Origin of the sequence: Herbiconiux liangxiaofengii, from assembly GCF_041927335.1 — a bacterium.
GTDB lineage: Bacteria > Actinomycetota > Actinomycetes > Actinomycetales > Microbacteriaceae > Herbiconiux > Herbiconiux liangxiaofengii.
Map to the genome: position 1 here is coordinate 1 of NZ_JBHFHD010000017.1, position 47,997 is coordinate 47,997.

The 47,997-nt window shown below is 68.7% G+C and carries 55 protein-coding genes and 1 pseudogene; 21 read left to right on the forward strand and 35 right to left on the reverse strand.

Annotated features, from left to right (window positions below; genetic code table 11):
* Positions 1–219 precede the first annotated feature (219 nt).
* Positions 220–639, reverse strand: coding sequence for an Asp23/Gls24 family envelope stress response protein (locus ACEXOR_RS16990; RefSeq protein WP_374850926.1), 420 nt, complete (start codon positions 637–639; stop codon positions 220–222).
* Between the two features lie 279 nt (positions 640–918).
* On the opposite strand from ACEXOR_RS16990, the gene ACEXOR_RS16995 reads away from it, so the two are divergent.
* From ACEXOR_RS16995 to ACEXOR_RS17010, 4 genes are all read left to right on the forward strand, one after another.
* Positions 919–1,359 (forward strand): pyridoxamine 5'-phosphate oxidase family protein, encoded by a 441-nt coding sequence (locus ACEXOR_RS16995; RefSeq protein ID WP_374850927.1) that lies wholly within the window; start codon positions 919–921, stop codon positions 1,357–1,359.
* Complete coding sequence (locus ACEXOR_RS17000) at positions 1,356–2,219, forward strand: universal stress protein (RefSeq protein WP_374850928.1); 864 nt, start codon at positions 1,356–1,358, stop codon at positions 2,217–2,219. Before ACEXOR_RS16995 ends, ACEXOR_RS17000 begins: the two co-directional genes overlap by 4 nt.
* Before the next feature lie 110 nt (positions 2,220–2,329).
* Complete coding sequence (locus tag ACEXOR_RS17005; RefSeq protein WP_374850929.1) at positions 2,330–2,914, forward strand: DoxX family protein; 585 nt, start codon at positions 2,330–2,332, stop codon at positions 2,912–2,914.
* Complete coding sequence (locus tag ACEXOR_RS17010) at positions 2,914–5,589, forward strand: cation-translocating P-type ATPase (protein ID WP_374850930.1); 2,676 nt, start codon at positions 2,914–2,916, stop codon at positions 5,587–5,589. The genes ACEXOR_RS17005 and ACEXOR_RS17010 overlap by 1 nt, the downstream gene beginning before the upstream one ends.
* Positions 5,590–5,598: 9 nt before the next feature.
* Here ACEXOR_RS17010 and ACEXOR_RS17015 read toward each other — a convergent pair whose 3' ends face one another.
* Both ACEXOR_RS17015 and ACEXOR_RS17020 read right to left on the reverse strand, forming a co-directional pair.
* A complete protein-coding gene (locus ACEXOR_RS17015) occupies positions 5,599–6,003 on the reverse strand; it encodes a VOC family protein (RefSeq protein WP_374850931.1) in 405 nt (134 codons plus the stop codon).
* A 35-nt stretch (positions 6,004–6,038) separates the two neighbouring features.
* On the reverse strand, positions 6,039–6,596 hold the full coding sequence (locus tag ACEXOR_RS17020; RefSeq protein WP_374850932.1) for a universal stress protein: 558 nt from the start codon (positions 6,594–6,596) through the stop codon (positions 6,039–6,041).
* A gap of 149 nt (positions 6,597–6,745) precedes the next feature.
* Between ACEXOR_RS17020 and ACEXOR_RS17025 the strand changes: the two genes are divergently transcribed.
* Both ACEXOR_RS17025 and ACEXOR_RS17030 read left to right on the forward strand, forming a co-directional pair.
* On the forward strand, positions 6,746–7,480 hold the full coding sequence (locus ACEXOR_RS17025) for a glucose 1-dehydrogenase (protein WP_374850933.1): 735 nt from the start codon (positions 6,746–6,748) through the stop codon (positions 7,478–7,480).
* Positions 7,480–8,037 carry a hypothetical protein gene (locus ACEXOR_RS17030; RefSeq protein WP_374850934.1) on the forward strand — a complete coding sequence of 186 codons (558 nt, stop codon included), beginning with the start codon at positions 7,480–7,482 and terminating at the stop codon, positions 8,035–8,037. The genes ACEXOR_RS17025 and ACEXOR_RS17030 overlap by 1 nt, the downstream gene beginning before the upstream one ends.
* Here ACEXOR_RS17030 and ACEXOR_RS17035 read toward each other — a convergent pair.
* Together ACEXOR_RS17035 and ACEXOR_RS17040 are read right to left on the reverse strand one after the other, a co-directional pair.
* Complete coding sequence (locus ACEXOR_RS17035) at positions 7,986–8,645, reverse strand: response regulator (RefSeq protein WP_374850935.1); 660 nt, start codon at positions 8,643–8,645, stop codon at positions 7,986–7,988. The two genes, ACEXOR_RS17030 and ACEXOR_RS17035, sit on opposite strands and share 52 nt — an antisense overlap.
* A gap of 13 nt (positions 8,646–8,658) precedes the next feature.
* Complete coding sequence (locus ACEXOR_RS17040) at positions 8,659–10,371, reverse strand: GAF domain-containing sensor histidine kinase (protein WP_374850936.1); 1,713 nt, start codon at positions 10,369–10,371, stop codon at positions 8,659–8,661.
* A gap of 137 nt (positions 10,372–10,508) precedes the next feature.
* On the opposite strand from ACEXOR_RS17040, the gene ACEXOR_RS17045 reads away from it, so the two are divergent.
* Positions 10,509–11,402, forward strand: coding sequence for a universal stress protein (locus ACEXOR_RS17045; protein WP_374850937.1), 894 nt, complete (start codon positions 10,509–10,511; stop codon positions 11,400–11,402).
* Between the two features lie 27 nt (positions 11,403–11,429).
* On the opposite strand, the gene ACEXOR_RS17050 is transcribed toward ACEXOR_RS17045, so the two are convergent.
* Both ACEXOR_RS17050 and ACEXOR_RS17055 read right to left on the reverse strand, forming a co-directional pair.
* Entirely contained in the window at positions 11,430–12,143 is a 714-nt protein-coding gene (locus ACEXOR_RS17050) for a VIT1/CCC1 transporter family protein (protein WP_374850979.1), read from the reverse strand.
* A 28-nt stretch (positions 12,144–12,171) separates the two neighbouring features.
* Positions 12,172–12,678 (reverse strand): universal stress protein, encoded by a 507-nt coding sequence (locus ACEXOR_RS17055; protein WP_374850938.1) that lies wholly within the window; start codon positions 12,676–12,678, stop codon positions 12,172–12,174.
* Between the two features lie 127 nt (positions 12,679–12,805).
* Here ACEXOR_RS17055 and ACEXOR_RS17060 point away from each other — a divergent pair, with 127 nt between their 5' ends.
* From ACEXOR_RS17060 to ACEXOR_RS17085, 6 genes and pseudogenes are all read left to right on the forward strand, one after another.
* Positions 12,806–13,372 (forward strand): flavodoxin family protein, encoded by a 567-nt coding sequence (locus tag ACEXOR_RS17060; protein ID WP_374850939.1) that lies wholly within the window; start codon positions 12,806–12,808, stop codon positions 13,370–13,372.
* Positions 13,369–14,592 carry an Acg family FMN-binding oxidoreductase gene (locus ACEXOR_RS17065; protein WP_374850940.1) on the forward strand — a complete coding sequence of 408 codons (1,224 nt, stop codon included), beginning with the start codon at positions 13,369–13,371 and terminating at the stop codon, positions 14,590–14,592. Before ACEXOR_RS17060 ends, ACEXOR_RS17065 begins: the two co-directional genes overlap by 4 nt.
* 8 nt (positions 14,593–14,600) lie before the next feature.
* The gene (locus ACEXOR_RS17070) at positions 14,601–15,053 is read left to right on the forward strand and encodes a hypothetical protein (RefSeq protein WP_374850941.1); all 453 of its coding nucleotides are present in this window, start codon (positions 14,601–14,603) and stop codon (positions 15,051–15,053) included.
* A complete protein-coding gene (locus tag ACEXOR_RS17075; protein ID WP_374850942.1) occupies positions 15,050–16,192 on the forward strand; it encodes a hypothetical protein in 1,143 nt (380 codons plus the stop codon). Before ACEXOR_RS17070 ends, ACEXOR_RS17075 begins: the two co-directional genes overlap by 4 nt.
* Before the next feature lie 108 nt (positions 16,193–16,300).
* Positions 16,301–16,828 carry a DUF1003 domain-containing protein gene (locus tag ACEXOR_RS17080; RefSeq protein WP_374850943.1) on the forward strand — a complete coding sequence of 176 codons (528 nt, stop codon included), beginning with the start codon at positions 16,301–16,303 and terminating at the stop codon, positions 16,826–16,828.
* 22 nt (positions 16,829–16,850) lie between these two features.
* Positions 16,851–19,255, forward strand: a pseudogene (locus ACEXOR_RS17085) (HAD-IC family P-type ATPase).
* Here ACEXOR_RS17085 and ACEXOR_RS17090 read toward each other — a convergent pair.
* From ACEXOR_RS17090 to ACEXOR_RS17105, 4 genes are all read right to left on the reverse strand, one after another.
* Positions 19,237–19,713, reverse strand: coding sequence for a hypothetical protein (locus ACEXOR_RS17090; RefSeq protein WP_374850944.1), 477 nt, complete (start codon positions 19,711–19,713; stop codon positions 19,237–19,239). The pseudogene ACEXOR_RS17085 and the gene ACEXOR_RS17090 overlap by 19 nt on opposite strands.
* Before the next feature lie 58 nt (positions 19,714–19,771).
* Positions 19,772–20,101: a hypothetical protein gene (locus ACEXOR_RS17095; protein ID WP_374850945.1), complete on the reverse strand. Its 330-nt coding sequence runs from the start codon at positions 20,099–20,101 to the stop codon at positions 19,772–19,774.
* Positions 20,102–20,904: 803 nt separating this feature from the next.
* Positions 20,905–21,684: an SDR family NAD(P)-dependent oxidoreductase gene (locus ACEXOR_RS17100; RefSeq protein ID WP_374850946.1), complete on the reverse strand. Its 780-nt coding sequence runs from the start codon at positions 21,682–21,684 to the stop codon at positions 20,905–20,907.
* Between the two features lie 107 nt (positions 21,685–21,791).
* Complete coding sequence (locus tag ACEXOR_RS17105; RefSeq protein WP_374850947.1) at positions 21,792–22,532, reverse strand: SDR family oxidoreductase; 741 nt, start codon at positions 22,530–22,532, stop codon at positions 21,792–21,794.
* Positions 22,533–22,681: 149 nt separating this feature from the next.
* Between ACEXOR_RS17105 and ACEXOR_RS17110 the strand changes: the two genes are divergently transcribed.
* Complete coding sequence (locus ACEXOR_RS17110; protein ID WP_374850948.1) at positions 22,682–23,530, forward strand: helix-turn-helix domain-containing protein; 849 nt, start codon at positions 22,682–22,684, stop codon at positions 23,528–23,530.
* 27 nt (positions 23,531–23,557) lie between these two features.
* Here ACEXOR_RS17110 and ACEXOR_RS17115 read toward each other — a convergent pair whose 3' ends face one another.
* A complete protein-coding gene (locus tag ACEXOR_RS17115; protein ID WP_374850949.1) occupies positions 23,558–24,967 on the reverse strand; it encodes an FAD-dependent oxidoreductase in 1,410 nt (469 codons plus the stop codon).
* A gap of 46 nt (positions 24,968–25,013) precedes the next feature.
* Here ACEXOR_RS17115 and ACEXOR_RS17120 point away from each other — a divergent pair, with 46 nt between their 5' ends.
* Positions 25,014–25,688 (forward strand): arsenate reductase/protein-tyrosine-phosphatase family protein, encoded by a 675-nt coding sequence (locus tag ACEXOR_RS17120; RefSeq protein ID WP_374850950.1) that lies wholly within the window; start codon positions 25,014–25,016, stop codon positions 25,686–25,688.
* Positions 25,689–25,702: 14 nt separating this feature from the next.
* A complete protein-coding gene (locus tag ACEXOR_RS17125; RefSeq protein WP_374850951.1) occupies positions 25,703–26,098 on the forward strand; it encodes an arsenate-mycothiol transferase ArsC in 396 nt (131 codons plus the stop codon).
* Here ACEXOR_RS17125 and ACEXOR_RS17130 read toward each other — a convergent pair.
* Positions 26,095–27,420 carry an NAD(P)-binding domain-containing protein gene (locus ACEXOR_RS17130; protein ID WP_374850952.1) on the reverse strand — a complete coding sequence of 442 codons (1,326 nt, stop codon included), beginning with the start codon at positions 27,418–27,420 and terminating at the stop codon, positions 26,095–26,097. The two genes, ACEXOR_RS17125 and ACEXOR_RS17130, sit on opposite strands and share 4 nt — an antisense overlap.
* An 89-nt stretch (positions 27,421–27,509) precedes the next feature.
* Between ACEXOR_RS17130 and ACEXOR_RS17135 the strand changes: the two genes are divergently transcribed.
* Positions 27,510–27,857 carry an ArsR/SmtB family transcription factor gene (locus ACEXOR_RS17135; RefSeq protein WP_374850953.1) on the forward strand — a complete coding sequence of 116 codons (348 nt, stop codon included), beginning with the start codon at positions 27,510–27,512 and terminating at the stop codon, positions 27,855–27,857.
* A gap of 80 nt (positions 27,858–27,937) precedes the next feature.
* On the opposite strand, the gene ACEXOR_RS17140 is transcribed toward ACEXOR_RS17135, so the two are convergent.
* From ACEXOR_RS17140 to ACEXOR_RS17195, 12 genes are all read right to left on the reverse strand, one after another.
* The gene (locus tag ACEXOR_RS17140) at positions 27,938–32,347 is read right to left on the reverse strand and encodes a cell wall-binding repeat-containing protein (protein WP_374850954.1); all 4,410 of its coding nucleotides are present in this window, start codon (positions 32,345–32,347) and stop codon (positions 27,938–27,940) included.
* Between the two features lie 113 nt (positions 32,348–32,460).
* Entirely contained in the window at positions 32,461–32,907 is a 447-nt protein-coding gene (locus tag ACEXOR_RS17145) for a BLUF domain-containing protein (RefSeq protein ID WP_374850955.1), read from the reverse strand.
* Positions 32,908–33,063: 156 nt separating this feature from the next.
* Positions 33,064–33,234 carry a hypothetical protein gene (locus ACEXOR_RS17150; protein WP_374850956.1) on the reverse strand — a complete coding sequence of 57 codons (171 nt, stop codon included), beginning with the start codon at positions 33,232–33,234 and terminating at the stop codon, positions 33,064–33,066.
* Between the two features lie 41 nt (positions 33,235–33,275).
* Positions 33,276–33,695: a hypothetical protein gene (locus ACEXOR_RS17155; RefSeq protein ID WP_374850957.1), complete on the reverse strand. Its 420-nt coding sequence runs from the start codon at positions 33,693–33,695 to the stop codon at positions 33,276–33,278.
* A complete protein-coding gene (locus ACEXOR_RS17160) occupies positions 33,692–34,123 on the reverse strand; it encodes an Asp23/Gls24 family envelope stress response protein (protein WP_374850958.1) in 432 nt (143 codons plus the stop codon). Before ACEXOR_RS17160 ends, ACEXOR_RS17155 begins: the two co-directional genes overlap by 4 nt.
* Positions 34,124–34,246: 123 nt before the next feature.
* Positions 34,247–34,852, reverse strand: a complete 606-nt coding sequence (locus ACEXOR_RS17165; protein ID WP_374850959.1) for an Asp23/Gls24 family envelope stress response protein — start codon at positions 34,850–34,852, stop codon at positions 34,247–34,249.
* Positions 34,849–35,427: a hypothetical protein gene (locus ACEXOR_RS17170; protein ID WP_374850960.1), complete on the reverse strand. Its 579-nt coding sequence runs from the start codon at positions 35,425–35,427 to the stop codon at positions 34,849–34,851. The genes ACEXOR_RS17165 and ACEXOR_RS17170 overlap by 4 nt, the downstream gene beginning before the upstream one ends.
* Positions 35,424–35,792, reverse strand: coding sequence for a hypothetical protein (locus tag ACEXOR_RS17175; protein ID WP_374850961.1), 369 nt, complete (start codon positions 35,790–35,792; stop codon positions 35,424–35,426). The genes ACEXOR_RS17170 and ACEXOR_RS17175 overlap by 4 nt, the downstream gene beginning before the upstream one ends.
* Positions 35,789–35,977: a DUF2273 domain-containing protein gene (locus ACEXOR_RS17180; RefSeq protein WP_374850962.1), complete on the reverse strand. Its 189-nt coding sequence runs from the start codon at positions 35,975–35,977 to the stop codon at positions 35,789–35,791. Before ACEXOR_RS17180 ends, ACEXOR_RS17175 begins: the two co-directional genes overlap by 4 nt.
* A complete protein-coding gene (locus tag ACEXOR_RS17185; RefSeq protein ID WP_374850963.1) occupies positions 35,974–36,417 on the reverse strand; it encodes an Asp23/Gls24 family envelope stress response protein in 444 nt (147 codons plus the stop codon). The genes ACEXOR_RS17180 and ACEXOR_RS17185 overlap by 4 nt, the downstream gene beginning before the upstream one ends.
* Positions 36,418–36,629: 212 nt before the next feature.
* Positions 36,630–37,496 (reverse strand): phosphatase PAP2 family protein, encoded by an 867-nt coding sequence (locus ACEXOR_RS17190; protein ID WP_374850964.1) that lies wholly within the window; start codon positions 37,494–37,496, stop codon positions 36,630–36,632.
* Entirely contained in the window at positions 37,493–38,626 is a 1,134-nt protein-coding gene (locus ACEXOR_RS17195; RefSeq protein ID WP_374850965.1) for a diacylglycerol/lipid kinase family protein, read from the reverse strand. The genes ACEXOR_RS17190 and ACEXOR_RS17195 overlap by 4 nt, the downstream gene beginning before the upstream one ends.
* Positions 38,627–38,787: 161 nt before the next feature.
* On the opposite strand from ACEXOR_RS17195, the gene ACEXOR_RS17200 reads away from it, so the two are divergent.
* Positions 38,788–39,333 carry a hypothetical protein gene (locus ACEXOR_RS17200; protein WP_374850966.1) on the forward strand — a complete coding sequence of 182 codons (546 nt, stop codon included), beginning with the start codon at positions 38,788–38,790 and terminating at the stop codon, positions 39,331–39,333.
* Positions 39,334–39,409: 76 nt separating this feature from the next.
* On the opposite strand, the gene ACEXOR_RS17205 is transcribed toward ACEXOR_RS17200, so the two are convergent.
* Genes ACEXOR_RS17205 through ACEXOR_RS17215 form a run of 3 tightly spaced genes read right to left on the reverse strand, consistent with a single transcriptional unit; the run spans position 39,410 to position 41,054 of the window.
* A complete protein-coding gene (locus tag ACEXOR_RS17205) occupies positions 39,410–39,985 on the reverse strand; it encodes a DUF3618 domain-containing protein (protein ID WP_374850967.1) in 576 nt (191 codons plus the stop codon).
* Positions 39,982–40,395, reverse strand: a complete 414-nt coding sequence (locus ACEXOR_RS17210; RefSeq protein WP_374850968.1) for a phage holin family protein — start codon at positions 40,393–40,395, stop codon at positions 39,982–39,984. Before ACEXOR_RS17210 ends, ACEXOR_RS17205 begins: the two co-directional genes overlap by 4 nt.
* The gene (locus ACEXOR_RS17215) at positions 40,392–41,054 is read right to left on the reverse strand and encodes a hypothetical protein (protein ID WP_374850969.1); all 663 of its coding nucleotides are present in this window, start codon (positions 41,052–41,054) and stop codon (positions 40,392–40,394) included. Before ACEXOR_RS17215 ends, ACEXOR_RS17210 begins: the two co-directional genes overlap by 4 nt.
* Positions 41,055–41,200: 146 nt before the next feature.
* Here ACEXOR_RS17215 and ACEXOR_RS17220 point away from each other — a divergent pair, with 146 nt between their 5' ends.
* Positions 41,201–41,485, forward strand: a complete 285-nt coding sequence (locus tag ACEXOR_RS17220; protein WP_374850970.1) for a hypothetical protein — start codon at positions 41,201–41,203, stop codon at positions 41,483–41,485.
* On the opposite strand, the gene ACEXOR_RS17225 is transcribed toward ACEXOR_RS17220, so the two are convergent.
* The 4 genes from ACEXOR_RS17225 to ACEXOR_RS17240 all read right to left on the reverse strand — a co-directional run bounded on the left by ACEXOR_RS17225 (position 41,482) and on the right by ACEXOR_RS17240 (position 44,421).
* Complete coding sequence (locus tag ACEXOR_RS17225; RefSeq protein ID WP_374850971.1) at positions 41,482–42,744, reverse strand: RNA polymerase sigma factor; 1,263 nt, start codon at positions 42,742–42,744, stop codon at positions 41,482–41,484. The genes ACEXOR_RS17220 and ACEXOR_RS17225 overlap by 4 nt on opposite strands.
* On the reverse strand, positions 42,741–43,172 hold the full coding sequence (locus ACEXOR_RS17230; RefSeq protein WP_374850972.1) for a YciI family protein: 432 nt from the start codon (positions 43,170–43,172) through the stop codon (positions 42,741–42,743). The genes ACEXOR_RS17225 and ACEXOR_RS17230 overlap by 4 nt, the downstream gene beginning before the upstream one ends.
* 116 nt (positions 43,173–43,288) lie before the next feature.
* Positions 43,289–44,005, reverse strand: a complete 717-nt coding sequence (locus tag ACEXOR_RS17235; RefSeq protein ID WP_374850973.1) for a DNA adenine methylase — start codon at positions 44,003–44,005, stop codon at positions 43,289–43,291.
* A gap of 89 nt (positions 44,006–44,094) precedes the next feature.
* Positions 44,095–44,421, reverse strand: a complete 327-nt coding sequence (locus ACEXOR_RS17240) for a hypothetical protein (protein WP_374850974.1) — start codon at positions 44,419–44,421, stop codon at positions 44,095–44,097.
* 176 nt (positions 44,422–44,597) lie between these two features.
* Between ACEXOR_RS17240 and ACEXOR_RS17245 the strand changes: the two genes are divergently transcribed.
* Complete coding sequence (locus tag ACEXOR_RS17245; protein WP_374850975.1) at positions 44,598–45,041, forward strand: nitroreductase family deazaflavin-dependent oxidoreductase; 444 nt, start codon at positions 44,598–44,600, stop codon at positions 45,039–45,041.
* Positions 45,042–45,050: 9 nt separating this feature from the next.
* Here ACEXOR_RS17245 and dhaM read toward each other — a convergent pair whose 3' ends face one another.
* Genes dhaM through dhaK form a run of 3 tightly spaced genes read right to left on the reverse strand, consistent with a single transcriptional unit; the run spans position 45,051 to position 47,453 of the window.
* The gene (dhaM, locus tag ACEXOR_RS17250) at positions 45,051–45,782 is read right to left on the reverse strand and encodes a dihydroxyacetone kinase phosphoryl donor subunit DhaM (RefSeq protein WP_374850976.1); all 732 of its coding nucleotides are present in this window, start codon (positions 45,780–45,782) and stop codon (positions 45,051–45,053) included.
* A complete protein-coding gene (gene dhaL, locus ACEXOR_RS17255) occupies positions 45,779–46,447 on the reverse strand; it encodes a dihydroxyacetone kinase subunit DhaL (protein ID WP_374850977.1) in 669 nt (222 codons plus the stop codon). The genes dhaM and dhaL overlap by 4 nt, the downstream gene beginning before the upstream one ends.
* A gap of 4 nt (positions 46,448–46,451) precedes the next feature.
* Positions 46,452–47,453 (reverse strand): dihydroxyacetone kinase subunit DhaK, encoded by a 1,002-nt coding sequence (gene dhaK, locus ACEXOR_RS17260; protein ID WP_374850978.1) that lies wholly within the window; start codon positions 47,451–47,453, stop codon positions 46,452–46,454.
* A gap of 287 nt (positions 47,454–47,740) precedes the next feature.
* On the opposite strand from dhaK, the gene ACEXOR_RS17265 reads away from it, so the two are divergent.
* On the forward strand, positions 47,741–47,997 hold a 257-nt coding region (locus tag ACEXOR_RS17265; protein WP_374850980.1), incomplete at its 3' end, for an aquaporin.

A 47,997-nucleotide genomic window follows, 5' to 3' on the forward strand; every position in this document is an offset into this window, starting at 1 on the left:
AGCAGCATTACGGTGAGACACGAAGACCTCCGGCAGTGGTGATGGAACCTAGACAGCTCCAACCCTCCACCGGAGGTCTTCGTCACTTCAAGACATCACACATCAACCAACGTCCCTGGGCAGTACAGCTAGATGCTTCGAGAGCGGATTCAAGTTGGGTTCTGCCGAGGGCTCTCAAGGAAATTTTCTGCATGCCACGATCCGGTCGGGGTTGGTGGCTCAGGCTGTGGGGGTCTCGGAACCGGCATCGCCGTTGTCTGCGGGAGTGTAGATGTCGTTGATGGTGACGTTCACGGCCGTGACCTCCATTCCGACGATGGTCTCGACGGCGAGGATGACGGCGGAGCGGACGTCGGAGGCGACCTTCTGGAGACTGATCGGGTACTCGGCGGAGAGCGTGACGTCGACACTGACGGTGTTGTCGGTCAGCGTCACCGAGACGCCCTGGCTGTGGTCGGTGTTGTTCAGGGCTCCGCGCACTACACCGATGACGCGTGTCGCGGCGCCGCCGAGATCGTGGACTCCAGCGACATCGTGGGCGGCGATGCCGGCGACTTTGCTGACGACTCCCTGGTCGATGACCGTGGTGCCGAGCTCGCCGGTGGTCGAGATGATGGGGGCGGTGGATGTTGCAGACATGATTGGCTCCTCTTCGCCCGTCGCCGGGCATCGCGGATACCTGCTCATGCACGTATTGATACGTTCATGCCGCAGGCTCCTGAGATCGAACCTACGAACTACCGGTGCCCGTCTGAAGGGTCGAAGGTCCCTAGGTCGAATGTCCGCGGGTCTGTGACCGAGTGCCCTAGCCGTGTGACTTGAGAATGGCGCGCAAACTTCTGGGACCTTGTGCCCCTCGTTCGTGAAGTTCTCCGCACAGACTGTCCTTCCCCCCGTCACCGATTTGAGGACATCGACATGAGTACCAACCCCTACCTTCACGTTTCCGAGATTCCACCGGTACTCGGTGACACCGAGACACTCCACGCTGAGGAGTGCTGGCGTCTCCTCTCCGAGACCAAGGTCGCGCGCCTGGCCGTGTGCGATGACCTCGGAGCCGACATCTTCCCGATCAACTACCTCGTCGAGTCGGAAGCGATCTTCTTCCGCAGCGCTCCCGGAACGAAGATCGTCGACCTCACGAAGCGTCCCGGTGTCGCCGTGGAGATCGACGGCACCGACGCGGGCAAGCGGTTCAGCGTCGTCGTACGCGGGGACGCTCACCGTCTGAACGACGACGTTCAGATCACCGAGTCGGGGGTGAGCGATCTGCCCACCATGACCGGGTCGGACAAGTGGAACTACTTCGAGATCACGCCCCGAACCGTCACGGGTATTCGATTCAGGATGAGCCGATGAGCGGGCAGAGCATCGTCGTCGGTATCGACGGCTCTCCCGCGAGCGGTGAAGCGTTGAACTGGGCGATCCGCGAAGCACTCGTGCGGGAGGCACGCCTGGAGCTCGTGACCGTCATCACCCCCGAGCTGGCATCCGAACCCGAGTTGGAAGTCGGGTCCCTGGACGCCGCGACCGAGGTTCTCCGGGAGGCGGAAGCCAAGGCGGAGGCCGCCGGCGTGCCTGCCTCAATCTCGGCGGTTCGTGGACAGCCGGCCGAGACGCTCATCGACCGGTCCGAGGACGCACTGTTCCTGGTCGTGGGCACCCGCGGACGCGGCGGGTTCGCCGGGCAGCTGATGGGTGGCGTCTCGTCGACCCTCGCAGCCCATTCCCACTGCCCGACCGTGGTCGTGCCCGACAAGGACACGAACCCCATGTATCCGCAGCGCACCGACGGGATCGTGGTGGCAGTCGAACCCGGTCTGATCGATGAGGCTGTGTGGGCCGGGGCGGAGATGGCATCCACGCACGACCTGCCCTTGACGTTGACCGCGGTGCGCGCCGACACCCTCGGAGGAGCGCGATGGCTGCCCGACGCCTACACCGAAGACCCTTACCCCGGTGAAGTCGATGACCTGATGGACAAGACGACAGCGGCAGTCGCATCCGAATATCCCGCGCTCACCATTCGGCACCACGTTCTCGTCGGAAACCCGGCGCACCTCCTCGTGGGCGCCACCGAGACGGCTGAGCTGATGATCCTCGGCACCCGCGGTCACTCGGGGTTCGCCGGTCTGCTGTGGGGTTCCGTCAGCCAGCACGTGCTGCAGAACGCTCGCTCGATCACGATGATTGTGCGCGGTCACCCCACCCGGAGTTGAGCTGTTCACCTCCCGGTGAGCCCTTTGGGACCTAGTGCTCTGGTTGCTGGGTTCACCGGCCGCGAGTCTGGAGTCGAGGCCAAACCGGGCGTCACGTACTGGAGGCACCCATGACTATTCGCACCGATCACAACCACCAGGCGACAGGCTCGTTCGGATCGGCCGGCCCCACCGGCGAGACCCATCTGGTCACGAGCGGAGCGGGGAGGCGCGTTCTCGCCGTCCTCCGTCTGGCCATCGGGTTCATCTTTCTCTGGGCGTTCCTCGACAAGACCTTCGGGCTCGGGTTCTCCACCCCGGCCGAGCGCGCCTGGGTCGCCGGTGGCACACCCAGCCAGGGCTTCCTGCTCAGTGACGGGGTGGCGGGGCCGCTGAAGGGGTTCTTCGCCGCGATCGCCAGCCCGGCGAGCGACATCCTGTTCCAGCTCGCCATGCTCGGCATCGGGGTCGCCGTGATGGCCGGCATCGGCCTCCGGGTCAGCGCCGTGGTCGGCAGCGCCATCATGGTGCTGATGTACCTCGCGGAGTGGCCGTTCATGGCCAACGCCGCATCGACGAACCCCCTTGTCGACTACCACATCATCTACGCCCTCGTTCTGATCGTCGTCGCCGTGCTCGCGGCCGGTGACACCTGGGGTGCCGGGGCGCGGTGGAAGCGGCTGCCGATCGTGCAGCGGCTCCCCTGGCTCGTCTGATGACAGCAGCACCCCACACCCTTACCGGCGACGAGGTGCTGGCAGCACTGGCGACGGACTCCGCGGGGCTCAGCTCCGCGGAGACCGGGCGCCGCCTCGGCACGCACGGGCCCAATGCGCTCCCGTCGCCTCGGCCGCCGAATCCGGTCGTGACGTTCCTGAAGCAGTTCAACGACATCCTCATCTACGTGCTCCTCGCGTCGGCGATCGTCACGTTCCTCATCGGCGATTGGATCGATGCGAGCGTCATCCTCGCCGTGACGCTCATCAATGCGACCGTCGGTGTCGTGCAAGACGGTCGCACCCAGAAGGCCCTCGACGGCATCCGCGCGATGCTGTCGCTCAGCGCGAAGACGAAACGCGCCGGTCACTGGATCAACGTCGACGCGGCCGAGCTCGTCGCCGGTGACATCGTGCGGGTCGAGCCCGGCGACAAGATCCCGGCGGATGCTCGCCTCATCCACACCAGCACCCTTCGCGTCGATGAATCGGCGCTGACCGGCGAGTCTCTTCCCGCTGATAAGAACATCGCGCCCGTCCCCGCGCCGAGCGGCATCGGGGATCGCTACAACATGGTGTTCTCCGGAACCCACGTCACCGCCGGCGACGGTACCGCTGTCATCACGGCCACCGGCCTCGACACCGAGATCGGCCGCATCCACGTTCTCGTCACGGGCACGAAGAACACCGCCACGCCCCTGACCCGGCAGCTCGCCTCGTTCAGCAAGCGGATCTCGATCCTCATCGTGGCCGTCGCCGGGGTGATGCTGATCGTCGGACGGGTGATCCACGACCGCGACTTCACCCAGCTCATCCCTGCGACCATCGGCTTCGCCGTCGCGGCGATCCCAGAGGGATTGCCGGCACTGATCACCATCACTCTCGCCCTCGGCGTGCGGCAGATGGCGGCCCACAACGCGATCGTCCGCAAGCTGACCGCTGTCGAGACCCTCGGTTCGGTCACGACGATCTGCACCGACAAGACCGGAACCCTCACCCGCAACGAGATGACCGTCCGCACCGTCGTCACCGGCGTCGACCGCTACGCCGTCGCCGGCACCGGCTACGCGCCCTCCGGGTCGATCACCAGTGATCGGCACGAGGATGAGCCGCAGCATCCGGATCTCGACGCTATCGTGGAGGCCTTTGCGCTTTGCAATGACGCCCACCTGGTGGACAGCGACGGGGAATGGCAGATCGTCGGAGACCCCACCGAGGGTGCCCTGCGAACCCTGGCCGCGAAGGCATCATTCGATCGCAGCCCGTTCGAGCGCCTCGCTGTGGTGCCCTTCTCTGCGGAGTCGAAGTACATGGCCACCAGGCATCAGGGACCGGCCGGCGCGACACGCATCCTGCTGAAAGGCGCCCCCGGTGTCGTGCTCGACCGGTCCAGCCACGAACTCGGTGCAGACGGAACCCCGCAACCCCTCGACCGGGCACGCTGGGCACAAGTCATCGACGAACTCGGCGACCAGGGCTTCCGCGTGCTCGCCGCCGCCCGCTCCGACACCACCACCGACTCGACTGAACTCGACGACAACGAATTCGACTCCGGGATGGTGTTCCTCGGGGTCGCCGGCATCCTTGACCCGCCTCGGGCCGAAGCGGTCGCCGCCGTCGAGGTCATGCACTCCGCCGGCATCCGGGTGAAGATGATCACCGGCGACCACCCGGGCACGGCCCTCGCGATCGCGCGGGAGATGCGCATCGCCCACGCCGACTCCCCCGTGCTCACCGGCGACGCCATCGAGGCGATGACCGACGAGGAGCTCGCCGCCACCGCATCCGACGTGGATGTCTACGCCCGCACGAGCCCGGAACATAAGCTCCGCATCGTCGCCGCCCTGCAATCCCGAGGCGAGATCGTGGCCATGACGGGGGACGGCGTCAACGACGCCCCCGCCCTCCGCCGCGCCGACATCGGCGTCGCAATGGGCATCAAGGGCACGGAGACCACCAAGGAGGCCGCCGACATCGTGCTCGCCGACGACGACTTCGCCACCATCGGGCACGCCGTCGAAGAGGGGCGCCGCATCCGCGACAACCTGCAGAAATCGATCCTGTTCCTCCTCCCCACGACCTCCGCGCAGGCGCTCGTGCTGCTGCTGGCCGTGCTGATCGGATTCACCCTTCCGCTACAAGCAACCCAGATTCTCTGGGTCAACCTGATCACCGCCATCACCCTCTCGTTGGCCCTCGCCACCGAGCCGGCCGAGCCAGGCATCATGGGCCGGCCCCCGACCAGGCCCGGGCGCGGCATCCTCGACCGCAGCTACGTCGGCCGGATCGTGGTGGTGACCGCACTCATCACGGCCGCGACCATCGGAGTGTTCTTCTTCGAGACCAGCATCGGCTCCACCGAAGCCGAGGCCCAGACCACCGCCGTCACCATGCTGGTGCTCGGACAGCTCGCGTTCCTGTTCAACTGCCGGTTCCTGCGGGCCTCGAGCTTCCGCCCCGCGGTGCTAGTCGGTAACCGTGCGATCTACATCTCCGGCGGCATCCTCCTGCTGCTGCAGCTGGTGTTCGTCTACGCCCCGTTCATGCATCCCTGGTTCCACTCCGCACCGCTGGGCCTTCGCGAGTGGGCCTACACGGCGGGGATCGCGGCCCTGATCTTCGCCCTCACCGAGGCCGCGAAGGCCGCCGAACGTGCAATGAGGAAGTCGCAGTAGCGGCAGGGACTACCAACTGTAGAGGCGGGGGATGATCTGGTCACGGGGCAGCTGCTCGGGGCCCGGATAGACGATCATGATCGGCACACGATCCGGGCCGGGGCCCTCCACGATGTCGAAGCCATCCACATGCTGCTTCGTGACGTGGGGCGACTGGCGCCGGAGGACGTCCTCACAGCGAAGGAGGTCATCGGGGTCGTCGGCACTCCAGATCAGATACTGAACACCGATCGAACCGAGTGCGTGGGTCGCCCGCTTGCCCATGCTCCGCAGGTAGAGCTGATAGTGATCCGCGCCGACCAGCAGGGCCGCGGTCGAGTCTCTGACCGTCACCTCGAGCTGCAGAAGATCCTCGTAGAAGGCGACCGACCGGTCGAGGTCGGAGACGAACATGACGGCGGATGAGAGACGCACAATGGGTTCCTTGTCTGCTGTGTTGGATGTGGCGCTCAGTGCTTGTCGTCGTGGTGCATGATCAGCACCGGGCAGTGAGCGTACGCGGCGCAGGCGGCGCTGACCGACCCGAGGAGCAGCCCGGCGAAGCCGCCATGGCCGCGACTGCCGACGACGAGCATCTCGGCCCCTCGGCTCTCCTGAATCAGCACATCGGCAGCGCCGCCCTCTCGAATGGTTCGGCTGAACCATGCGGGAACCCCGTCTGGGAAGACCGCGGTGACGGCCTCGTCGAGCATCCGGATAGCGTCGCTTTCGGGTGACCTCTCGGAGACAGTGATGACCTGGTAGAAATCGAGGTTCTGCCAGGCAACGACCGCATCTACCAGGGCGTTCGAGGCGGTGGCGATGGTGATGGCCCGACGCAGCCCATTGATCGACTCGTCTGACCCGTCGAGGCCGACAACGACTCGGCCGGTGGGATTGGGTTCGGTTGTGGCGTGCTCAAAGGCATCTACTGTGAGTCCTGTTCCATCGACTCCGAACCGCGTCGCGCGCGCGTCGTCGTCAGCCGTCGGTGCGGTCGGTGCGGTCGGTGTCGGAGAAGTATCCATAATCGCAAGCTCTCATCATGAAGGGTCCGAGACCAGGGTCTTTGGTCATCAACTGGCATAAGGGCGGTTGGGACCATGTGCTCTGTTTCGTTCCGTTGCCGGCTGTGACGCTAGGCGAGTGGGGCTTTCGCTCCGGAATGTGGGATGTCATGGATCGCGTCACGAACAAGGTCGCTCTCATCAGTGGTGGAGCCCGAGGAATGGGGGCCGCCCACGCCCGACTGCTGCTGGCAGAGGGAGCATCGGTCATGATCGGTGATCTCCTCGATTCTGACGGAGAGAAGCTGGCCGTTGAACTCGGCGAGCGTGCCCAGTTCGTGCATCTCGACGTCACTCAGCCTGATGACTGGACGGCCGCCATCGATCAGGCCCTCAGCCGCTTCGGCCGGATTGACATCCTGGTCAACAACGCCGGCATCGCCAACGGTGCACCGATCGGTGAGTTTCCCCTGGATCTTTGGCGAAAGACCCTCGACATCAACCTCACCGGCGCGTTCCTGGGCATCAAGGCGGTGGTGCCACACCTCGTCGCACAGCAGAGCGGCTCCATCATCAACATCTCCTCAGTCGAAGGGTTGCGGGGCAGCGCCCACCTGCACGCCTACGTCGCGACGAAGTTCGCGCTCCGAGGCTTGACGAAGTCTGTGGCGGTCGAGGTGGCCGCATCAGGCGTGCGGGTGAACTCCATCCACCCCGGCTTCATCACCACCCCGATGACCTCCGGCATCTCCCCCTCCCAGCTACAGATCCCGATGAACCGTGCGGCCGATCCTCACGAGGTGTCGCAGCTCGTCCTGTTCCTCGCCAGCGATGAGTCGAGCTACTCCACCGGTTCCGAGTTCGTCATCGACGGCGGCCTGACCGCAGGCATCCCTCACGCCTGATGAACAACACCTACGCCGAAGTCGCACAAGGGCTCCTCACGGCAGGGACACCCGGATCCCACCGAGAGCTCGGGGGTTCCTGCGCCACGACGACAGAGCTCGCCGTCACCGCCTCTCTCTTCCTCCACCTGGCCGCGAGCTCCGCCGAATCCCTCCCGCGTCAGCAGGCTGCCCAGGACGAGGCAACGACTCTGTTGGTCTTCGGGCCGACCTGCGCTCCTCACCGGGTGGCCGAGAACGTCGCGGCCTCCTTGGGAGCCGGCAACTCCGTGCAGGTCGCCCTCTTCGCCCCTGCGGAGCCGCTGCTTCTCATCCTGTTCGCCACCTTGACCAGGCTGCTCCCAGAACGTTTCATGCTGCTGAGCGAGGGGTCGGGGTGGACGACGAGCTCCGCCGAAACCTCGATCGTCGTCGTCACGGATGCCGACGCATTCGTGAACAGCACCCCGTGGATCCATCACCGTGCCTCGACGGTGGATATATTCACCAGCGGCCTGATCGCCTTCTACCGGACGCCCGGGGTGGGCCCGACTGCGCGCGAGCGTGAGTCCTGGTGAAGGATGGCCGCGTGGGCGCGCCGGTGCAGGCCCAGCTTGCTGAGCAGCACCGAGACGTAGTTCTTCACTGTCTTCTCGGCCAGCGACATGCGGGCGCCGATCTCGCGGTTCGTCAGCCCGTCGGCGATGAGCGCCAGCATCTGCTGCTCCCGGGGTGTGAGGGAGCCGATGCGAGGGTCGATCGCGGCGGGTGCGGTGATGCGCTCGACGACCTTCAGCGTCACCCGGGGGTCGAGCAGCGTCTTCCCCGCCGCCACGATTCGTAGGGCGTCGATCAACCCGCTTCCGCGGATGTCCTTGAGCACGTAACCGGATGCGCCGGCGAGCACGGCGGCGCGCAGGGCGTCGTCATCGTCGTAGGCGGTGAGCATCAGGCATTTGATCTGCGGATGTCGCGACCGCACCTCGCGGCACAGATCGATGCCACTGCCATCGGGCAGCCGCACGTCGAGCAGCACCACGTCGGGGAGGGTGGCGGCGATGCGCGCCAGTCCCTGGGCCACGGTCGCGCCCTCACCGACGACCTGGATGTCGGATTCGGCCTCGAGCATGCCGGCGATGCCGCGGCGCACCAGCTCGTGGTCGTCGACGAGGAAGATTCTGATCATGGCGCTACCGCACTCACTCTTCGGGCAACTCGTAGGGGACGGCCCATCGCAGATGAGTGCCCGTCACCGGCAATCCCACACCAGCATCGGGGTTGAGGCGAAGCGAGCCGCCAAGCATCTCGGCGCGGTGGGTCATGTTGGCGAGCCCACTTCTGCGTCGGTGGTCTCCGACTCCGATTCCATCATCGGTGATGTCGACGACGACCCAACCGCCGGTGACCGTGACACCGACGGATGTGTGATCAGCCGAGGCATGCTTGGCCGAGTTGGTGAGTCCTTCACGGATCACCGCGATGACGTCGCGGGCAAGGGTGCCGGTGACCAGCAGATCGACTGGGCCGGAGAAGCTGACCTGGGGTGTGGAGCTGAGGCGGGAACCCAACTCGGTGGCCAGGTCGATGATGGAGTGCCGGACACCGCCCTCGGCCTCCCCCACGGGCGGAGAGAGCGCGAAGACGGCGGTTCTGATCTGCGAGATGCTGGCATCGAGATGACCGATCACCTCGCTGATGCGCGTCGCGGCAGGCGTGCCGATAAGGCCCCCCGCGATGCTCTGCAGCTCGAGCCCGGTACCGAATATCTGCTGAATGACGTGGTCGTGAAGGTCTCGTGCAATACGACCGCGATCTTCGAGAAGAAGGAGCCGCTGCTGGTCGACGCGAGCCTTGGCCAATTGCATTGCAACGCTTGCTTGGCCGGCGAAGTCGGCCGCCATCTCGAGGTCGGCTGTTGTGAAGCCCAGCGCGGGCGCAGTGCGAGCAACCACGAGCACACCCTCGGCCCGGCCGGCCGCCATGAGGGGGACCGCCATGAGGGGTCCCAGTTCCACACCATTGGGGAGGGTGATCCCGATGTCGTCGAGAAGTTCGGGCTGGCGCCCTTCCAGCACCCTCGTCACCTTCGTCGGGCTCACGGGCACCAAAGCCCCGCGAAGATCGCCGGCACCGATACCAGCCGCGACGTCGATGACCAGCTTCTCTGGCTGATCTGTGGGCATCAGCATGCACACCAGATCCGCGGCGGACAACTCCAACACGCGGTCGACGAGGAGCACGATCGAATCGCTCTGCTCCCCCGACAGAAGTGCGGATGTGATCTCCGCTGACGCGGCAGACCAGGCTTGACGTCGCTGCGTCTCGGCGAAAAGTCGAGCATTCTCGATCGCCACACCAGCGGTGGCGGCCAGAGCAGTGATGAGCCGGTCATCTTCGTCGTTGAAACCCCCGTCGGCTTTGTTGCTGAGGTAGAGGTTCCCGTAGACCTGGTCTCGGACCCGGATGGGTACGCCGAGAAATCCGCCCATGGGCGGGTGACCAACGGGAACTCCCGATGACCTCGGATCGTCGGCGATGCGGTGCAGGCGGATGGGACGGGGGTCATCGATCAAGGCCCCCAACAGGCCGTGCCCCTGCGGCAGGCGGCCGATTCGCTCGACGGCGGCCGCATCCATCCCGACATGGATGAACTGGTCGATGCCACCGTGAGCGGCGAGAACACCGAGGGCGCCGTAGTCGGCGCCGACGAGTTCGACAGCGGCTTGGACGATACGTTCCAGCACTACGGGCAGCTCGAGTTGCTCGACGACCGCGTGATTGGCTCGCAGCAGCGCCTCGAGCCCATTTGTCGAGGCACCGGGCACGTCCCCGCCGACAGCGGATTCGGCTCGTGCCGGCACCGGGGAGCCGCTGCGATGGGTGGAATTCAGGCGGAAGGGGTCTTCGGCCATGATGGAGTCGCCTCAGATCATCGTGCATCGAAGATGGCTGCTCATCAGAGCCGGCCTGGGCCCACCGTACGCCACGGGCATGAATACAAGGACCTTCTGCTCTGCCCTTGACGGCGCGGTGTTGAGATGCTTCACAGATGACCGGACCGTTGATACAGCAACCGCCAGGCTCGATTCTCGTCGGCGTGGATGGTTCTGCGCCAAGCCGCGCGGCCATCACCTGGGCAATGCGCCGCGGCGGCCTGACCGGGGCGGCGGTCGTGCTCGCACACATCATCAGCGACGACCTGACCGTCCCAGCGGCCTACATCGATCCCGACACGCGAAACACCGGGCTGGCATTTCTCCAAGTGGAGCTCGATTACGCCCACCTCATCGACCGAGACGTTTCCGTCCGAACTGAACTGCTCCAAGGTGACCCTCTGAGCCGGCTCGCCGCCGCATCCGAGCACATGGCGATGCTCGCCATCGGCACCCACAAGACCGGCTTTGTGCAAGGCCAAGTCTTCGGTTCGCGATTCATCCAGCTGGCCGGACTGGCATTCAGCCCCGTCGCATTCATCCCCAACTCCGCCAGCCATCGTCGAAAAGGTGTCGTGGTGGGCGTGGGAAACGCCGAGCGGGACGAGGAAACCATTCGGTTCGCCGCCCAGGAAGCTGACCGCTTGAATCAGGAGCTGATCATCATCCACTGCCGCCCCGCGATCAGCGACGACGTCGGCGGGGAGTCCCCTCACCGTTGGGACCCGGTGTGCGACGCCGCCGAGGTCATCGCCCGGCGAGACCACCCCGCACTCACCATCCGACGTCGAACAATCAACCGCCCACCCGCTGAAGGACTCGTCGACGGCTCGATGTCAGCCGCCCTCCTCGTGATCGGCCGGTCGCACCGAACCACGGATCACCCCGGATCGGTCGGGAGCGTCGTTCACGACGTCCTGCTCAACCTGGCAGGGCCGACCGTCGTCGTCCACGACACCGTTCCCCGGCGCCGCACGACGTTCGCCCACCACGCCGCACCGATCAGCTGACGCGGCGACCTGGTACCTGTCAGGTCGTCAGACCACGCCCGACGCTCCAAGGAGGAGGCCGACACCATAGGTGGCCGCGAGTGCGAGAGCGCCTCCGACGACCACGCGGATCATGGCGCGACGACGCGAACTTCCCCCGATCGCGGCAGAAATCGCGCCCGTCAGGGCCAATGCCATGAGTACGGCGATGAAAGTGACAGGTACCCGCCAGTCCTCGGGTGGCAGCAGGATCGCCAACATCGGCAGGATCGCCCCGATCGTGAAGGCGGCCGCTGACGCAGCTGCAGCGTGCCAGGGGCTCACGACGTCGTCTTCGTCGATGTTCAATTCGGCCGAGAGGTGTGCGGCGAGGGCGTCGTGCCGGGTGAGTTCGATGGCCACCTGCCGGGCCGTGCTCTCGCTGAGTCCGCGCGCCCGGTAGAGCCCGGTGAGCTCGTCGAGTTCTTCGTCGGGTATGTCGGCGAGCTCTCGCCGCTCCTTGGCGATGAGGGCGCGTTCGCTGTCGCTCTGGCTGCTCACCGAGACGTATTCGCCGAGCGCCATCGAGATGGCACCCCCGATGAGGCCGGCGAGTCCGGCGGTGAGGATGGGGCCCGTCGCCGAGGTCGCTCCGGCGACGCCGACGACGATCGCCGCCACGGAGACGATCCCGTCGTTCGCGCCCAGCACCCCCGCGCGCAGCCAATTCAGACGCTGCGCGATTCCACCCCGGTGCGGCTCACCGGCGTGGAACGGGGGCATCTGGTCGGCTCCGGCTGCCGTCACGTCGTCACACGCTCTCGGCGGTGTCCGGTTCGGCGTGCGGCACCACGAGAACGGGGCAACGGGCATGCCGCACGCACTGCTCGCTCACCGAGCCCAGAACCAGGCCCGCGAACCCGCCGAGACCACGTGAGCCGACCACGAGCATCCGGGCGCCCGCCGAAGCGGTGATGAGAACCTCCGCCGGCTGACCCAGCACGGCACGGTACTCGACCTCGCATCCGGGATAGCGGCCGACGACCGCCTCCGTGTCCGTCATCAGTTCCTGGCGAACCCTCTCGGTGACCTCCACGAACGACGCCGCGTACCCGTCGTGGAAGATCGCGCCCCGCGGTGCCGTGTCGATCGACCACGATCGCACGATCACGACGGATGCCGACAGCGCGACGGCGAGGTCGAGTGCCGTCACCAGGGCGTCGTCCGCCGAGTCGGAACCGTCGTGCCCGACGACGATGCCGGATGCCGCGGGGCCGTCGTGCGCGGGGGCGGGGGTCTCTGAAGGCTGGGAGCTCATGCCTCGACCCTACGCGTGCGGCCACCCGGTCGTCAGTGCCATTGGTCCCCATGCCACGACTCGGGACCAAGTGCTCTGCCCCGGATGATGCGGAGGAAGCATCCTGAAGACCACCAAGGGAGCACCCATGAGAGCACTAGTCGTCTACGAATCGATGTTCGGCAACACCCGCCAGATCGCCGAGGCCATTGCGGACGGTCTCGCCGACCACGGCGAGACCGCCGTGGTCAACATCAACAGCATCGCGGTCGGCGACGTCGAGGCGGCAGATCTCATGGTCGTCGGCGGGCCGACTCATGTGCACGGGATGTCTCGGGAGAGCACACGGGCAGAAGCGGTGACGTGGGCGCTCGACCCGGCCAAGCGCCTCACGCTCGAACCGGAAGCACCGGGCCGCGGCATCCGCGACTGGGTGCAGGATCCGGCCACGGTCGTCGCCCCGCTCTTCGCGGCCTTCGCGACCCGCGGCAACGTGCCCGTGATCCTCAGCGGTAACGCCGCCGTACAAATCGACAGAGCCCTGCACCGGCGGGCGACCCGTCGCGTGGTGCCCTCGGAGAACTTCATCGTCACCAACGACAACCACCTCCTGGGCGAGGAGATCATTCGGGCACGCGGCTGGGGTTGCCGAGTCGGCAAGGCCGCATCCGATCTCCTGGCCTCCACCGCAGCCACCCCCGGAGCTCGACTGTGACCCCACTGCAGTACACCCGCTCACGACCGCATCGCGGGCGCCGGGTCATCCTCATCGCCGGCGCATCCGTCGTCGGCCTTCTCGCGGGCGGCCTCGCCGTGATCCTCGGAGTGGGGGGCATCCTGGTGCCCGCCACCTATCTGCAACCGTGGAGCGCCGGCTACTCCCAGCAGTTCTCCGACCCGCGGATGAAGGTCGTCGCCCAGGCGCTTCTCGCCCCGAGCGGGCACAACATGCAGCCCTGGATCATCCGGCTCGACGACGCCGACCCCACCGTGCTGTCGCTGTATGCGGATGCCGACCGCCTCACCCCCGCGGTCGATCCGCTCGGCCGCCAGACGATGATCACGCAGGGGACCTTCCTCGCCTACCTCGAGGTGGCTGCCGCGAACCTGGGCTATTCGGCGTCGTTCGACCTGTTCCCGAACGGGGCGTTCGACGAGACCGAGCTCGATCGATCCATGCGCGAGCTCCCGGTCGCCCGGATCACGCTCGCACCGGATGCGACGGCGGAGACCTCCGACTACGGGTCGCTCTTCCTGTCGGACACGAACCGGGCTCCCTATACGGCAGACCCCCTGAGCGCAGCGCAGACGAAGTCGCTCGGCGAGCTGGACGCGGGTTCCGCCGCGACCCTCTCTGTGCTGACCGACCCGGACGATCTCGCGACGCTCGGGTCGCTCGCCGAGCAGGGCACCCGGATCGAAACGGAATACGCCGCAGCGACCTCGGAGAGCGACGCCGTCTTCCACAGCACCGAGCAGGCCAAGAACGACGCGCGATCGGGCTTCGCCGTCGAGGGTCAAGGCACCAGCGGGCTCATGAAGTACTTCCTCCAGGGATTGATCACCATCGTCCCGGCGGTGAACGACGATGCGACCGCCGCGACGAACGCGATCGCTCTCACCGCGGCCGGGGTCGCGAACACCGCCGCGTACGGACTCATCAGGACCACCTCGAACAGCCGCACCGAACAGGTCGAGGCCGGGATCCTCTACGCCCAGCTCAGCCTGCGCACGCGAACGCTCGGACTCGTCCTGCAGCCCCTCAGCCAGGTTCTGCAGGAGTACCCGACGATGGCCGCCCCCTACGCCGCGGTGCACGAGCAGTACGCACCCGGGGGCGGGACGATTCAGATGCTCGTGCGCATCGGCACTCCCACCACCGAGTTCCCGCCGACTATGCGACGAGACGCCACCTCCCTCCTGGCCGCGCCATGATGACGACCATGACCCATCGGGTGGTCGCCCAACGGGTTGTCGCCCACCGGGTACTCCTCGGCCTGCTGATCTTCGGTGCGGTGTCGGCGGCGGGTGGCTGCGTGCTCGGGGTCGTCTTCAACGGCGCCGGCGTGCCCCTCGCCTACCTCGACGGCACTCCGTTCCCGACGTTCGTGCTGCCCGGACTGATCCTGGGCATCGTGATCGGCGGCACCCAGGCCGCAGGCGCGATCGCAATCCTCCGCCGGCACCCGCGAGAGCTGGCCATCGCCGCCGCCGCGGGGTTCGGGATGATCATCTGGATCTTCGCCGAACTGGCCATCATCACGGAGTACTCGTTCCTGCAGACGATCTACTTCGCACTCGGCATCGCCGAGCTCCTCCTCGTACTCCTGATCACCGGAGTACTCACCGCATCCCGTTCGCACTCCCACAACCAGCCCGGAAAGGGCACACCATGAGCTTCCTGTCATCATCTCGCCGGATAGCCGGCGCCGCTCTCACCGTCGGCCTCCTCACCCTCGGTGCGGGAGCCGCCGCTGCAACGACCCCGACGCCTCCCCCGCCCACATCATCACCCTCAGAGTCGGGCACCTCGGAAGGCCCCCAGACGTACACCGGGTCGACGATCGACATCACCTCGGACATCGACGGCGACGTCTACGTGGCCGGGCAGAACGTGACCATCAGCGGCGACATCACCGGCGACGTGATCGCCGCAGCGCAGACCATCACCATCACCGGCACCATCGACGGCGACGTCCGTCTCGCCGCGCAGACCATCACCCTCAGCGGCGAGATCACGCGCAGCGGCACCGTCTTCGCCGCCGACGTCACCCTCACCGACACCGGGTCGTTCGGCGACGACATGGTCGGAGCGGCCAGCACGATCGACATCGCCGGCACAGTGGGCCGAGACGTCCTGATCGGCGTGGATCGTCTCACGATCGACGGCACGGTCGGCGGGGACGTCACCTACTCCAGCGACGACGATGCCTCCATCGCCGACGGCGCCGTCGCCGGCACGACCCAGCGCATCGCCCCACCCGAATCGGCCGAGGTCGAAGTCTCCCCGTGGGCCGTGTTCGCCGGCTGGCTCCTCGGTCTCCTCTACGCCCTGATCGCGCTGAGCCTCATCACCCTCGTCGCCGGCCTCCTCGCTCCCCGCGTGCTCAATCGGGTGACCGACCATCTCGTGCCCTCGCCCTGGAAAGCACTCCTCGTCGGATTCATCGCGGCGAACGTCGTACCCGCGGCACTGCTGTTCCTCCTCGTGACGGTCATCGGCGCACCCCTGGCCCTGGCCGGAATGCTGGTCTGGACAGTGCTCACGCTCGCAACCTTCGTCTACGGCGCCCACTACCTCGGGCGGCTCATCCTCCGCCGATCCACCCACCCCGTGGTGCAGACCCTCGTCGGCGGCGCGATCCTCATAACGGCCCTGCAGATCCCGTGGCTGAACATCCTCGTCGTCGTCGCGATGATCTCCTTCGGCCTCGGCGCCCAGCTCCTCGAGTTCTACCGCCGCCGGCCGTGGGCCGCCAGGCCGGTGCCCGCAGCCACCTACAGAGCTGCCGAAGCATCACCCACGACTCCGTAATGTGACGACTGCGCGGTCGAGCGGAGCCTTCGCTCTTCTGCAGGTCGAGCACGACTCAGGACCAAGTGCTCTGTCGCTGCGGTTCCGGAGCACGCATCCTGAAGACACATGAACACACCAGGAGTCAGACCTCACCTCGTCGCCCACCACCGCGTGAGTGCGCGCCCATCGCCCACGCAGAACTGGCATCGTGAGCACATCCAGACCCTCACCCGCGGTCAGCGGGCGGCCGACCGGCTGCGCAACGTCATGGGCAGCTGGGCGTTCGTCATCGGATTCCTCGTGTTCATGCTCGTGTGGGCTGCCTCCAACACGGTCGGTGCCGACTGGGATCCATACCCATTCATCCTGCTGAACCTGTTCCTCAGCATGCTTGCGGGACTCCAGGGCGCCATCCTCCTCATCGCGGCGAAGCGCCAGGACGGCATCGCTGCGGCTCTCGCCCAACACGACTACGAGACCAACGTCGCAGCCCGGATCGACATCGAATCGGTTCTCGAGATCAACCGACAGCAGCTCGTGATGATCACAGAGCTCCGGGACATCATCACCCGCCGTGCGGATCCGACGTCGCCGACCGAGTCGCCCAGCTCGTCCCGCACCGTGGGAGCCTCGCCGGGCCGCTTGCTACAGTGAGCCGCACGCAGAGGGGGCGAGCTTGTCGGCAGCGGGGTTGAGCACGGCGGAGGTCGACCAGCGGGTTGCCGCAGGGCGCACGAACGCGTTCCTGCAGAACACCAGCCGCAGCGTCTGGAGCATCATCCGGGCCAATGTGCTCACCCTGTTCAACGGCATCATCCTCGCGTGCTTCATCGTGCTCCTCGCCATCGGTCGGTGGCAGGATGCCCTGTTCGGCTTCTCGGCGGTCGCCAACGCCATCATCGGCAGTGTCCAGGAATACCGCGCGAAGCGTGCCCTCGACAAGCTGGCACTGCTCAACGCACCGCATGCCCGGGTCGTGCGAAACGGATCCGAGGCGGAGATCGAGATCGCCTCGGTCGTGATCGACGACACCGTGGTGCTTCGAGCCGGAGATCGGGTTCCCGCCGACGCGCTCGTCGCAGGATCTCGAGGGCTCCAGCTCGACGAATCCATGCTCACCGGCGAGTCGGATGCGGTGGAGAAGACTGTCGGCGACAGGGTGCTCTCCGGGTCGGTCGTCGTGGGCGGCGAAGGCTCCGCCGTCGTGGACCGGGTGGGAGCGGATTCGTTCGCGAATTCACTCGCCGCCGAGGCGAAGCGCTTCTCCCTAGTCGCGTCCGAGTTGAGATCGTCGATCAACCGCGTGCTGAAGTGGGTGACCTGGATCATCGGACCCGTCGCCCTGCTCGTGCTGAACGCTCAGATGGTCGCTCAAGGTGGCTGGGCGGATGCGTTGGAGAACGGGGCCTGGCGCGACGCCGCGACCGCCACCATCGCATCCGTCGTGGCCATGGTGCCCCTCGGTCTGGTGCTCATGACCAGCATCACGTTCGCCGTCGGCGCCGTGAAGCTCACCCGGCAGCAGGTTCTGGTTCAGGAGCTGCCCGCCGTCGAGGGGCTCGCCCGGGTGGACCTGATCTGCCTCGACAAGACGGGCACCCTCACCCAGGGCGACATCGTCTTCGACGGAGCCCATCCGCTGTCCCCGGTGGCCGGGTGGGAGACTGTTCTCGCCTGGTACGGCGTGCAGAACGACGCCAACGCGACAGCCGAAGCCTCGCCGAACCGTACACCGCCGTGCCGTCCGCGGCGCCGCTGGACCGGGTGCCGTTCTCGTCGGCCCGTAAATGGAGCGCCGTCGTCTTCGCCGACGGGATGTGGATCCTGGGCGGGCCGGAGATGGTTTTCCCCGCCGCGGGCGGAGGCGACCCGGTGCGCACGTCGCTCGCCGCCCAGGCCGACGATCTCGCCGCGAGCGGCCGACGCACGCTGGTACTCGCGCACGGCACGCCCACCACCGACGAGACCGTTCCGGTCGACGCCGTTCCGGTGGTGCTTCTGACGTTCCGAGAGAACATCCGCCCCGACGCCGCCGAGACCCTCGCGTACTTCGCTGATCAGGGTGTCGAGGTTCGCATCATCTCCGGCGACAATCCGCAGACCGTGGCAGCCATCGCCCGCGAGGTCGGCCTCGACGCTCCCCACGGTTTCGACGCTCGGCAGCTGCCCGACGACGACGAGGCCCTTCTCGACGTCCTCGAGACGAACCTCGTCTTCGGCCGGGTCACCCCGGATCAGAAGAAGCGCATCGTGGTCGCCCTGAAGTCAGCCGGCCACACCGTCGCCATGACCGGAGACGGCGTGAACGACGCGCTGGCGATCAAGGAGGCCGACATCGGGGTCGCGATGAACTCCGGAGCGGCCGCGACGAAAGCGGTCGCGCGCCTGGTGCTCCTCGATGGCAAGTTCTCCCACCTGCCGAGCGTGGTCGCCGAGGGGCGACAGGTCATCGCCAATATCGAACGTGTCTCGATGCTCTTCCTCACGAAGACCGCCTATGCCACCTTCCTCGCGATCACGTTCGGCATCCTGCTGCTGCCGTTCCCCTTCCTGCCCCGCCAACTGTCCGTCACCGACGGGCTCACCATCGGCATCCCCGCCTTCTTCCTCGCGCTGCTGCCCAACGCCCAGCGCTACATTCCCGGGTTCCTCCGCCGCTCACTCACGTTCGCCGTACCCGCCGGGCTCGCCGTGACCCTCGGCATCGCCTCGTACGCACGCCTGGCCGCCGACGCCGGCATACCCGAGGCCGAGATCCGCACCGGTTCGACGCTCATCCTGGGCATCATCGGACTCTGGATCCTCGTCGTCCTCTCACGGCCCGTCACCCGCTTCAAGGGCCTGGTTATCGGCGCCATGATGGTCGGGCTCGTGCTGGTGTACACCGTGCCGGTGGCACGCGACTTCCTCCAGCTGGTCGACCCCACACTGCCCACGGCACTACTCGTGCTCGTCACCTCGCTGGCGTCCATCGCGCTGATCGAGATCGTGCGGTTTGCCCACCGCCGTGTCTCGCGCCGAGATGCGGAGAACGCCGCCCTGGAGCGCCCGGCCCGGCTGCGTCAGCGAGCCGCGAAGTAACGTCGCCCCGGACCCGTCCACAGCGGAACGATCACCGCAGAGGTGACCACCAGCTGGATCGCAGCCACCGACCAGTCGCCCTCCTCCGTGACCACAACGACCAGGATCGCCGACAGCAACGCGAGCACCAGAACGATCGTGACTCCCAGCCGCGACGCACGACTGCCCCGGGCCACCCCCGATGCCAGGGCGATCACGAACAACCCGAACAGGATCATTCCCGCACCGAACAGGGTGACGGCGAGCACGACGCCGCTCTCGGCGACCTCCGGCAGATAACGAAGGAACACCCCGAGGATGCCCACCATGATCTGAGTGATACCGCCGAGGTAGACCAGAACCACCGCGAACGTCACGAACCCGGGTCGAGAGCGAGATGAGCGCAGTGCCATGCCGCCAATAGAACCACGGATGGCCGGTCGGGCCGCCAAGAAATGCACAATCAGCGCCTCCAGCAAAGTAACTGGTGTTCGCAACTACCTCGCATTTCCTTGGCCATGGTCGGCGGTCGCGTCGTCAACGACCGGTTGAGCCATCACGCCCGCGGGCGACTTCGGCCTCATGAGTCGATCGTTCTTGGAGGGTACCGATCGTTGCGACATCGGCCACCTCGAGATCTTCGGACTCGGCGCGGGCATCACCACGCGGAAAGACCTCGTCAAGGTGACTCTCTTCGAGCGGAGTTACGGACGCATTCCCTACCTCGTCCCCGTCGAGATCATCGAAACCGGGGACCTCTGCTGCGTTCGACAGATTCCGGGAACTCTTCACGATTCCCCAGTCATCCTCTCGCCCCTCTAATCGGGTGAAGCCGACTGCATCGAGTACCGCGAGGGATTCGCCCACTGGCTCCTCGCGAAAGTACAGAGCATCTGAAGTCGCCAGAACCGCCGCACCTGGGCTCCCCCGACGCCTGGAGCTGCCGGTCCAGAGTCTGCCGAGCAGCACATATGCGCTTGCACGCCCGGATGGACGGGCCTCATTCAGCAGCCGCCACAGAGCCGTGCAGCGGCTCACCGTTTCCGGCCTCGAAGCGCACCAGAGCGAGCGAGTGCCCACCGTCATGAGGTTCGACCTCGATCCAGCTCAGTTCCTCAGACTCCGGCGGGCGGCTTCAGGGCCAGAACGGCGTCTCGAAACGTGGACACCAACTCCCCGATCTCGAACGCCTTCTCACTGGCCACTTGATCCGTGAGCCCTGCCCACCCTGGTCTCTCCTCGGCGTAAGACTCGACATCACGGAGTGAACAAACACCGACCCGCTCCTGGGTCTCGACTGTGCGCCGATACGATCGCCCCGTGCAGAAGTCTCGAAAGGCGAGCCCGCTTCGGCCGGACCGGCCTTCTGAGTTCGCCGTTCAAGCCGTCTTGCTCACGCCGCGCTGCTCAGCGACCTCGCCGTCATCGACGAGCGCAGCTGGGGAGAGTCGGCGCTTCTGAGCTGCCTGCGGCGGTTGAAGGCAGGTGGCCCGTGTCGGACTCCGGATCCGCTCGACCAGCGACCACTTCGCCGCGGCCTACGCCGACGAGTTGGTCTTCGACGCTGACGGGCTGGGGTGGTGGGGAGACCAACCGCTTCCACCCCTGCGCCCCCGCTGACGCAGGCCCGCACAGTCGCGCTACCCGGCGAGCGGTACGTGTCGAGGCGATCAGGGCCGGTAGCGCGATGCGAGAACGGGTGACTGACCACCGAAGGCAGCCAGGTGCGCCGTGAACACGTCCTGCAGCAGACCGCCCTGCTCCACGCCCGGCGCGGTGACGGTCTCACCGAGCTCGATACCGCGAAGGCTCGCCGTGACGACGTCGCCGGCGCTCATCCGGGGAGCAGCCGAGAGGTCCATGCCCTGCCGTTCGTGGAACTCGGTCGCGACGACCCCGGGCAGGAGGGCCTGCACGGCGACTCCACTCGGAGAGAGCTCCGCGTTCAGTGTCTGAGAGAGAGCGAGTGTGTAGGCGAGGGTGGACGCATAGACGGCGCGACGGAGTCCGACCTCCTCGAGAGTGGCAGGGCCGCTGAAGGCGATCATGCCGGCCACGTTGACGATCTGTCCCCCGCCTCGCTGAACCATGCCCGGAGCGATCGCCCGAGTCAGGAGGGTCGGCGCCAGAACCTTCACTCCCACGAGTTCGGCGGCCTGCTCCTCGGGCAGCTCCGTGAACGCCTTGTAGTGGGCGACGCCGGCGTTGTTGACCAGGATCGAGACGGGCCGGTCGCCGACGGCCGCGATGACCTTCTGGATTCCCGCGTTCGTCGACAGGTCGGCGACGACGGTGAGCACGCGGACGTCGGGGAACTCGGCGGCGAGTTCGTCGAGTCGCTCCTGACGGCGACCGACAGCGATGACGTCGGTGCCGCGTGCTGCCAGACGGCGGGCGTATTCCCGTCCGATGCCTGACGATGCTCCGGTGACGACGGCCGATTGGCTCATGGTGATTCTCCTTCGGGCTTCTGGAACGCCGTCTGTGCGGTGCTCGAATCGTGGGCGGGATCTGATTCCGCCGATGGGTTCTCCCTGTGATCGATGGTGGGAGGAGGTCAGTGACCCGGGAGCAGGGCGAGGGCCTGGGAGCGCTGAGCGAGGAGGTCGCCGTACGTGCCGTCGCGCTCGGCCCAGCGAAGACGCTGTGCCGCGTCGACGACGATCTCGTCGGCGGCATCCGGAGCGGTGATCAACTGGACGACTTCATCGAGATAGTCCTCGAGCGGGAGGGCGGCGGGGTTCATGCCGCCCTGGGCCTCGGTCGCCACGGCCGGCGGGACGAGTTCGGTGACCCGGACCCCCGCATCGGCCAGCTGCGGACGGAGGGACTCGGTGTACGCGTGGACTCCCGCCTTGGACGCCCCGTAGGTCGGCATCAGCGGGAACGGCAGGAAAGCGATTCCGGAGCTCACGGTGATGATGTCACCGTGGCCCTGGGCGATGAGGTGCGGGGAGAACGCATCGATCACGCGGATGGTGCCGAGCAGATTCACCGCGATCGTCGCCTCGGAGATCGCGAAGTGAGCAGGGTCGCGAAGATCCTCGGGGATCATGACACCGGACATCGTCACCACGACGTCGAGGCCGGGGTGCCGTGCGAGGACCTCGTCTCGGGCACGCTCCACCGAATCGTGATCGGTGACGTCGATCTCCACGGTCTCGAGGTCGGTGACGCGATCGATGGTGCGCCCGCCCACGACGACGGTGCTTCCGGCTCGCTCGAAGCGATGAGCCAGCCCGAGACCGATGCCCGAGGTGCCTCCGACAATGAGGACTGTTCGTCCGGTGATGTTCATGACGACTTCTCTCCTACTCCGCGTGACCGCCGTCGTATCCGTGGCGTGACTCCATCGTCGGTTCGGTTCTTCGGCCCAGGAAGGTCCCCGCTGATCCGGGGAGCAGCAGGGCCTCTCTCAGCGTGGACGTCGCGACTAGCGTGTTCTTTGTGGACGATGCCGGACGTGCGAACAAGCTGGGTGAGTACTTGCAGGCCCGCCGCGCCCTCATCACCCCCGATCAAGTCGGCCTCACGGCAGGACCGAATCGACGGGTCCCGGGACTCAGGCGTGAGGAGGTCGCACTCCTGGCCGGCATCAGTGCCGACTACTACCTCCGGCTCGAACGCGGGCGCGACAGCCATCCATCCCTGCAGGTCATCGAGGCGTTGGCGCGGGTGCTTCAGCTCGATGAGGTCGAGACCACCTACCTGGTGAGTCTCGGGAGTCCCCGCCCGCATGCGCGACGGTACCCGCGCGAAGAGCGGGTACCGGCCCGGCTGCACCAGTTGCTGGCGACCATCGCCGCACCGGCGTTCATCGAGGGGCGGTGTTTCGACGTCCTCGCCGCGAACCCGTCGGCCATTGCCTTCTCGCCGCGTCTCGCTCCCGGCAACAACCGTCTGCGCTCACTGCTTCTCGACCCGGAAGAACGCGAGTTCCATCGGGACTGGGAACAGTCGGTGAGCGCCTTCATCGCGCTCTTCCGGCACTCCATAGCGGACCGTGTCGACGACGTCAGGGCAATCGAGCTCGTCGGTGAGCTGTCGCTGGCGAGTGCACGGTTCCGCGAGGAATGGGCGCGCCAGGGCGTGAGAAGTTTCGTGGGTGGCGGTGTCGAGATCGATCACCCAATCGTGGGAGAGCTGCAGCTCCATCGAGAGAAGCTGCAGGTCGAGGGCTTGGTACTCGTCGTCTACTACGCCGACCAAGGCAGTCCGAGCGCCGAGCGACTCCGCATGCTGGACGCCCTGGCCGCACCCGTGGTTCAGCCCGACCTGCAGGACCGACGACCCTGACTCCATCGGGCTGTCGCCGGTGACCTGTCACACCGGTCGTGCGAGCGCTCCGCTCGACGACGACAGCCGGAGCTGCCGGCTCCAGGCCTGGGTGGCGACCTGCACGGCGTCCCACGGCGAGCCGAGCGGGGGCGTGTAGGAGAGGTCGAGGTCGCTCATCGCCTCGACGGTCATGCCGTGGTGCAGGGCGGTGGCGTAGGTGTCGACGCGTTTGGCGATCTCGGCGCCGCGGGCACCGACCAGCTGGGCGCCGAGCAGCAGCCCGTCGCCGGTATCGCCGGTGATGCGGATGCTGAGCCGTTTCGCGCCCGGGTAGTACGCCTTGTGGTCGTCTGCGATCGCGGTGCCGCTGAGGGGCGTGTAGCCGGCGGCGACGGCCTCGTGATCGCGGAGGCCGGTGCGGGCCGCCACGAGGTCGAAGACCTTGACGACCTGGGTACCGAGACTGCCCGCGAACCGGGCGTCTCCGCCGATCGCGTTCTCCCCCGCCACTCGGCCCTGCTTGTGGGAGGTCGTGCCGAGAGGAAGGTAGGTGACACCGAGGAGGCGGTGATGGGTGACCACGCCGTCGCCGGCCGCCCACACGTGAGGCAGACCGGTTCGCATCCGCTCGTCGACGACGACAGCTCCCCCGGCCCCGGTGGATGCGCCGGCATCGGTGAGCAGGCTCGTGTTCGGTCGCACGCCGACGACCAGGAGCACGACATCCGCGGTTCTGGACGAACTCCGGCCGCCTTCGAAGCCGGTCACGGTCAGGCGACCTCCGGTACGGGCGATGCCCTCGACACGGGCGTTCGTGACCACGTCGACACCGTGGCGGGTGAGTTCCTCGTGCACGAGGGAGCCGAGTTCGGGGTCAAGGGTCGAGAGCACTTCGGGCCCGCGCTGGAGCTGCGTCACGTGGAGGCCGCGGATGGTGAGCGCCTCGGCCATCTCGAGGCCGACGTAGCCGGCTCCCACGATGATGGCGGTCTCGGGCTGGTGCTCGTCGAGGTAGCGCTCGAGCGCGAAGGTGTCACCCATCGAGTGCAGTACGTGCACGCCGTCGTCGGGGCCGAGCCCGTCGGGGCTGACGCCCGTGATGCCGGCAGTCGACGGGGAGGCCCCGGTGCCGACCATCAGTTCGTCGTAGGCGATCGTCGACTCCCGTCCGCTCGCATCCCGAACGGTGAGCTGCCGGCGGCCGACGTCGATGCCCGTCGCGAGAGTGTCGAGCCGGAGCTGCATGCCGGTGGCTTCGAGGTCGGCATGGGTGCGGTGGGCGAGCGACTGCCACGGGTTCACCTCGCGCGAGAAGTAGTACGGGATGCCGCAGATGGAGAAGTTCGGGTAGGCGTCGGCCACGACGACGGTGACATCGACGGAGGGGTCGAGTTCGCGGGCGCGGAGCGCTGTGGAGATTCCGGCGTCGCTTCCACCGATGGCTACGAGATGCATGACCCCATCTTGACTCGGCACAACTAGTTCAGTCAATATTGAAACAATGAGCACTGAACGAAACGAAGACGTGGTGCGTCGAGCAGCCAAGCACGCCGCCCTCGGCGATCCTGCGCGGCTGCGGATCGTCGACCTGTTGACGGTGGGTGATCTGGCACCGTCGGAGATCCGCGATGCTCTCGACCTGCGCTCGAACCTCATCACCCATCACCTGAACGTTCTGGAGTCGGTCGGGATGCTCACCCGGCACCGCTCCGAGGCCGACAGACGGCGCAGCTACGTGCGGCTGGCCAGCGACGCCCTGGACGGGCTCGTCCCCGGGGCGCTCGGCTCCGCGCGGCGACTGCTCTTCGTCTGCACCGCCAACTCGGCCCGCTCGCAGCTCGCCGCCGCGCTCTGGAACCGGGTCAGCAGCATCCCTGCAGACTCGGCTGGCACTCACCCGGCCGAGCAGATCGCCCCGGGCGCGATCGCGACCGCCGCCCGGCATGCGCTCACCCTCCCCCGTGTGCAGCCGCGGGCTCTGGTCGAGGTTCACCGCGCAGATGACTTCGTGGTGACCGTGTGCGATCGCGCGCACGAGGAACTGGGCCTGCGCGAGGGCGCGCACTGGTCGATCCCCGACCCGGTGCGGATCGGCACCGATGCGGCGTTCGATGCCGCCCTCGACGACCTGCAGCACCGAATCGACGACCTCGCGCCCCGCCTGGCCGCGTCCTGACCCGAAAGCCCCACATGACCGCCACGCCCACCGTCTTGTTCATCTGCCAGCACAACGCCGGCCGCTCCCAGATCGGAGCCGCACTGCTGGACCACCTGGCCGGCGAGCGGTTCACCGCGACCTCGGCCGGGCTCTCCCCCGCCGACGAGGTGAATCCGGCTGTCGCCGCGACGATGGCCGAACTGGGCGACGACATCAGCGGCAACGTGCCGCGGGCGGTCACGGTCGCCGACCTCGACGAAGCGGACATCGTGGTGCTGATGAAACCGGGGCTGGCCCTGCCGACGACGCCTCGTGGCGAGGTGCTGGAGTGGTCGTTCCCGAATCCGGAGTCGTGGGACGCCGACGCGGTGCGGCCGCTGCGCGAGGCCGTGTCGAAGAAGATCCGGTCGACGCTCCTCGCCCCCTAGACAGCGGCGGGCGCGCGGCCGATCTGGATCGGGCTCGGAGCAGGCAGCGCACAACAGCTCGCACCGGTGGCGGCGCCCGTCGAGTCGAACAGGCCCGCTCCCCCGCACACGCCCGTGTCGGGCAGTACCAGTTCGACCCGGGCGGCGGCTTCGTGATCGCCGGCAAGCTCCGCCACCACCGACCGCACCTGCTCATACCCCGTCATCGCCAGGAACGTGGGTGCGCGTCCGTAGGACTTGGCGCCCACCAGGTAGAAGTCGGGCTCAGGCTGGGCGAGGTCGGCGGCGCCGGTCGCGGCCACGGAACCGCAGGAGTGGATGTTGGGGTCGACCTCGGCGGCGATCCGCGCCGGCGCTTGCAGCGTCGCATCCAGTTCCAGGCGCAACTCCGACAGGAACGACAGATCAGGCCGGAAACCGGTCAGCACCGCGACATGATCGGCGGGGGCGAGCATCCGGCCGTCTTCGCTGGTGAGCAGCACCTGGTCGCCGTCGCGGGCGATTTTCTCGACTCGAAAACCGGTCACCACGTCGATCAGGCCGGCGTCGACGAGCTCCTTCGCGGTGATGCCGAGCCGGCCACGGGCGGGCAGCTCATCGGCCTCTCCCCCGCCGAAGGTTGTGCCGACGGTGCCGCGGCGCAGCACCCAGGTGACCTTCGTCGACGGGTCACGGCGAGCGATCCGACCGAGCGCGATCACGGCCGTGACGGCCGAGTGGCCCGACCCCACGACGACGCTGTGTGCACCTTCGTACTCCGTGCGACGCCGGTAGTCCGGGATGCGGTAGTCCAGCACCGCCGCGGCGGCGCGCTCCCCGAGCGCGGGCAGGCCGTCGGCCCCGGCCGGGTTCGGGGTCGACCAGGTGCCGGATGCATCGATCACCGCGCGCGCGTCCACCCGGTACTCGGTGCCATCGGTGGCTTCGATGTGCACGGTGAAGGGCTGTTCGGCCCGCCCCTGGTCGACGAGGCGGTCGCGGCCCCGTCGGGAGACGCCGACGACCAGCGAGTCGTAGCGGATGCGGTCGCCCAGCTCCGCCGCGAGCGGGGCGAGGTAGCCGCGGATCCACTGCGCGCCCGTCGGGTACCCGGTCGTCGGCGCTTCCCACCCGGTGGGCTCGAGCAGGCGAGCCGCAGCCTTGTCGACCAGCTCGCTCCAACCGGAGAACAGTCGCACGTGACCCCACTCGGACACCGCCGCCGCCGCGCTCGCGCCGGCCTCGAACACCAGAACCGGCTGGGCACGCTCGACCAGGTGCGCGGCAGCCGCCAATCCCTGGGGGCCGGCACCGATCACGACGACGGGTAACTCGTTCCGCACCGTCTCCTCCTCACACATCGACAGACCTCAATGCATCGAGGTTGGTCGATGCATCGACAGGTGTCAATATGACGTGCCAGAATCTGACCATGACGATCGCCCTGCCACTGCCGACCACGGATACGGCCGCATGCTGCGCCCCCGTCACGGGCGGAGTTCTCACCACTGAGGAAGCCGAGCGCATCGCCCGTACCTTCAAGGCGCTCGGTGACCCGTCGCGTGTGCGCCTGCTCTCGCTGATCGCGGCAAGCGAAGGCGGCGAGGCGTGCATCTGCGACCTGACCGAGCCTGTCGGCCTGTCGCAGCCGACGGTGTCGCATCACATGAAGCTGCTCGTCGACGCCGGGCTCGCGGTGCGCGAGCAGCGTGGCCGCTGGGCCTACTACCGCGTCGTCGATGATGCCCTCGACCGAGCGGCGCGAGCCCTCCGCCCCTGACCGGCACTCATGAGTCGGCGCCTTCGCGTGCCGCGTGCTCACCCTCTGAGAGCGTGTGGACCGCCGACGAGTCACACGGATCAGGTCCGGCAGGGTGTGAGGGAGGCCACGGCGGCGGAGAGAGAGTTGGGGCCACCGAGCAGCACCACCTCGCGGGCGCGCAGCCGGGCGATCTGGGCCAGCACCCCCGGGGGCACACAGTCCGTGGGCACCACGAACAGCGGCGAGGCCGTCGACCCCGCCCAGGCCGTTCCTGCGAGAGCATCGGGGAAGTTGTACCCGGTGGCGAGGAACACCCGGTCTGCCGATTCGAAGGCCTGAGCATTGATGGCGACGGAAGCCTCGAAGCGATCGGCCCCTGACAGCCGCTGGACGTCGCCGACCGCCTCGTCCAACGCCTGATAGAGCGCGGGCGAGACCGAGTTGGGGCCGCCGGCCACGATCACGCGCGCGGTGCCGAGATCGCTGAGCAGCTGCCTGGTGGCGGCATCGAGCGATCCGGACTGGCCGGGCACGAGCAGCACCGGCATCGCGTGCGCTCCTCCCGCGGCGCCCGCGCTCAGGGCGTCGGGGAAGTTCGCTCCAGTCGCCACGTAGACCGCCGGTGCGCCGACCTGCCCGAACGCGTAGCGCACGAGATTGCGCGACGCCTCGTAGCGGTCGGCGCCGGAGATACGCACGGTGTGCTTCTGGATTCCCGTCAGTTCGAGCAGCACGCTCTCCGAGACGGATGCGGGGCCTCCCACGACGACGATCTTTCCGGGTTTCAACCGCTCGATCTCTGTGCGCACGGCGGCCGGCAGGGAATCGCCCGGAGTGAGCAACAAGGGCCCGCCCTCGTGCACGGCTGCGGGGCCGGCGCTCAGTGCGTCGGGATAGTTCGCGCCGGTCGCCAGGTACACCACCGGGGCCCCGGCCGGGAACGCCGTCTGCGACACCTGCACGGCTACCCCGTAGCGGTCGGCGCCCATCACCCGGTTCACCGCAGGCTTGGTCGGCGTCGGCGTGACCGTTCCCTCGTCGCGCAGCTCGAGCCGGGAGAGCACCACGCCTCCGACCCCGTCCGACCAGGCCAGAAGGGAACCGTTCAGCGACACGACCGGTCCGTAGCTGTAGTACTGCTCGGTCGGCGGGGTGATCCACGCCTGCGGCCCCGCACCACCGAAGCCGAACACGAGCACCGAGGCCCGCTGGTATCCGCCGTAGTAGCTCGGCCCTGACGGGTCGTACGTCCATCCCTCCCCCAGGCTGAGGGCGAACGCACTCCCCGACCGCGAGACCTGAACCAGGGATCCCTCGTTCTGCTGAGTGCTCCGGATGGCCGCCTCCGCACCTCCCAGGTGCGCCAAAGACGTGAGTCGCGCGAGATCGTCGACCTGGGTCGTGAGCACCTGGATCGGGCCCTCACCGCTGGAGCTGTTGGACTCGGTCACGAGCAGCACCCGGCCCTCGTCGACACTGAGGTGTCGCACCCATCCGTCGATCTCACCGAGCGGCCGCTTCTGAGCCGTGGCGGCGGTCAGCGACGAGGTCCAGACCTTCGACTCCCGGTCGACCCACACCACTCTGTCGCCCTCGACGGCGAGCCACGAACAATCGAAGCCGTCCAGCCCGAGTCGCGCGCGCACGACCGCCGAGATCACCGGTTGCCCCGTCTCGAGCTTCAGCACCTGGCACCGGCTCGAGATCACCACCAGACCGTCGTCGATGGCGTAGGCCTGATCGTCGTTGCTGACGTCGGACGCCCACACCTCGACGCCGTTCCGGTACGCCGCAAGCTCGGTCCCAGGTGCGGTGTCGCGCACTCTGAGGTTCCATTCACCTTCTACCCACGGGGTCTGGCTCCAGCTCTCCATCCGCGCCACCATCGCACCCATGTTCGTGACGTCGCCGGTCACTGCGGCTCCGGCCGCAGCCGGATCGACGCGAGTCATCCATTGGGCACCGGCATCCACGGTGTCGTCGGTCCAGGTCAACGAGTCGTCGCTGAGGGTCACTCCGTAGACGTTGGCCGGACCGCCGACGACCGGCAGATCGTAGAGCCGCTGCGGAGGAGAGCCGACGGGATCGGCCACCCGGTAGAGGAAGCCGCTCAACAGCTCGTCCGTTCCCACCCAGGGCTCGGTCAGCGGCCCGTTCGGACCGGGCCGCATGACGACGGCTGTTCCGTCGGTGGCGAGGTTGTCATTGCCGCGGAAACCGAGCACCGATTTCGCCGTGCTCCCGTCGGCACGGCCGACCACGGGCTCGGGGTAGTCGGGGCCGGTGAAGATCGTGGCACCGGGCAGGGTGATGAGTTCGGAGAACGCCTTCGCATCCCAGCGCCTGGCGGTCTCACCCACGCCGAAGCGGTACACGACTCCCGACTTGACTCCGTTGCCCGCCCAGTCCATCTGCCAGTTCTCGAGGGTGTTGCGGTCCTGCCGCGGCAGGTGCACGCTCGCGGCGGATCCCGTGACTGCGAGCTCCACCTGGCCGACCCGCTGGTAGCCATAGTTCCAGGCGTCGCGCAACCATCCGCCGCCGTCGACCAGCCCGGGCGCGTCTTCGGAGCGGATGGAGCCGATCGAGCGCAGAGTCTGGGTGCCCTCCGTCCAGAGCAGCATGCGGGCATCGCCGTATTGCCGCTTGCTGCTCGAATAGGTGCCCACGAGCAGGCCAAGGCTCTGACTGCCGTCGGCCTCGGCGAGCATCGGCTCGCGACTGCCGAGAGCGGTGGCCGAGATCGCCGCCACGTTGCGACGCACAGCCTCCCCGCCACCGGTCACGTCGACCTCGCGCACCACGAAACTGTTGTCGCTGACGCAGCCGTAGCTGCCGGGCCAGCGATACGACTCGAACCAGCCCCTCGCCGAACCGGTCAGGAGAGTGCCTTTCACCGCTGTCTGGCCACCACGGCTGCCGTCGAGGGTTTCCCAGACGATCACCTCTTTGCCGGCGTCGTCGGTGGTGGGAGCCGTGATGAGGCTGCCTCGCAGCCACGTGGGTTGGAAACTCATCCAGCCACCGTCACCGCCGAAGCGGGGTGAATCGTAGAGGTCACGCACCGGATCGGCGCGACCCGTGGTGAAGGCGAGCAACCGGTATTCGTTGGCGACCGACACTCCGACGAGCAAGCCGTCGCGCGAGGAGAGCCGCTGACCGTCGAGGCTCGCTCCGGGGGCACGTCGGGCCGAGTTGCCGCTGGTGACGACGGTGTTCGCGAGTACTCCGCCCTGGCCTGCAGCCGGCAGAACGGATGTCGCGGCCCGCGCTCCGGGAACGAAGATGTCGTCGAGTGTGCGGGGCGTAGCCGTGAGGTTCACCAGATCCTCGACGCCCGGGCAGAACTGTCCGGCGCCGGCCCGCAGGGTGATGAAGCTCGTGCGCCATCCCCCCAGCGATCCGCGCACCTGCACCTTGAGGGAGACATCACCCTGCTGGGCGATGCGACCGGTGACCGTGCCGTCGGCGGCAAGGGAGATGCCGGTCGGGTTGGTGTAGTCCGGATCAGGTCGCCAGGTGGCCGAGACCCCGGTGGCCAGTCGCTTGACCGTGGCTTTGACGCTGAGGTCGACGCCGATCGGGGCATCGAAGGTCGTGGTGGCGGGCACGGCGACCGAGAGGATGCGGTCGGCGACCATCTGGCCGGCCCGGGCGAGCAGCGGACCACCGACGTAGCTCGTGTGCACGGTCATACCGCTGCCGACCGACGGCCCGGATCCGCCCACCGGGGTGGCGGCGATGCGGGTCATCAGGTTGGCGGTGTCACACACGAGATCGTCGGCATTGCAGACCGACACCACTGCGGGTGCGACATCGTCCAGGGGCAGCGAGGAAAGATCGCCCGCCCAGCCGGTGAGCCCGTTGCCGGCGGGTGCGTTGCCGAGCGAGGTGAGCGAGGCTGTGGTTCGGGCAGGATCGGCCACGAGCACGATGCCCGCGAACTTGGAGCTGTCCGGATAGAGCGCGGCCACCCGGTGCGCCACGAGCGCACCCTGCGAGTACCCGATCAGGACGACTTTCTCATCGGGACATCGCTGAACCGAATCGTCGATGACGGGCTCGAGGTACTCCACGCCCGAGGCGATGCTGTCGAGATAGAGGTTGCTCACCTCGCCGGCGCTGAGATCGACGTCGAGGAAGGCCGCGGCGCCGACGGGCAGGGACTGGTAGTCGACCTGCACCTGGCGCACCCGCCGGTCGTCACCGATGGACACCCGCACGGCATCTCGGACCGCAGCGGCTTCGGCTCCGAAGCCCTCATTCTGATCCGCGGTCTGGCCCGAACCTCGGATGCCCACGACCACGACGTCCGCGCAGTCCTGGATTCCCGACACCCCGTGGTGCACGGGAGCCCCCCAGTTGCCGGAGGACGCGGCCACGATCGCCTCATCTGCGACCGCCGCCCCCACGGGAGATCCCACCACGACCGCCAACGGCACCACCACGGCCGCACCCATGGCCAGGGACAGGATGCGCCTCCACGATGACGGTCGCTCCGCACGCATAAGTACTCCCCCGAGCTCCCCACCGCAGGCGCGGCCAGCACGACTCTATCGACCGTCGTCGCCCGGCCGCGGCCCCCAATAGGGGACGCACGCGGCCCCGATCGGAGGGCCGGTCAGGAGCGCTTCGCCTGCTCCTCGAACCACGCGAGCAGCTGGCGGAGGGCCCGCGCCGCCTCGTTCGACTGCTCATCCGTGTCGGCTGAGCCGAACGACGCGAGATAACCGGGGATGTCGTCGGACACCGACGACTCGTAGGGCTCGAACCCCATGGTCCAGTCGGGGAACTGGCGCTCCCCCAGATTCTCCTCCAGCAGGATCTTCACGTCGGTGTGCCGAGGGTCGCCCGCGATCAGCGCCATGCGTTCGCGCACCGCGGGGGCCGGACCCTCGAGCACCTGCAGGAACCGCTCGTCGTGGTACAGCAGCATCCCGGTGACCTCGTGGCCCGCATTGTTCTCGCGGCTCGTCGACAACAGCGCGACCAGGTCGCCCGAGCTGAAGGGCACCGTGGCCGAGCTCGAATAGACGATCGACAGCACCTCGTTGTTCACCTTGTCCACCTCGCCAGCCTAGCGACAGCCGGGCGGGTGGGGTGCGGGAACAGCCGGAGACGACCGAGGCATTGACAATGCGGCCCGGACACCACAAGAGCCGGCGCGGTCGCCCCACCGCTGGGTGGGCGGCCACGCCGGCTCGCAGGCGGGTCAGGCGAGGTCTCAGCCGCGCGTGCGGAGCTTCTTCAGCGCCTTCTCGCGGCGCTTTCGCTCTTTGGGGTCGTTCCACAGCCGGATGACCTGGTGGGCCGTGGACTCGGTGTGGCCCGTGCGCGATCCGAGCACGTAGGCGATGAAGGCGATGCCGCCGATGAGGAGGACTTTGTTGCGCATGCGATGACCTTTCGTTGGGTGGAGTCTGCGGGGTGTCGCGGTCAGCGGCCCGAGAACTGAGTGATGATCTGCTGAATCTGCGGAATGACGTCCTGAGCCTGCGATGCGCCCGAGATGGCAACCGCCACGAGAGGCCACACCGAGACCACCAGCACGGCGACGATGGCGGCGACACCGAGGATCCAGGCCAGGACGCCGTTTCGCCGACGGATGCACAGCACCAGCAACAGCAGCGCGAGGCCGTAGCCGATCGCGAGTGCGACCGCGATCTGTCCGACCGGGATGCGCAGCGTTCCGCCTGTGCCGCCCGCCGCCGCGCCGATCAGACCGAGAACGGGCAGCAGCACACCGGCCACCACCAGTGCAACCAGCACGGCCGCCGTGACGAAGGCGGCCCACACCGCGCGAGGGCGGCGACCGCTTCCCCACGACCGCGTGCCACGACTCAGCCAGGTGGTCATGAGTCGGCTGCCGTCGCATCCGTCTCGTCGAACGGCCCGTGCACATCCGTGACTGTCACGTCGACACTCACCGAGTTCTCATGCAGCTGCTGGACGGCGTGACTGATCTGCTGGCGGGCGTGATCGGCCACCGCGGTGACGTTGGCCGGGTACTCCACGACGAGTGACACCGAGATGGTCGTGTGCGAACCGTCGTGCCCGATGGTGACGCCCGGATACGACGGCGATCCGGTGACGGAGCGCCGGGCCGAGTCGACCAGCCGGCCCAGCGGTGTTCCGAGGCGGTGCACCCCGGTCACCCCGAGCGCCGTGTCGGCCACCGTTCGGGCGAGCACCTCGGCGGGGTCGAGGCCGGCGTCGGCCGGGGCCGGCACCTGGGCGAGGTCGATGGGAATGACGCGGTGGGCGTCGGGAGCGGGAATGCTCATGGGGTTCTCCTTTCGAGAACGAGGCTTTCCGGGACGAGGCCTTTCGAGAACGAGGCTGTCCGGGAGGAGGCTGCCCGGGAACCGGATGGTCAGTCGGGCGGAATGAGGGCGGGGCGGGTTCGTTCAGGCCACCCGCGTCGACCCGGCCACCTTCGTGCGGAGACCGCCGACGATCTGGATGACGACGGGGGTCTGCTGTCCGAGCAGCTGGTCCCATCGCGTCACGGCCGAATCGACGGCCGCGCGCACCGCCATCGGCGAGGCACCGCGGCGGGCGTGAGCCGTGATGCGCAGCACGTTCTGCCGGCGCACCCGGAAGGCGCTCACGTCGACCGCCACGATCGCGGGCACCCGTGAGAGCGCCTCCTCGAGCACCTGCTCCGCCGCCTTCGCGTCGATCACCACATCGCCCCCGGTGGGGGTCGCGTGGTCCTCGCCCGCGGTCATCCGGAGCAGGGTGCCCGTGCGTCCGCGCCCCTGGCGGAGGGCGAACCAGACGAGCAGCGCGATCAGCAGCAGGCACACGCCCGCCACGGCGTACGGCAACCAGACGAGCCCTCCGGTGAGGGCCTCCGTCACCGGCGCACGCGCCTCGTCGGCGGCCGATGCGACGGCGCGCTGCACGTCGGGCAGCAGCGCGCCCACAGCCACCGCTCCCCCGCCCAGCACGAGCACGAGGCCCACGACGAGCACGAAGCTGCGGTTCAGAAATCGGTTCGTGGAGTTCATGCCCCCACCGTTCCCTTCTCCGACACGCGCACGCGGGCGCGCAGGGCCGGGGTGTAGTCGTACTCGGCGAGCTCGGCGTCGACGGCGGCACGGATGCTGCCGACATCCGTCGAGCGACCCGAGGTGCGGGTCACGTCGATCACGGCACGGCGTCGGGCGACCGTGACATGCACCTGGTCGGGGTCGACGTCACCGGCGTACGACGCCGTACGGGCGAGGCTCCGAGCGATCACCCCGTCGTCGACGACGGTCGCGGTGCGGCTGCGCAGGGCACCGCGGCGGCCGCGTCGCCCGGGGGCGAGCGCCACGACGACGAGCACGACGCCCACCACCGCCACAGCGGCGGCGATCGCGGTCACGAGCCCCACCGGTGCGGATGCCGCGCCGAGAACGGCGGTCGCCGCGTCGGCCGGGGTCACCAGCAGCGGGGGCCGGCCGAGCCCGGCGAGAACGGATTCGGTTCCGATCCAGGCGAGAACCAGGGCGAGGATCACCGCCACGGTGACGGCGATGCCCGCCCGGGACGAGTGCGTCTCGCGCCGCACGATGCGGCGGTACAGAGCCGGTGACGTCATGCGACCCTCCTTCGTTCGCTCAGGTCGACAGCGGTGATGCGCAGGTCGACCCGGCCGATGGTCGATCCGGTGAGCCGCAGGCACCGGGTGCGGATGGCGTTCTGCGCCTCGACCACGCGGTCGAGCAGTGTCGAGGTCGGTCGGCCGGCGGGCACGGAGCCCTCGGCCCCGAGCGGCGTCACGTGGATGGGGGTGCGGGCTTCGACCCGCAGCACCCCGCGCTCGTCGGACAGGGCGACGGAGACCTCCGACGCCGAGACACCGAGGGCGTCGGCGGTGACGGCCGACACCACACGGCGCACCGCGCGGGCGCTGATCGTGGTGCGGCCGTGCGGGGCCTGGCCGGCCGTCACCGCCGCGGTCACGACGACCGCCGCCCTCGGAGGGTGTCGCCGAGCGAACGCAGGTCGAGCTTGCCCTCGACCACCCGCCCGACGGCCCAGCCGATCGCCATGGCGAGGGCCACCAGCACGAAGGCCCAGAACCCGAGGGTCACCGCGGTCAGCGCGAGGACCGCGCCCACGATGATGCCGGTCGTCGCGGAGGTCACTGAACGCGGCTCTCGGTGTCGTCCTGGTCGTCGTCGGACGGGATGTGCACGTCGGACACGGTCACGTTCACCTCGGTGACCTCCATGCCGACGACGGTGGAGATGGCCTCGGTGACGCTCCGGCGCACCTCGTCGGCGAGCTTCTGCAGCTCGACCGGGTACTCGGCCACCACGACGATGTCGGCGGCGACCTGACGCTCACCGACCTCGACCTTGACGCCCTGACCGCGGTCCTGCGCGTTGATGGCGTTGCGGATGGTGCCGATGGCCCGGGCGGCCCCGTTGCCGAGGTCGTGCACGCCGTAGACCTCACGGGCGGCGATGCCGGCGACCTTCTCCACCACGCCGTCGGCGATGGTGTTCTTGCCGGTCGAGGCGGCGTCCGTCGTGGTGTGCTTGGCCGAGGCCGAACCGGTGGGGGTGGGGGTGACGTTGGTCATGATGCTCTCCTTCGATCAGAGTCGATCCACGTCGCAGCGGGGTGTCTGCGACGGTGCCGTGATGATGCGTGCACATCGGTATGACGGGCTCATCGGTCACGATGGCACGGTCATTCAGGCACTCCACAGATTCGCTGACCAGCACTCACTTTGCGGCCAGGATGCCCGATGAGGCATCGTTTTCCGGCCAGAGAGAGGAGAGCGGGAGAGGGCTATCCCGGCGGCTGCTCCCGTTGCCGGGTGGTGAGGTAGAGGCGATGCGCCGTGATGATCAGCGCGAGCCAGGCCGCGCCGAGCAGCCATCCCGCCAGCACGTCCGTGAACCAGTGGTGGCCGAGGAAGACGCGGCTGAGGCCGACGGTGAGGGCGAACAGAACGGCACCGGATGCGAGGGCGATGCGCGCTCCACGGCTCCGGCGGCGCAGGATCAGCAGGTAGGCGATCACGCCCACCACCACCACGGCGTTGAGCGTGTGACCGCTCGGGAACGACGGGGAGTACTCGAACGGAGGCACCGCGTCGGCCAGCGGCGGGCGCTCCCGGCCGATCAGCTCCTTGCCGGCGACGGTCATGAGCAGCGAACCGCCGCCCGCCGCCACGATGAGCACCACCGGCGTCCACGACCGGCGGTGCACCGCGAGCACGACGAGTGCCACCACCGCGATTATCGGCATCCCGATCGTGCCGGCGATGTCGGTGTACCCGGTCATCACCGAGTCGGCCGCGGGCGATCGCATCGTCAGCGCGAGATCGAGCATCGGGTGGTCCAGGCCCGCCACGCCGTCACCGTCGGCCACCGCGTCGTACACCTCGACGGAGGCGGCACTGAGCCCGAACGCCAGCGCGGCGCCGACGAGCAGGATGAGGATGAAGGCCGTGTAAGGCCCCGTCCTGTCGGCGATCGTCTGAACCGCCCGCGCGGCGACCCGGCCGACCGGGGTGTACCAGTGGGTCAGGTCGGAGTCGCCGACGTACCGGTCCACCCGGAGTTCACCGGAGACCCCGGGGTCGGGGCCGACGAGGGGCGTGTCGTCGAGCGGGAGCTTGCGCTGGGGCCGCCCGGGGTGGTTCGCGCTCACCGGTCGGTGTCCGCGGCCCCGCCGGATGCGCCGGTGTCGGATGCGCGGGCCTCGGATGCGCCGGCCTCTGACACGTCGGACGCGTGCTCCACCCCGGCGATGCCCAGGTCGGTGGTGTCGACGATCAACGACTTGCGCGGCGTCAGCCCGGGCGCCGCCGGCGCCGGAACCGGCAGCCGCACGATCAGCGATCCAGGATCGACCCCGAACCGGCCTCGGGTGGTCTCCCCCACCGGGTCGCCGTCGAGCTCGGCCAGCACGGGCTGATCGAGCTCGAACTCGAACTCCCGGCCGGGCCACTGCTTCAGCGAGGCGAGTCCGTTGCGGTTCCGCGTGGCCACGTCGATGGCGACCCCCAGCCAGCCGGCCACGGCGTTGGGCTGCAGCATGACCAGTTCGAGGTCGCCGTCGTCGAGCACCGCTCCGGTGGCGAGCTCGATGTTCGCCACCACCGAGCTGCAGTTGCAGGCGAGCACCATCAGGCAGTTGGTGGGATCCTCACGCTCGCCGTCGATCGTGAGCGTCGCGTCGAAGCCGCCCTTGAAGATGGCGGGGGCTCCGGCGGCGAGGTAGGCACCCCAACCCACCTTCTTCTTCAGGTCGTCATCGGTGTTGTCCATGATCTGCGCGTCGAGCCCCACGCCTCCCATCACCACGAACACGCGCTCCTCGCCGTCGTCGAACGTGGCCGTGCCCACGTCGATGGCACGGTTCTGGCCGAACAGCGCGATCTCCACCGCGTCGTCGATCGAACCCAGCGGAATCCCGAGGTTGCGGGCCAGAAGGTTCCCCGTTCCGCTCGGCAGCAGAGCGTACGGCACCCCGGTCCCCCGCAGCACGGCGGCCACCGCGCGCACGGTGCCGTCGCCGCCCATCGCACACACCACGTCGGCGCCGGCTTCCAGGGCCGCCGTCGCCGCGCTCGTGCCCGGGTCTTCGATCGTGGTCTCGAACCACAGCGGCTCGTCCCACCCGGCCCGCTGGGCTCCGGCGGCCACCGTCGCCTTGGCGGCGTCGACGTCGTCGAACTTGCTCGGGTTGATCACCACGGCCACCGTTCTGCCGCCGTCGTCGGCGGGGCCTGATTCGTCCGAAGCGGGCTGACGAGCGGATGCGGGGACGGTTGTCACGGTGGTTCTCCTTCGTGCCGCCTCGCGAGGGAGGGCGGCTGGGTCGTTCGCACCATCATGGTGCGACACGCCACACAGTGCACGCGCCCGGCGTCAACCCGGTCGCCGTCACGACTTTTCCGGCGTCGGCTGGATGACGTCCCCAACGAAAAGGAACTCTCATGTCGACACGCAACACCCTCGTCCGCGGAATGCACGACATCGGCCTCGCCGCCTGGTTCGGAGGCACCCTGATGGGTGCTGTCGGGCTCAACGGCGCCACGGCCAAGGCGGCCGACCCCACCGAGCGCCTGCGGCTGTCCTCGCTGGGCTGGGCCAAGTGGGCCCCGGTCCAGCTGGCCGCCATCGTGACGCACGGCATCGGCGGCATCGGGCTCATCCTCGGCAACAAGGGCCGGCTCGCCGCCCAGCCCGAGGCCCGCTCGAACACCACGGTCAAGCTGGTGATCACCGGCCTCGCCGGCGCCGCCAGCCTGTACTCCGGCATTCTCGGAGCCCAGATGGGCGAACGCGCCGAGGAGGGCACCGACGGTGTCACCGAGCCCGACGAGAACGCCTCGAAGGTGCTCGCCGCGGCCCAGTCGAAGCAGCGCGTGCTGCAGTGGACCATCCCCGTACTCACCGCGGTGCTCATCGTGCTCGGCGCCCAGCAGGGCGAGCAGCAGCGCCCGATCGCCGGCTTCCTCGGCCGCTTCACCGGCAAGTAATCAGCCGGGACGGCACGAGGGGCCGGGCGCGCGATGCGCCCGGCCCCTCGTCATCCGGAGCTCCGGTCGGAGCGGATCAGCGTCCTGCGACGTCGTTTCCGGACTTCTGGGCCTGGCTCTTCACCTCGTCGGCAGCCGAACCCGCCTCCGACGTGACCGAGTCGACGGCCCCGGTGGCGGCCTCTTTCACGGCCGACGCAGCATCCCGCGTCGGCTCCTTGAGGTTCTGGCCCACCTCCCTGGCCGCATCCGTCACCTGCTCGACCAGCGGCTGAGCCTGGTCTTTCAAAGTCGATGCGGCATCCTTCTCCTTCGTGGAGGCGGGAATGAGCGACGCGGCGAGCAGCCCCACCCCGAAGGCGATCAGGCCGACCGCGAGCGGGTTGCCCTCGGCCTTGGCCGCCACCTTCTCGGTGGCGCCGGAGACGCCGTCCCGAGCAGCGGACCCTCGGTCGGCGACCGAGTCCGATACGTCTCCGGCCGCCCCCATCACGCGATCGCGCACGGAGCCGACGGCCCCGCGCACCCTGTCGGTCTGGCGGCCGACGATCTTCGACGGGGTGACCTTGTCGGCCAGCGCGTCGACGTCTCCGCCGAGTTCACGACGGGTGCGCTCGATCTCGGCGCGGATCTGTTCTGGTGAATCGCTCATCGGTTCTCCTCATTCCTCTTCAACGTCTCTGGGATCTTCTTCAGCGAGTCGACGGTCTTCGGGGCGCCGTCGATCTCTTTCAGCTGCCTGCGGCCGATCACGTACAGGATCAGCGCGACGACGGCCCAGAGCAGGGCCACCACCACGCCCGACCAGCCGCCCCCGATCAGGGTGCCGAGGGCCCACCACAGGGCGATCGACAGGAACAGGATGGTCATCGACCCGGCGTACGCCGCACCGCCGAGCATTCCCGCCCCTTTGCCGGCCCGCGAGGCCGACTGCTTGAGCTCGGCCTTGGCGAGCTCGAGCTCCTGCCGCATCAGGGTGGAGAGGTCTTTGGTGACCTCGCCGAGCAGATCGCCGAGCGAGGTCGACGCCGCCTTCTGCTCCGACGGTGTGGGGTCGGTCATCGGCGGTCGTCCTCGTCACGCCGCTCGTCACGGAGCGTGGCCACCCGCTCGGTGTAGAGCGGGGTGTCGTCGACGCCGCTGGCGGGCGCGGCGGCCTCCTTCTCATCGGCGGCTCCCGCAGCCAGTGCCCGGGTGAGCCGTCCGGCCACCACACCGGCCACGGCGGCCACGGCGATGAACGTGCCGGGCTTCCGGCGCGCGTACGAGGTCACCTCAGCGAGGAGGGATCCGGGATCGCGCGCGTCCAGCCACGACGCCGCTCCGCCGGCCCGTTCGGACACCTGCCGGACGAGGTCGGCAGCGAGCCCGGAGGAGTCGGAGCCGTTCGCCATGCTGCCGAGCTCGTCGCCCAGGGTCCGCAGTCCGGAGGCGACCCGCTGCTGCTGCACGCCTGCCTGCTCCTTCAGCTCGGCCTGCGTCTGGTGGTAGAGGTCCTTGGCCTGAGAGGTCGCCTCGTGCGCGACATTCCCCGCCTCGTCCTTCACGGTGCCGACGACGTGACCGGCCTGCTCGGCGGCCGTGTCCTTGAGGTCTCCGGCGGCGCCCTTGGCGGCATCGACCTTCCCCGATCCGGCGTCCGGCTGGGTGGCTCCGCCGAATCGCTCGTCGACGGGGGGCTCGAAGCCGCTCTGCGGCCCAGGAACATAACTTTCCGACATAGTCTTCCCTCTCGATCGCCAGCCGATCGGCTGGGCCCTCCTGTGCCTACGCGCCGAGAATCGGGCCCGCAGCCGCCTAGCCAAACGCGGCGGATCGTGCGAGGTCCGCACGGCGCGGGGCGCGTGCGAACCCGTATCATCGAGGCGTGTCCACCCGCCCGTCAGCCCTCCTCGTCTGGCTCCGCCTCGCCTACCTGGCCGCGGCGGTACTGTTCGTGGCCGCGGTGGTGGTGGCCTCCGTGGCCGCGGTCACCACCATGACCGGGGCCGACGGCCGGTTCTCCATCACGGCCGAGGTGCCAGACGGCTCCCCGCTGGACGACGTGATCAACTGGCTGGCGCTCAGTACCTTCATCGCCGCAGCCGTGGGTGCGCTGCTAACCGTGGTGGTTCGGGTGCGCGCCGCCGCGAGCATCCCTTCGGACGGTTAACCCTCCCGGAGGGCCGCCGCCTTCGCGCGCAGAACCTGCTCCTCGCGCAGGTTCCCGGTGAGCCCCGCCGCCGCGAGCAGCTCCGACCGGGCTTCGTCGACGCGACCGAGTCGGGCGAGCAGTTCGCCGCGCACGCTGGGCAGCAGATACGAGCCACGGAGCGCTCCGGCTTCGACGAGCCCGTCCACGATCCGCAACGCCGAGGCGGGCCCGACCGCCATCGACACCGCCACGGCCCGGTTCAGCTCCACCACCGGGTTCGGGGCCAGCCGCCCGAGCGCCTCGTACAGCACCACGATGCGCTCCCAGTCGGTCTGCTCCACGCTCGGAGCCACGGCATGGCACTCGGCGATGGCCGCCTGCAGCGCAGAGGGCCCGCGCCCACGGCCACGACGGCGCGCGACGTCGTCCGCCCGCTCGAGCGCCGCCCTCCCGCGCGCGATCTGTCCGCGGTCCCACCTCCGCCGATCCTGATCGGCCAGCAGAACGGCACTCCCGTCGGCCGCCGTCCGCGCGGCGAATCGCGACGCCTGAAGCTCCATCAACGCCACCAGAGCGTGCACCTCCGGCTCCCGCGGGGCCAGGGCCGACAGCACCCGCCCGAGCCGCAGGCCCTCGTTCGCGAGTTCGGGGCGCATCCACCGGTCTCCGGATGTGGCCGAGTACCCCTCGGTGAAGATGAGATAGACCACCGCCAGTACCCCGCTGAGCCGCTCGCCCCACTCCTCAGGACCCGGGGTCTCGAACGGCACCGCGGCAGCCGAGAGGGTCTTCTTCGCCCGCACGATGCGCTGCTGCACCGTCGCGACGGGCAGCACGAACAACCGTGCGATCTCCTCCGTCGACAGCCCGCCGACCACCCGCAGGGTGAGCGCCACCTGCGCCTCACGACCGAGCACCGGATGACAGGCGATGAACACCAGGCGCAGCACCCCGTCGCCGATCAGCTGATCTTCCTGGGGAGCAGGCGCCTGCTCCTCGAGACCGTGCGCGAGCGCCCGGTACCGGTCGTCCAGACGCCCTCGCCGCCGCCACGCATCGATCGTCTTCCGGGAGGCCACGGCGGTCAGCCACGCCCCCGGATTGCGGGGAACGCCGTCCACGGGCCACTGCACGAGCGCATCGGCCACCGCCTCCTGCGCGACATCCTCCGCCGTTCCGAGGTCGCCGACCGACGCCACCAGGCCGGCGAGGATGCGGGCCCCCTCGATGCGCCACACCGCGTCGACGGCCTGGCGAGCGGAGTCCGCGGAGGTCACTCCCCCGCGCGCGAGGCACCCTCGCCGCGCCAGTCCTTCTCCTTCTGGATGTACTCGTTGTCGGAGAACTGCTCGAAGTCACTCTCGTCGGTGATGCGGCGCACCTCGAGCTTCACCCCGGGCCCGAGCGGCGCGCGCTTCGCCCACTCCAGAGCCTCCTGCTTCGACGAGACCTGCACGATCCAGAAGCCGTTGAACAGCTCGTGCACCTCCCCGTAAGGCCCGTCGGTCACGACCGGGGTCTCGCCCGAGAAGTCGACCACGAATCCCTCGGCGGCATCCGACAGCCCGTCGCCGCCGATCAGCACGCCGGCCTCGATCATCGATTCGTTGAACGCGCCCATCGCGTTGATGATCTCCTCGAAGTCGAGGCTCTTCGACGCCTCGAGGGCCTCGGCAGTGGTTCGCATGATCAGCATGTCCTTCATGGTCCGGCTCCTTCGTCGTGAGACGCCTGATGGCACCTCCTACTATTGCGTCGAACGGCGCCGGGCGAAATCGACAACCGCGGCGAATTTCTTTCCGACCGGTCGCGCCCTCGGGTTCAGCGACGGTGCGAGCGGCGGAGTCCCGCGCTGGCCAGCAGGGTCACACCGTCGGTTTCGAGAACCGGTCCCAACTCCCGAACGCCCTCCAGCAGCGGATGCGCGGGAGCCAGCACCCCGGCACCGCGCGCGACGATCGAACCCACGAGGCTCCTCAGCTCCCGCTGCACCCGCTGATCGGCGTCGGTGTCGGCATCGCGCTGCGCGTCGGCCGCACTCAGCCACACCACGTCGTCCTCCCGCAGCGCCGGGAGCAGCTCGAAGGGCGCCGTCACCTGGAACCGTACGTCGCGTTCCGAGAGCAGTCGGGCGGCCGCGCGCAGGCCCGCCTCGTCGATGGCCAGCGCCTCGCGTCCGAACACCGCGTCGGCACTCCGACGCGGCGAGGCGCCGGCGGCGTCGGGCCGAGCAGTGTTGCGCAGGTACACGTGACGGGCAGCACGCTCGACCGGTGCGAGCGAGCCGGCCGCATCCGGGGCCAGGTCTCGATCACGCACCCCGGCGAAGAACGCCGGCGAATGGCGTTCGCGAAGCATCCTGAGCTGTTCGATCAGTCCCTCGGCATCGCCCCGGAGCGCCTCCCACACCTCCACCACGGCGGCGTCACCGCTCGCCAGAGTGGCGTACACCGACGGCTGCGCGTGCAGCACCGCGAGAGCGGTCGCGCCCCCGTCGAGATGGGGTTCTGCGTACCCGTGCACCTCGTCGGGCAGCACGTCCAGCGCGAATCCGGCCAGCCGCCGCGTGCCGGCGCCCTCCAGGAAGGGACCGGAGGGTGTGGCCCGCCCGGCAGGTGGCCGAACGATCAGCGGTTGGGCTCGTCGAAGTACGACAGACCGATGGAGTTTCGCTCGCGGGCCGCCCGGGCCCGCTCCTCGCGCCGTCGCTCGGCGCTCTCCTGGCGGGCTTTGAGCTCCTCGGGGTCGACCTCGAGCTTACGCACCGTCACCCCGCCCTTCGTGGCCGGGCTCGTCTTCGGCGGCTTCGCGGAGCCGGTGCGGGAAGCCGAGCCGCCGGTGGCCGATCCCCCCGTGCGCGCCCCGCCCCGCGGAGTCGCGGCAGCGGGCATGGTGCCCGAACCGGAGCAGCGGAAGCCGTGCTTGTCCTCGTGCTGGATCGTGGTCTGAGACACGAACCCGATGGCGACCGACTTCCCGCAGACCGGGCATTTCGTCGTAGTTCCGCTTGCCATCGTGTTCCTCAGATCCTCTCGGTCGTGCACATCGACCCCCGTTTTCCCCGACTCGATCTTCGCACGGATCCCGGCCGACCTCACCACCTCTCGTCTGCGCATCGTACGATCGACCCATGCCTTTGACCGGAGAGTACGAACCTGGCACCAGCGATTGGGCCCGAAAGCAGCTCGACGTCTACGAGGGGTCGGGCGGCACCGAGGGCACCACGCTCCGCGGCATGCCCGTCGTCATCCTCACCACCGTCGGCGCCCGATCGGGCAAGCTCCGCAAGACGCCGCTGATGCGCGTCGAGCACGACGGAGAGTACGCCGTGGTGGCCTCACTCGGAGGCGCGCCCAAGCATCCGGTCTGGTACTACAACATCGTGGCCGAACCGCACGTCGAGCTGCAGGATCGCACCGAGAAGCACGACTACACGGCCCGTGAGGTCGTGGGCGACGAGAAGGCCCTCTGGTGGCAGCGCGCCGTCGAGGCCTACCCCGACTACGCCGACTACCAGTCCAAGACCGACCGGGAGATCCCGCTCTTCGTGCTCACTCGCCGCGACGAGGGCTGAGCCGCCCCCTCACTCCTCGCCGAAGCCCGACTCCACCAGGTCGGCCAGCGCGTCCACCGCCGCGGCGCCCGCCGGGTCGGTGCTCGTGATCTCGACGGTGGACCCCTTCGTGAGCCCCATCGACATGATGCCGAGCAGACTCTTCGCGTCTTTTCCGTTCACCGTCACCTTCACGTCGAACGTGCTGGCCAGCTTCACGAATTCGGCCGCCGGGCGGGCGTGCAGTCCGTCACGGTTCACGATCGTGACCGTGCGCGACGGGGCTCCGGATGCCGCGGCCGGCGTCTCGAACACGGGCACGGCCGCATCCCGACCGCCTCCCGCCTCCGGCGACGGCACCTGCAGGGCAGACGACGCCGACTCGGCCGCCGCCACGACCTCCGCGAGCGACCCACCGGACTCGGCGGCCACCGCCGCAGCCACTCCGCCCTCCACGAGGGGCGCGTCGACGATGCGCACCCGCGCCTGCACCTCCTCGTCGAGGAAGTCGAGGGCCGTCTCCGCCGTGAGGATGGCGGAGCCGAGGTCGCAGAGCACGGCCACCCCCTCCCCCGAGTCCGCGGCCAGCACGGCGGCGCTCACCCGGTCGAAGCTCGTGCCGATTCCGCCGTCGTCGGTGCCGCCCGCCGCCACCAGCGTGGCCGTGCCGGCCATCTGCCGCGCCAGGTCGACGAGGCCTTCCGCGATCTTGCCGCTGTGCGAGACGAAGACGACGCCGACCTTTCCGAGGGTGCCGGTCATCGAGCCGCTCCGCCCGCTGCCGCCGCCGCATCCGCCGCCGCCCGCAGGATGAGCGACGACGACTGCGCGCCCGGGTCGCGGTGCCCGATGGCCCGTTCGCCGAGGTAGCTCGCCCGGCCCTTGCGGGCCACGAGCGGCTCGGTGGCCACGGCGCCGGCCTCGGCCGCCGCGGCGGCGGCCTCGAGGATCTCGGCGGGCCCTGCCCCCTCCGCCTGGGCGGCCGCAGCGGCCTCCACCGCCGGGGTCCAGGCGTCGATCATGGTCTTGTCACCGCTCTCGGCCTTGCCGCGCAGCACGATGCCATCGCGGGCCGCCGTCAGGAACGACACGATGGCCGCCCCGTCGAGCTCGGACTCTTTGCCCACGGCTGCGGCGCCCTTGAGGTACGCCGTGCCGAGCAGGGGCCCTGAGGCTCCGCCCACGGTGGAGATGAGGGTGGTGGCGACCAGCTTGAGCGCGTCGCCCGGCGTCGCGTCGGCGGGCAGATCGTCGAGCTTCGCCCGAACCGCGATGAACCCGCGGTCGAGGTTCTCGCCGTGATCACCGTCGCCGATCGCGCGATCGAGCGTCACCAGTTCCACCCGGTGCTCGTCGATCACGTCCGCCGTGCGCCTGATCCAGTCGGTCGTCCAGTCGATGCCCAGTGCCGTCGTGCTCGAAGCCATTCCTCTACCTTCCCCAGCGCAGAGCAGCCGTCTGCACCGGTGCGTCCCACAGTTCGGTCAACTCCTCGTCGAGCTTCAGCACGCTGATCGAGGCACCCTGCATCTCGAGCGACGTGACGAAGTTGCCCACGAGCGAGCGGGTCACCATGATCCCCCGCTCGGCCAGCACCTCGGCCGCACGCCGGAAGACGATGTACAGCTCCACCTGGGGCGTACCACCCATTCCGTTGACGAGCAGCAGCACCTCGTCGCCCGACTCGAAGGGCAGGTCTTCCAGGATCGGGCCGAGCAGGCGGTCGACGATCGCGTCGGCCGGCTCGAGCGTGATGCGCTCGCGACCCGGCTCGCCGTGGATGCCGATGCCGATCTCGATCTCGTCGTCGGCGAGCTCGAAGCTCGGCTCCCCGGCGTGCGGCACGACGCACGGCGTGAGGGCCACTCCCATGGTTCGCACCCGCGAGTTCACCTTGGTGGCCACGTCGGCGACGGCGTCGAGGTCGTCCCCGCGCTCGGCGGCGGCCCCGGCGATCTTCTCCACCAGCACCGTGCCCGCCACCCCTCGGCGGCCGGCCGTGTAGAGCGAGTCCTTCACGGCCACGTCGTCGTCGACGATCACCGTGCGCACCTCGATGTCCTCGGCAGACGCCAGGTCGGCGGCCGTCTCGAAGTTGAGCACGTCGCCGGTGTAGTTCTTCACGATGTGCAGCACGCCCTTGCCGGCGTCGACGGCCTTCGTCGCCGCGAGGATCGGGTCGGGGGTGGGAGAGGTGAACACCGGCCCGGGAACGGCGGCGTCCAGCATCCCGAACCCGACGAAACCGCCGTGCAGGGGTTCGTGCCCGCTGCCGCCGCCGGAGACGATTCCGACCTTGCCGGCGACCGGCGCGTCGAGGCGGGCGATGTACACGGGGTCGAGCGACACGGTGACGATGTCGCCGTGCGCGGCCCCGAACCCGGCCACCGCCTCGTCGACGACGTTCTTCGGATCGTTGATGAGCTTCTTCATTGAAATACCCTCCGGTTGCCGCGCGTCTGTCAGCGGGGGCACGCCCCGGCCGTCCAGGGCAAATCTACGCCGTCGGTCGCGCGAACCGATAGACCTCCGGATGGGCGGCGGTCGGGCGTGCGCCGGGCGACACGGGCCGGCCGGGCATGTACCTGGCAAGTGCCTGGGGATACTGTTGGCACGTACCGCTCACCCCGGGGGCCGCAGCGGGCGGCCGAACAGTGCGAAGGAAGGTCATCGTGGACAATCTCGGTATCGATTTCTTATCGGAGCTCGTGGGCACCGCCATGCTCGTGCTCCTGGGCTGCGGCGTGGTGGCCAACGTGGCGCTCGTGCGGAGCAAGGGTTTCAACGGCGGCACTCTGATGGTGAACATCGGTTGGGGCCTTGCGGTCTTCGCCGGTGTGATCGTGTCGTACGCCTCCGGCGCCCACCTCAACCCCGCGGTCACCCTGGGTCTTCTCGCCAACGGTGCGACGTCCTTCGGGTCGGCGGCCACGCCGGTCGATGTGAACGCGGTCACGGTGATCGCGTACATCGGTGC

Coding starts and splice junctions, on each gene's coding strand:
- ACEXOR_RS16990 (WP_374850926.1), bottom strand. CDS start 639: ATGTCTGCAACATCCACCGCCCCCATCATCTCGACCACCGGCGAGCTC.
- ACEXOR_RS16995 (WP_374850927.1), top strand. CDS start 919: ATGAGTACCAACCCCTACCTTCACGTTTCCGAGATTCCACCGGTACTC.
- ACEXOR_RS17000 (WP_374850928.1), top strand. CDS start 1,356: ATGAGCGGGCAGAGCATCGTCGTCGGTATCGACGGCTCTCCCGCGAGC.
- ACEXOR_RS17005 (WP_374850929.1), top strand. CDS start 2,330: ATGACTATTCGCACCGATCACAACCACCAGGCGACAGGCTCGTTCGGA.
- ACEXOR_RS17010 (WP_374850930.1), top strand. CDS start 2,914: ATGACAGCAGCACCCCACACCCTTACCGGCGACGAGGTGCTGGCAGCA.
- ACEXOR_RS17020 (WP_374850932.1), bottom strand. CDS start 6,596: ATGGATACTTCTCCGACACCGACCGCACCGACCGCACCGACGGCTGAC.
- ACEXOR_RS17025 (WP_374850933.1), top strand. CDS start 6,746: ATGGATCGCGTCACGAACAAGGTCGCTCTCATCAGTGGTGGAGCCCGA.
- ACEXOR_RS17030 (WP_374850934.1), top strand. CDS start 7,480: ATGAACAACACCTACGCCGAAGTCGCACAAGGGCTCCTCACGGCAGGG.
- ACEXOR_RS17035 (WP_374850935.1), bottom strand. CDS start 8,645: ATGATCAGAATCTTCCTCGTCGACGACCACGAGCTGGTGCGCCGCGGC.
- ACEXOR_RS17040 (WP_374850936.1), bottom strand. CDS start 10,371: ATGGCCGAAGACCCCTTCCGCCTGAATTCCACCCATCGCAGCGGCTCC.
- ACEXOR_RS17045 (WP_374850937.1), top strand. CDS start 10,509: ATGACCGGACCGTTGATACAGCAACCGCCAGGCTCGATTCTCGTCGGC.
- ACEXOR_RS17050 (WP_374850979.1), bottom strand. CDS start 12,143: ATGCCCCCGTTCCACGCCGGTGAGCCGCACCGGGGTGGAATCGCGCAG.
- ACEXOR_RS17055 (WP_374850938.1), bottom strand. CDS start 12,678: ATGAGCTCCCAGCCTTCAGAGACCCCCGCCCCCGCGCACGACGGCCCC.
- ACEXOR_RS17060 (WP_374850939.1), top strand. CDS start 12,806: ATGAGAGCACTAGTCGTCTACGAATCGATGTTCGGCAACACCCGCCAG.
- ACEXOR_RS17070 (WP_374850941.1), top strand. CDS start 14,601: ATGACCCATCGGGTGGTCGCCCAACGGGTTGTCGCCCACCGGGTACTC.
- ACEXOR_RS17075 (WP_374850942.1), top strand. CDS start 15,050: ATGAGCTTCCTGTCATCATCTCGCCGGATAGCCGGCGCCGCTCTCACC.
- ACEXOR_RS17080 (WP_374850943.1), top strand. CDS start 16,301: ATGAACACACCAGGAGTCAGACCTCACCTCGTCGCCCACCACCGCGTG.
- ACEXOR_RS17100 (WP_374850946.1), bottom strand. CDS start 21,684: ATGAGCCAATCGGCCGTCGTCACCGGAGCATCGTCAGGCATCGGACGG.
- ACEXOR_RS17105 (WP_374850947.1), bottom strand. CDS start 22,532: ATGAACATCACCGGACGAACAGTCCTCATTGTCGGAGGCACCTCGGGC.
- ACEXOR_RS17115 (WP_374850949.1), bottom strand. CDS start 24,967: ATGCATCTCGTAGCCATCGGTGGAAGCGACGCCGGAATCTCCACAGCG.
- ACEXOR_RS17120 (WP_374850950.1), top strand. CDS start 25,014: ATGAGCACTGAACGAAACGAAGACGTGGTGCGTCGAGCAGCCAAGCAC.
- ACEXOR_RS17125 (WP_374850951.1), top strand. CDS start 25,703: ATGACCGCCACGCCCACCGTCTTGTTCATCTGCCAGCACAACGCCGGC.
- ACEXOR_RS17135 (WP_374850953.1), top strand. CDS start 27,510: ATGACGATCGCCCTGCCACTGCCGACCACGGATACGGCCGCATGCTGC.
- ACEXOR_RS17140 (WP_374850954.1), bottom strand. CDS start 32,347: ATGCGTGCGGAGCGACCGTCATCGTGGAGGCGCATCCTGTCCCTGGCC.
- ACEXOR_RS17150 (WP_374850956.1), bottom strand. CDS start 33,234: ATGCGCAACAAAGTCCTCCTCATCGGCGGCATCGCCTTCATCGCCTAC.
- ACEXOR_RS17155 (WP_374850957.1), bottom strand. CDS start 33,695: ATGACCACCTGGCTGAGTCGTGGCACGCGGTCGTGGGGAAGCGGTCGC.
- ACEXOR_RS17160 (WP_374850958.1), bottom strand. CDS start 34,123: ATGAGCATTCCCGCTCCCGACGCCCACCGCGTCATTCCCATCGACCTC.
- ACEXOR_RS17165 (WP_374850959.1), bottom strand. CDS start 34,852: ATGAACTCCACGAACCGATTTCTGAACCGCAGCTTCGTGCTCGTCGTG.
- ACEXOR_RS17170 (WP_374850960.1), bottom strand. CDS start 35,427: ATGACGTCACCGGCTCTGTACCGCCGCATCGTGCGGCGCGAGACGCAC.
- ACEXOR_RS17185 (WP_374850963.1), bottom strand. CDS start 36,417: ATGACCAACGTCACCCCCACCCCCACCGGTTCGGCCTCGGCCAAGCAC.
- ACEXOR_RS17200 (WP_374850966.1), top strand. CDS start 38,788: ATGTCGACACGCAACACCCTCGTCCGCGGAATGCACGACATCGGCCTC.
- ACEXOR_RS17205 (WP_374850967.1), bottom strand. CDS start 39,985: ATGAGCGATTCACCAGAACAGATCCGCGCCGAGATCGAGCGCACCCGT.
- ACEXOR_RS17210 (WP_374850968.1), bottom strand. CDS start 40,395: ATGACCGACCCCACACCGTCGGAGCAGAAGGCGGCGTCGACCTCGCTC.
- ACEXOR_RS17215 (WP_374850969.1), bottom strand. CDS start 41,054: ATGTCGGAAAGTTATGTTCCTGGGCCGCAGAGCGGCTTCGAGCCCCCC.
- ACEXOR_RS17230 (WP_374850972.1), bottom strand. CDS start 43,172: ATGAAGGACATGCTGATCATGCGAACCACTGCCGAGGCCCTCGAGGCG.
- ACEXOR_RS17245 (WP_374850975.1), top strand. CDS start 44,598: ATGCCTTTGACCGGAGAGTACGAACCTGGCACCAGCGATTGGGCCCGA.
- dhaM (WP_374850976.1), bottom strand. CDS start 45,782: ATGACCGGCACCCTCGGAAAGGTCGGCGTCGTCTTCGTCTCGCACAGC.
- dhaL (WP_374850977.1), bottom strand. CDS start 46,447: ATGGCTTCGAGCACGACGGCACTGGGCATCGACTGGACGACCGACTGG.
- dhaK (WP_374850978.1), bottom strand. CDS start 47,453: ATGAAGAAGCTCATCAACGATCCGAAGAACGTCGTCGACGAGGCGGTG.